This is a genomic window from Nostocoides veronense, assembly GCF_039531185.1.
GTDB lineage: Bacteria > Actinomycetota > Actinomycetes > Actinomycetales > Dermatophilaceae > Nostocoides_A > Nostocoides_A veronense.
In genome coordinates this window covers 113,729-171,399 of sequence record NZ_BAAAPO010000033.1, presented here as the reverse complement: position 1 = coordinate 171,399, position 57,671 = coordinate 113,729, and the positions used below count along the sequence as shown (strand labels likewise).

At 67.8% G+C, this 57,671-nt stretch carries 46 protein-coding genes and 1 tRNA gene (2 of these 47 running past the window's edge); 11 read left to right on the top strand and 36 right to left on the bottom strand.

Features of this window, described 5'->3' with window-relative positions:
* Positions 1 to 327, top strand: the 3' portion of a protein-coding gene (gene greA, locus ABD225_RS10950) for a transcription elongation factor GreA (RefSeq protein ID WP_344084900.1). 162 nt of this gene lie to the left of the window's left edge; the window shows 327 of its 489 coding nt (coding positions 163–489); the start codon falls outside the window, past its left edge; the stop codon is at positions 325 to 327.
* Positions 328 to 378: 51 nt separating this feature from the next.
* Here greA and ilvA read toward each other — a convergent pair whose 3' ends face one another.
* The 5 genes from ilvA to ABD225_RS10925 are packed head-to-tail and all read right to left on the bottom strand — an operon-like array spanning position 379 to position 5,220.
* Positions 379 to 1,599, bottom strand: coding sequence for a threonine ammonia-lyase (gene ilvA / locus ABD225_RS10945; protein ID WP_344084897.1), 1,221 nt, complete (start codon positions 1,597 to 1,599; stop codon positions 379 to 381).
* 50 nt (positions 1,600 to 1,649) lie between these two features.
* The gene (locus ABD225_RS10940; protein ID WP_344084894.1) at positions 1,650 to 2,501 is read right to left on the bottom strand and encodes an ABC transporter permease; all 852 of its coding nucleotides are present in this window, start codon (positions 2,499 to 2,501) and stop codon (positions 1,650 to 1,652) included.
* Positions 2,498 to 3,472: an ATP-binding cassette domain-containing protein gene (locus ABD225_RS10935; protein ID WP_344084891.1), complete on the bottom strand. Its 975-nt coding sequence runs from the start codon at positions 3,470 to 3,472 to the stop codon at positions 2,498 to 2,500. Before ABD225_RS10935 ends, ABD225_RS10940 begins: the two co-directional genes overlap by 4 nt.
* A gap of 45 nt (positions 3,473 to 3,517) precedes the next feature.
* Positions 3,518 to 4,840 (bottom strand): glutamate mutase L, encoded by a 1,323-nt coding sequence (locus tag ABD225_RS10930; RefSeq protein WP_344084888.1) that lies wholly within the window; start codon positions 4,838 to 4,840, stop codon positions 3,518 to 3,520.
* Positions 4,837 to 5,220, bottom strand: coding sequence for a DnaJ family domain-containing protein (locus ABD225_RS10925; RefSeq protein WP_344084885.1), 384 nt, complete (start codon positions 5,218 to 5,220; stop codon positions 4,837 to 4,839). Before ABD225_RS10925 ends, ABD225_RS10930 begins: the two co-directional genes overlap by 4 nt.
* Before the next feature lie 223 nt (positions 5,221 to 5,443).
* Here ABD225_RS10925 and ABD225_RS10920 point away from each other — a divergent pair, with 223 nt between their 5' ends.
* Positions 5,444 to 6,577, top strand: coding sequence for an SGNH/GDSL hydrolase family protein (locus ABD225_RS10920; protein WP_344084882.1), 1,134 nt, complete (start codon positions 5,444 to 5,446; stop codon positions 6,575 to 6,577).
* A 135-nt stretch (positions 6,578 to 6,712) separates the two neighbouring features.
* Here the strand turns inward: ABD225_RS10920 and ABD225_RS10915 are convergent, their stop codons facing one another.
* From ABD225_RS10915 to ABD225_RS10905, 3 genes are all read right to left on the bottom strand, one after another.
* Entirely contained in the window at positions 6,713 to 6,997 is a 285-nt protein-coding gene (locus tag ABD225_RS10915; protein ID WP_344084879.1) for a hypothetical protein, read from the bottom strand.
* Between the two features lie 5 nt (positions 6,998 to 7,002).
* The gene (locus ABD225_RS10910) at positions 7,003 to 7,860 is read right to left on the bottom strand and encodes a Bax inhibitor-1/YccA family protein (RefSeq protein ID WP_344084876.1); all 858 of its coding nucleotides are present in this window, start codon (positions 7,858 to 7,860) and stop codon (positions 7,003 to 7,005) included.
* Between the two features lie 252 nt (positions 7,861 to 8,112).
* A tRNA-Leu gene (locus tag ABD225_RS10905) sits at positions 8,113 to 8,187 on the bottom strand.
* Positions 8,188 to 8,496: 309 nt separating this feature from the next.
* Here ABD225_RS10905 and ABD225_RS10900 point away from each other — a divergent pair.
* The gene (locus ABD225_RS10900; RefSeq protein ID WP_344084873.1) at positions 8,497 to 8,964 is read left to right on the top strand and encodes a hypothetical protein; all 468 of its coding nucleotides are present in this window, start codon (positions 8,497 to 8,499) and stop codon (positions 8,962 to 8,964) included.
* Here the strand turns inward: ABD225_RS10900 and ABD225_RS10895 are convergent.
* Genes ABD225_RS10895 through eno form a run of 4 tightly spaced genes read right to left on the bottom strand, consistent with a single transcriptional unit; the run spans position 8,900 to position 12,189 of the window.
* On the bottom strand, positions 8,900 to 9,853 hold the full coding sequence (locus ABD225_RS10895) for a Ppx/GppA phosphatase family protein (protein WP_344084870.1): 954 nt from the start codon (positions 9,851 to 9,853) through the stop codon (positions 8,900 to 8,902). The two genes, ABD225_RS10900 and ABD225_RS10895, sit on opposite strands and share 65 nt — an antisense overlap.
* A gap of 3 nt (positions 9,854 to 9,856) precedes the next feature.
* A complete protein-coding gene (locus tag ABD225_RS10890; RefSeq protein ID WP_344084867.1) occupies positions 9,857 to 10,354 on the bottom strand; it encodes a DUF501 domain-containing protein in 498 nt (165 codons plus the stop codon).
* Positions 10,355 to 10,388: 34 nt separating this feature from the next.
* Positions 10,389 to 10,901, bottom strand: a complete 513-nt coding sequence (locus ABD225_RS10885) for an FtsB family cell division protein (RefSeq protein WP_344084864.1) — start codon at positions 10,899 to 10,901, stop codon at positions 10,389 to 10,391.
* A 7-nt stretch (positions 10,902 to 10,908) separates the two neighbouring features.
* Positions 10,909 to 12,189: a phosphopyruvate hydratase gene (gene eno / locus ABD225_RS10880; RefSeq protein WP_344084861.1), complete on the bottom strand. Its 1,281-nt coding sequence runs from the start codon at positions 12,187 to 12,189 to the stop codon at positions 10,909 to 10,911.
* Positions 12,190 to 12,483: 294 nt separating this feature from the next.
* Between eno and ABD225_RS10875 the strand changes: the two genes are divergently transcribed.
* Positions 12,484 to 14,772 (top strand): alkaline phosphatase D family protein, encoded by a 2,289-nt coding sequence (locus tag ABD225_RS10875; RefSeq protein WP_344084858.1) that lies wholly within the window; start codon positions 12,484 to 12,486, stop codon positions 14,770 to 14,772.
* Here the strand turns inward: ABD225_RS10875 and ABD225_RS10870 are convergent.
* The 4 genes from ABD225_RS10870 to ABD225_RS10855 all read right to left on the bottom strand — a co-directional run bounded on the left by ABD225_RS10870 (position 14,757) and on the right by ABD225_RS10855 (position 17,853).
* The gene (locus tag ABD225_RS10870; protein ID WP_344084855.1) at positions 14,757 to 15,458 is read right to left on the bottom strand and encodes a lysoplasmalogenase; all 702 of its coding nucleotides are present in this window, start codon (positions 15,456 to 15,458) and stop codon (positions 14,757 to 14,759) included. The two genes, ABD225_RS10875 and ABD225_RS10870, sit on opposite strands and share 16 nt — an antisense overlap.
* A gap of 616 nt (positions 15,459 to 16,074) precedes the next feature.
* Positions 16,075 to 17,061, bottom strand: a complete 987-nt coding sequence (locus ABD225_RS10865; protein ID WP_344084852.1) for an IS481 family transposase — start codon at positions 17,059 to 17,061, stop codon at positions 16,075 to 16,077.
* Positions 17,062 to 17,137: 76 nt separating this feature from the next.
* Entirely contained in the window at positions 17,138 to 17,470 is a 333-nt protein-coding gene (locus ABD225_RS10860; RefSeq protein ID WP_166813951.1) for a TfoX/Sxy family protein, read from the bottom strand.
* A complete protein-coding gene (locus tag ABD225_RS10855; protein ID WP_166813949.1) occupies positions 17,467 to 17,853 on the bottom strand; it encodes a hypothetical protein in 387 nt (128 codons plus the stop codon). The genes ABD225_RS10860 and ABD225_RS10855 overlap by 4 nt, the downstream gene beginning before the upstream one ends.
* Between ABD225_RS10855 and ABD225_RS10850 the strand changes: the two genes are divergently transcribed.
* A complete protein-coding gene (locus ABD225_RS10850; RefSeq protein WP_344084848.1) occupies positions 17,852 to 18,592 on the top strand; it encodes a winged helix-turn-helix transcriptional regulator in 741 nt (246 codons plus the stop codon). The genes ABD225_RS10855 and ABD225_RS10850 overlap by 2 nt on opposite strands.
* Here ABD225_RS10850 and ABD225_RS10845 read toward each other — a convergent pair.
* From ABD225_RS10845 to ABD225_RS10785, 13 genes are all read right to left on the bottom strand, one after another.
* Complete coding sequence (locus ABD225_RS10845; RefSeq protein ID WP_344084845.1) at positions 18,589 to 19,134, bottom strand: HAAS signaling domain-containing protein; 546 nt, start codon at positions 19,132 to 19,134, stop codon at positions 18,589 to 18,591. The two genes, ABD225_RS10850 and ABD225_RS10845, sit on opposite strands and share 4 nt — an antisense overlap.
* Positions 19,135 to 19,452: 318 nt before the next feature.
* Entirely contained in the window at positions 19,453 to 20,922 is a 1,470-nt protein-coding gene (locus ABD225_RS10840) for an amidase (protein ID WP_344084842.1), read from the bottom strand.
* A 54-nt stretch (positions 20,923 to 20,976) separates the two neighbouring features.
* Positions 20,977 to 21,912: a pseudouridine-5'-phosphate glycosidase gene (locus ABD225_RS10835; RefSeq protein ID WP_344084839.1), complete on the bottom strand. Its 936-nt coding sequence runs from the start codon at positions 21,910 to 21,912 to the stop codon at positions 20,977 to 20,979.
* Complete coding sequence (locus ABD225_RS10830; RefSeq protein WP_344084836.1) at positions 21,909 to 22,973, bottom strand: PfkB family carbohydrate kinase; 1,065 nt, start codon at positions 22,971 to 22,973, stop codon at positions 21,909 to 21,911. The genes ABD225_RS10835 and ABD225_RS10830 overlap by 4 nt, the downstream gene beginning before the upstream one ends.
* Positions 22,970 to 23,743 carry a MazG family protein gene (locus ABD225_RS10825; protein ID WP_344084833.1) on the bottom strand — a complete coding sequence of 258 codons (774 nt, stop codon included), beginning with the start codon at positions 23,741 to 23,743 and terminating at the stop codon, positions 22,970 to 22,972. Before ABD225_RS10825 ends, ABD225_RS10830 begins: the two co-directional genes overlap by 4 nt.
* Positions 23,744 to 23,773: 30 nt before the next feature.
* Positions 23,774 to 24,352 (bottom strand): SurA N-terminal domain-containing protein, encoded by a 579-nt coding sequence (locus tag ABD225_RS10820; protein WP_344084830.1) that lies wholly within the window; start codon positions 24,350 to 24,352, stop codon positions 23,774 to 23,776.
* A 20-nt stretch (positions 24,353 to 24,372) separates the two neighbouring features.
* Positions 24,373 to 27,972 (bottom strand): transcription-repair coupling factor, encoded by a 3,600-nt coding sequence (gene mfd / locus ABD225_RS10815; protein ID WP_344084827.1) that lies wholly within the window; start codon positions 27,970 to 27,972, stop codon positions 24,373 to 24,375.
* On the bottom strand, positions 27,972 to 28,562 hold the full coding sequence (gene pth / locus ABD225_RS10810) for an aminoacyl-tRNA hydrolase (RefSeq protein WP_344084824.1): 591 nt from the start codon (positions 28,560 to 28,562) through the stop codon (positions 27,972 to 27,974). Before pth ends, mfd begins: the two co-directional genes overlap by 1 nt.
* Before the next feature lie 194 nt (positions 28,563 to 28,756).
* A complete protein-coding gene (locus ABD225_RS10805) occupies positions 28,757 to 29,926 on the bottom strand; it encodes a glycosyltransferase family 4 protein (RefSeq protein WP_344084821.1) in 1,170 nt (389 codons plus the stop codon).
* Between the two features lie 3 nt (positions 29,927 to 29,929).
* Positions 29,930 to 31,174, bottom strand: coding sequence for a glycosyltransferase (locus ABD225_RS10800; protein ID WP_344084818.1), 1,245 nt, complete (start codon positions 31,172 to 31,174; stop codon positions 29,930 to 29,932).
* 8 nt (positions 31,175 to 31,182) lie between these two features.
* On the bottom strand, positions 31,183 to 34,278 hold the full coding sequence (locus tag ABD225_RS10795) for a lipid II flippase MurJ (protein WP_344084815.1): 3,096 nt from the start codon (positions 34,276 to 34,278) through the stop codon (positions 31,183 to 31,185).
* An 11-nt stretch (positions 34,279 to 34,289) separates the two neighbouring features.
* Positions 34,290 to 35,237 carry a sulfotransferase domain-containing protein gene (locus ABD225_RS10790; protein WP_344084812.1) on the bottom strand — a complete coding sequence of 316 codons (948 nt, stop codon included), beginning with the start codon at positions 35,235 to 35,237 and terminating at the stop codon, positions 34,290 to 34,292.
* Between the two features lie 173 nt (positions 35,238 to 35,410).
* Positions 35,411 to 38,884, bottom strand: a complete 3,474-nt coding sequence (locus tag ABD225_RS10785; protein WP_344084809.1) for an NHL repeat-containing protein — start codon at positions 38,882 to 38,884, stop codon at positions 35,411 to 35,413.
* 274 nt (positions 38,885 to 39,158) lie between these two features.
* Here ABD225_RS10785 and ABD225_RS10780 point away from each other — a divergent pair, with 274 nt between their 5' ends.
* Together ABD225_RS10780 and ABD225_RS10775 are read left to right on the top strand one after the other, a co-directional pair.
* The gene (locus ABD225_RS10780; protein ID WP_344084806.1) at positions 39,159 to 40,985 is read left to right on the top strand and encodes a 6-bladed beta-propeller; all 1,827 of its coding nucleotides are present in this window, start codon (positions 39,159 to 39,161) and stop codon (positions 40,983 to 40,985) included.
* A 177-nt stretch (positions 40,986 to 41,162) separates the two neighbouring features.
* The gene (locus ABD225_RS10775) at positions 41,163 to 43,049 is read left to right on the top strand and encodes a 6-bladed beta-propeller (RefSeq protein WP_344084803.1); all 1,887 of its coding nucleotides are present in this window, start codon (positions 41,163 to 41,165) and stop codon (positions 43,047 to 43,049) included.
* Between the two features lie 71 nt (positions 43,050 to 43,120).
* Here the strand turns inward: ABD225_RS10775 and ABD225_RS10770 are convergent, their stop codons facing one another.
* The gene (locus tag ABD225_RS10770; protein ID WP_344084800.1) at positions 43,121 to 44,866 is read right to left on the bottom strand and encodes an NHL repeat-containing protein; all 1,746 of its coding nucleotides are present in this window, start codon (positions 44,864 to 44,866) and stop codon (positions 43,121 to 43,123) included.
* Between the two features lie 256 nt (positions 44,867 to 45,122).
* Here ABD225_RS10770 and ABD225_RS10765 point away from each other — a divergent pair, with 256 nt between their 5' ends.
* Complete coding sequence (locus tag ABD225_RS10765) at positions 45,123 to 46,916, top strand: 6-bladed beta-propeller (RefSeq protein WP_344084797.1); 1,794 nt, start codon at positions 45,123 to 45,125, stop codon at positions 46,914 to 46,916.
* A 377-nt stretch (positions 46,917 to 47,293) separates the two neighbouring features.
* The gene (locus tag ABD225_RS10760; protein ID WP_344084794.1) at positions 47,294 to 48,613 is read left to right on the top strand and encodes a right-handed parallel beta-helix repeat-containing protein; all 1,320 of its coding nucleotides are present in this window, start codon (positions 47,294 to 47,296) and stop codon (positions 48,611 to 48,613) included.
* Positions 48,614 to 48,702: 89 nt separating this feature from the next.
* Here the strand turns inward: ABD225_RS10760 and ABD225_RS10755 are convergent, their stop codons facing one another.
* From ABD225_RS10755 to ABD225_RS10735, 5 genes are all read right to left on the bottom strand, one after another.
* Positions 48,703 to 49,986 carry a DUF1565 domain-containing protein gene (locus tag ABD225_RS10755; protein WP_344084791.1) on the bottom strand — a complete coding sequence of 428 codons (1,284 nt, stop codon included), beginning with the start codon at positions 49,984 to 49,986 and terminating at the stop codon, positions 48,703 to 48,705.
* Positions 49,987 to 49,997: 11 nt separating this feature from the next.
* The gene (locus ABD225_RS10750) at positions 49,998 to 51,323 is read right to left on the bottom strand and encodes a DUF1565 domain-containing protein (protein ID WP_344084788.1); all 1,326 of its coding nucleotides are present in this window, start codon (positions 51,321 to 51,323) and stop codon (positions 49,998 to 50,000) included.
* Positions 51,324 to 51,488: 165 nt separating this feature from the next.
* Positions 51,489 to 52,961: a hypothetical protein gene (locus ABD225_RS10745; protein ID WP_344084785.1), complete on the bottom strand. Its 1,473-nt coding sequence runs from the start codon at positions 52,959 to 52,961 to the stop codon at positions 51,489 to 51,491.
* A gap of 2 nt (positions 52,962 to 52,963) precedes the next feature.
* A complete protein-coding gene (locus tag ABD225_RS10740) occupies positions 52,964 to 53,926 on the bottom strand; it encodes a sulfotransferase (protein ID WP_344084782.1) in 963 nt (320 codons plus the stop codon).
* Positions 53,927 to 53,936: 10 nt separating this feature from the next.
* Complete coding sequence (locus ABD225_RS10735; protein ID WP_344084779.1) at positions 53,937 to 54,884, bottom strand: hypothetical protein; 948 nt, start codon at positions 54,882 to 54,884, stop codon at positions 53,937 to 53,939.
* A gap of 193 nt (positions 54,885 to 55,077) precedes the next feature.
* Between ABD225_RS10735 and ABD225_RS10730 the strand changes: the two genes are divergently transcribed.
* Both ABD225_RS10730 and ABD225_RS10725 read left to right on the top strand, forming a co-directional pair.
* A complete protein-coding gene (locus ABD225_RS10730; protein WP_344084776.1) occupies positions 55,078 to 55,989 on the top strand; it encodes a sulfotransferase family protein in 912 nt (303 codons plus the stop codon).
* Positions 55,989 to 56,870: a sulfotransferase family protein gene (locus ABD225_RS10725; RefSeq protein ID WP_344084773.1), complete on the top strand. Its 882-nt coding sequence runs from the start codon at positions 55,989 to 55,991 to the stop codon at positions 56,868 to 56,870. Before ABD225_RS10730 ends, ABD225_RS10725 begins: the two co-directional genes overlap by 1 nt.
* A 133-nt stretch (positions 56,871 to 57,003) precedes the next feature.
* Here the strand turns inward: ABD225_RS10725 and ABD225_RS10720 are convergent, their stop codons facing one another.
* A protein-coding gene (locus ABD225_RS10720; RefSeq protein WP_344084770.1) for a sugar transferase crosses the window boundary here: on the bottom strand, positions 57,004 to 57,671 show its 3' end. The gene runs 892 nt beyond the window's last position; the window shows 668 of its 1,560 coding nt (coding positions 893–1,560); its start codon lies beyond the right edge, outside the window; its stop codon occupies positions 57,004 to 57,006.

The following is a 57,671-nucleotide window of genomic DNA, read 5'->3' as shown; positions in this document are numbered from 1 at the left end:
GCCCGCGAGGAGCAGGGCAAGATCGAGTTGCGCATCCGCCAACTCACGCAATTGTTGGACAGTGCGCAGGTCGGCGCCACGCCTCCGCCGGATGACGGCGTGGTCGAGCCCGGGATGGTCGTGACCGTCGAGATGTTCGGCGACGAGGAGACCTTCCTGCTCGGGTCGCGTGAAATCGCGGATGGCTCTATCCAGGTCTTCTCCGAGGCCTCCCCGCTCGGAGCCGCCATCAATGGGCTCTCCGTCGGCGACACGACCTCCTATGCCGCGCCCAATGGCAAGCAGATCGAGGTCACGATCAAGAAGGCTGTGCCCTACACCGGCTGAGCCGTCGCGAGTCGGCGCATGGCCTGCCGCCTCCGTCGCCGTCCGGCCGGGTCACGAGAATTTGAGGCGATAGCCGGCGGAGCGCAGTGAGGTCAGGACGTCCTGACAGTGCTGCGGGCCCTTGGTCTCCAACTGGATGAGGATGTCGACCTCGTCGATGAGCAGGTTGGCGTCGTGGCGCATGTGCTCGACCTCGACGACATTGGCGTCGGCGGCGGCGCAGTCGGCGATCAGCCGGGCCAGGGATCCGGGCCGGTCGGGCATGACGACCCGGAATTGCAGATAGCGTCCGGCCGCAACCATGCCGTGGCGGATGATCCGCAGCATCAGGAGCGGATCAATATTGCCGCCGGAGAGCACGACGACGATCGGCCCCTCCCAGGCACGGCTGGCCTGCTCGTTGAGCAGGGCCACACCCGCAGCCCCGGCGGGTTCGACGACGAGCTTGCTGTGCTCGAGAAGCTGCAGCATCGCCCGGGAGAGCGCGGACTCGGACACGGTGTCGACGCGATCGACGGCGCTCTTGATGACCTCAAAAGGCACGGCCCCCGGCAGGCCGACGGCGATGCCATCGGCCATCGTCGCCATCTTGTCCGCCGCGATGGGGTGCCCCGCCGCGAGGGACATGGGGTATGCCGCCGCCTGCTCAGCCTGCACCCCGACGACCGTGGTCTGCGGCCGCTGTTCCCTAAGGACGGTGGCGATGCCGGCGAGCAGTCCGCCGCCGCCGAGGCTGACCACCACCGTGCCCACCTCGGGGCACTGCTCAAGGATTTCTAGGCCACAGGTGCCTTGTCCCGCAACGATATCCGGGTGATCGAAGGGGTGGATCAGGACGGCGCCGGTCTCGTCGGCATACGCCCGAGCCGCGAAAAGCGACTCATCGAGGGTGGCTCCGACCTGCTCGACCTCGGCGCCATAGGCACGGGTGGCGATGAGCTTGGGCATGGCCGCACCGACGGGCATATAGACCTTGGATCGGATACCGAGGCTGGTCGCGGCGAGCGCCACGCCCTGCGCGTGGTTGCCGGCGCTGGCGGCCACCACACCACGGGCTTTCTCCTCATCGGAGAGCCGGGAAATCCGGGTATAGGCACCGCGGATCTTGAACGATCCGGCGCGCTGCAGGTTTTCGCACTTGAGGAAGACCTCGGTGCCGACCTTCTCGCTGAGCACCCGGGAGTACTCCAGCGGCGTCGGACGAATCAGATCGCCTAGCTGTTCCCGCGCGGAGAGCACGTCTGCATAGGTCACGCTGGGCACCGTCGCCATGAGGCGCCACTCTAGTGGCCGCTTCGCACCCGCGAACCGAGAGGCGTCGCTCAGGCCTTTTCGGTGCGATTGCGGAAGGCCCGGATGGCCAGTGGCGCCAGGATCAGCGAGAGGCCGACCGACCACAGCACGCTGGCCAGCACGGGATGTCGCAGCGGCAGTGCTGTGTCGGCCCCGAGCGCCGGCGCGTTGCCCCACAACTCGCGCATCGCCTGCACCAGCGCGGAGATCGGGTTCCACTCAGCGATCGTGCGCAGGAAACTCGGCATGGCCTCGGTCGGCGCAAAGGTGTTGGCCAAGAAGGTGATCGGGAAGGTCGTCGTGAACATCACGCCCTGCACGGCCTCCACGGAACGCATCGCCGACCCGACGAACATCCCGACCCAGATCATCGCGAATCCCCAGAGCAGCAGCAGGGCATAGGCCAGAACGGCCTTCGGCAGATTGGTGTGGATGCGCCAGCCGACGATCAGGCCGGTCAGCGACATCACGACCACACCGATGCTCGAGTGGATCAGACTGGAAATGCTGCGCGCGATCACCACCGCGGAGCGGCTGATCGGCAGCGCCCGAAGCCGGTCGATGATGCCCTTGTCGAGGTCGTTGGTCAGCCCGATCGCGACGATGAAGGAGGCGAAGGCCATCGTCTGCGCCATGATCCCCGGCAGCAGCCACTCGCGATAACCACCAGCCGTGCCGGTCTGGATAGATCCGCCGAAGACATAGGCGAAAAGCAATACGAACATCACCGGCTGGATCGTGACGTCCATCAGCATCTCGGGCATCCGCTTGATGTGCGTCAGGTTGCGGCGCACCAGAGTTCGCACTTGTGCCGGCAGGCCGGCGCGCGAGCTGTGCAGGGCGTGAGTCGTCACCGGACTGGTCGCGATCTCGCTGCTCATGCGGTCTCCTCCAGAGTCTCTTGCGCGCTCGCGTCTTCGGCGCGGTGACCCGTCAGCCGCAGGAAGACGTCATCGAGCGTCGGTCGTTTGAGGCCGAGGTCGTCGACCTCGATGCCACTATCGGCGAAGGCTTCGGCGGCCTCGGTCATGGCCCGCAGGCCCTCGGAGGGTGTGGTGAGCTGCCGCGCTCCAGCATCGACATAGACCTCACCGCCGAGGCGCTCCATCAGTTCCTGCGCCCGGCCCAGATCGCCCGCATGCGAGACCGTGACGACGAGCGCGGCGGCGCCGGACTGCTGTTTCAACTGCAGCGGTGTGCCAGCGGCGATAACGGATCCGTGGTCGATGACGATGATGCGATCGGCCAGTTGGTCGGCCTCTTCGAGATATTGCGTCGTCAGCAGCAAGGTCGTGCCTTCACGCACGAGATCGCGCAGCACTTCCCAGAGCTCAACGCGGCTGCGCGGGTCGAGGCCGGTCGTCGGCTCGTCGAGGAAGAGCACGGGTGGCGTCGCGATCAGGCTGACGGCCAGGTCGATGCGCCGCCGCATACCCCCCGAATAGGTCTTGACCACCCGCCCGCCGGCCTCGGTCAAGGAGAAACGCTCCAAGAGTTCGTCGCTGCGCGAGCGCACTGTGGAGCGGTCCAAGCCATAGAGCTCGCCGATCATCCGCAGGTTCTCGCGACCCGTGAGCAATTCGTCGACGGTGGCCGACTGCGCCGTCAGGCCCATCGCGCGCCGCACCTGATCCGGCTCCTTGAGCACATCGAAGCCGGCCACTCGGGCGGTGCCAGAGGTCGGTCGCGAGAGCGTCGTCATCATGCGGACGGTCGTGGTCTTGCCGGCACCATTGGGGCCGAGCATGCCGAGCACGGACCCGGGCTCGGCGGCAAAGGAGACGCCATCAACGGCGGTGAAATCGCCGAAGCGTTTGACGAGATCGATCGCTTCGATCGCTGCGGTGGACATACCGAACAACCTAAACGACCCGACCGACAGCCCCTTCCGGCCCGATTAGACCGGCGCCACGCGCTCCCCCAGGCGTGCCGCCGCCTGTGGATACTTCTCGGCCAGCAAGCCGATGGCAAAGAGCAGGTATGCCGCGTCGACCGCTCCCGCCGCGGCCGCCGGCACGATCCAGCCGCCGCCGTGATCCGCGAGCACCCGATCCAACACCTCGGCCGCGAGCGCCGCATCGGCGTGCCGCAGCACGCCCCCGGAGCCGATGAGCAAGCCGACCTCTTTCAGCGCGCGCGGCGCCTCGCCGGGACGCGCCGGCCGGCCATGCCGCCGCACCGCCAAAACGGCCGCAGCTGCGGCGAGCTCCCGCTCGCTGGACCACTCGGCCGGTGAGCTCGGAAGGTGGGCGATATCGGCGTGGACGCGGGCGGCATACTCGTGCGCGGCGGGGGTCAGCGGCAGCGATTCGCGACCTGCTGCCTCGACGATTCCCGTTGCGCTCCAACGCATTCCGAGATCGGCCTCGACGGTGCGCAGCACGCGAGGCGCGGGCGAGACCTCCCGGCGGACACCGGCATCCTCGCCGCGCGGGATCAATGCGGAATAGACGTCGGTGGTCGCTCCGCCGATATCGAAGGCCAGCACATCCTCGCCCCGGGACTGCGCAAAGGACTCCACGCCGCGAAGCACGGCATCCGGCGTCGCCATCGTCACGAGGTTCGCGAACCGAGGACCGCGAGAGAGGCCTTTCCCGCCGATGACATGGCGCAGGAATACCGCTCGGATCGCCTCACGCGCACTTGTGGGGGCAAGGTCACCGATCCGCGGCAAGACATTGTCGGCGGTGATGACGAGGCGCCCCTTGGCGCGCAGAATCTCGGCGCATTCCGGTGCGGCCTCACGATTGCCCGCAAGCACAACCGGAGCGGCGAGCCGGGCGTTGGCGAGGCGAATAGCGTTGTGCCGCAAGATGTCCGCATTGCCGCCGTCGGTTCCGCCGACGAGCAGGATTACATCAGGACGAGCAGCCCGCAGCGCGCGGACCGCCTGGCCATCGAGGGGACCGTGAGCCACATGCACGACGCGAGCGCCAGCGCTCAAACCCACCCGATAGCCCGCGAGCGCGGTCACCGCATCCTCATAGCCGATAACCGCCAACCGCAGCCCACCGCCCGCGCTGGAGCACACGAACACGGCATCGCCGTGCTGCTGCCCGGCCTGCGCGGCGGCCGCGTCCAGCCCCTCGAGCACATCGGTTCCGGACGTGGTCGGGACACTTGAGCGACCGCATACGGAGCCATCGCCCAGGTCCACCCGCAGCGCTTTGGTGAAGGTGGAGCCGACATCGACGCACAGGGCGTGCGTCGGCGCGCTCACAACTCTCGCCACTGGGCCACCATCGCGTCGATGTCCACGAGCGGCGCCACCAGCGGCGGGGTCTTGAGGTCGCGGGGCACCAGCCGGTCGAACCGCACCCGATCGTTGTAATCGACCAGCACCGCCCGCACGCCCGCCTCAGAACGCAACTCCCGCAAGGATTCCGGGAAGCCCGCCGCCTCCCGGCGCAGCGAGATGACTGCAGGTAGGGCACCGGCCCCGTCGAGGCCTTCAGCCCGCATCTTCTGTTTGATCCACCAGTCCGGATCGTCGACGGATCCGAGGTCTAGGGGCTTCCCCGCGCCGCGGAGATTATCGAACTCGCCTCGCTCCTGCGCCTCGCGGATCAACCGCTCGACGTGGGACTCGTAGGGCTGCACGAGTCCCGACCCTACCGGGGGTGCCCGGGCGCCGATGGCGGCGCAGTGTGTGCGCGTTACGGCTTCGTAACCGCCGCAAGGCTTCCGGAACTCTTGTTGTTCGGGCACCGTTTGCCCAAGGAACCTGGCGCGCCTGCATCACCGGGCCACGATCTTGCTCTGTAAGACAGGCGGACCGTGATCACCTCCCGATCTGTGGGCGCCGGGGGAAGGAGTCTTGGTCATGGGACGTGCACGACGCGCGCGCAAGATTGCAGCCACCGCGGCATACGGCGGCGGCGGCCTCGCGGCGACAGCGGGCGCCCTCGGGGCGATCGGTTATGGCGTGATCAAGGTCGAGGCGAAGGTCGCGCGCAAGATCGTCGGGCGACCGTTCGAGGGGGCGCCGGACGATGACGATGTGTATGGCGCCGGCTTCGGCTCGGCCCTGGAATTGGTCATGCTCGGCGATTCCACCGCGGCGGGCATGGGCGCTGACACCGGACGGCAGACGGTCGGCGGCATCATCGCTACTGGCCTCGCGGCCTTCACCGGTCGACAGGTCCGCCTGACCAATGAGGCGGTCATCGGGGCCGAGTCCGCGGACCTGGAGCGGCAGCTGGCAAATGCGCTGGACCGAGTGGCGCGCCCCGATGTGGCGGTTATCCTCATCGGCGGCAATGACGTCACGCACCGGATCGATCGCACGACGGCAGTGCGTCATCTCGAGCTGGTCGTCCGCCGGCTGCGCGCCCTCGGCGTGGAGGTGGTCGTGGGCACCTGCCCGGACCTCGGCACGGTTCAGCCCATCCCCGTGCCCTTGAAGCATCTGGTCCGCCGCTGGAGCCGCGACCTCGCGGCTGCGCAAACCGTGGCCGTCGTCGAGGCCGGCGGGCGCACCGTCTCGCTCGGCGACCTGCTCGGCCCGGAGTTCCTGGCCTCGCCGAAGGAGCTGTTCAGCGAGGACCAGTTCCATCCGTCGCCGGCCGGGTATGCCCGTGTCGGCGCCGTCCTGCTGCCCGCCGTATGCGCTGCCCTCGGTGTAGGCGGTGTGGGTGACACCACGGACCGCCGGCCCGAGCCGACGCGCGGGGAGTCCGTCGGACCGGTCGCCGTCGCGGCCGGTCAGGCAGTCCTCGACCCGGGCACCGAAGTCGCCGGCACCGATCTGGCGGGCGAACCTCGCGGCCCGCGCGGCCGGTGGGCCGTCCTCCTACGCCGCCGTGCCACGCCCGTGCCGGACGAGGCGCCTGCCGAGCCGGGGCCGCCCGGCGTCGACGGCGGTGCCGGCCCGGTGGCTGACGAGCGGGCGACTGATGCACCCGCGACGCAGCGGCCGCTTGCGGACGAGGTCGACCCCGCCCGGCCCAGCACGTAGCCGCGGGCATCACGCGGCCGGGGGCGGCGGCATACAACTCCCACATCGCGGCACAACTCGTGCGTTATGTCGTGAGTCCTCCATCCGGCGGGAGGACTCACGACCAAACGAGTGGGTTACGACCGAACGTGGGACTCAGGGCAGGGCGCGGCGGAGCTCGCCGAGGTCGCCCACGACGTCGGCGGCGGTGATCCGGGAAGCGGCGAGGGCGTCATACGCGAGCACCGTCAGCTGGTCGGGCAGGGCCGCCGGGCCCAGCTCCGGGACGGGTATGCCGGGGTGCACCAGATCGGCATACCTCTCAAGGAGCGTGCGCACCGGCGCCGAGACGGACAACGCCTGGTCCAGCGGCAGTTGATGCCACCGCCGGACCAGGCGCGTCAGGTCGTCGGCGACCTCAGCAGGGAGCCGGGTCGCCACCGGGATCAGTCGCCCCGCAGGCGAGCCAGGAGGCGGAGGAACTCGATGTAGAGCCAGACGAGCGTCACGATCAGGCCGTGCGCGAGCAGCCACGAGAACTGCTTGGGCGCGCCAGTCGCGATGGCCCGGTCGATCGAGTCGAAGTCGAGGGCCAGGGTCAAGGACGCGAGGCCGACGGCGAAGATCGACAGCCCGATGCCCAGCGGGCCAGTGCCACCGAAGCCGAACGGGGTGTTGGAGACCATCGCGAAGATGAAGTTGATGACGGCGAAGATCGCGTAACCGAAGATCGCCAGCGTGACGATGCGGCGGAACTTGTCGGTGACCTTCAGGAAGCCTGACTTGTAGGCCAGGAACATGCCCGCGAAGGTCGCCAGCGTGGCGACGACAGCGGTGCTGACCAGGCCCTCGCCATAGGCGTCATTGAAGAAGTTGCTGATGGCGCCGACGAACAGGCCTTCGAGGGCGGCATACCCGATGATCAATGGCACGCTGATGGTCTTCTTGAAGGCGATGACCAGACCCAGGATCAGGGTCCCGATCATCCCGCCCAGCCAGAACATCATGCCGAGGGAGCGGTTCATGTCAGACCCGATCCAGCCCACGGCACCGAAGCCGATGACGAGGCTGAAGAGGGTCAACGTCTTCATGACGACGTCGTCCATCGTCACGCGGCCGGTCTGGACCGGGCCGGCGGACGGCTGGTTGTACATATCCTGCAGCTGCCCCGGGGTGGGGTAGGCCTGGCCGTAGCCCTGCTGCGGGAAGCCTTGGGGCGTCTGCGTCTGACCGCGCGAGGCGCCGAAGCCGGCATAACCCTGCCGTGACTCGCGATCGATCCGGTCGAACACCGGGTTGCTCATGGTGGTCCCTCCAGGACACATCGGGCGCGGCACCCTTCGCCGCGCTCAGCACATACAGCGTTGCAGACTTCGCGCTTGTTCCCGTTGCCGAGCACGGGGTATGCCGTGGATCGTGACCGTGTCGTCACTCAGGCGGCCCTCGCGCCTGGGTGGCTCAAGCTTTGTGCCGGAAACCCTGGGTTCGTGCCAGAAAGAATCTGACACAAAGGAAGGGTTTCCGGCATCGGGCGGGAAACCCACACTCTCGTCGCGTGCCCCCGACGGGAATCGAACCCGCACCGGTGGCGATTTTAAGTCGCCTGCCTCTGCCAGTTGGGCCACGGGGGCGCGGCCACTCTACGGGTGGACGGGGCGAGGCATCGGCGGATGTGGCCATCGCCGCACGCGACACGCGCGAAAGCTGTCGAGATGGGGCGGGATCTTCGGATTTCGGCCCCCGTGCGCTGGGCCAGCTCCCGGCCCAGCGCACAATGTCGTGTGGGCCTGCTCCGGTCCGCCTTATCGAGGGGGTCTGCTCCGGCCCCGGAGAGGGGGAATCTTGTCTCCCGAGCCCTCAGTCGTCACTGCGGCGCGAGGTCGCCGCGGACCCGCACCTGGCTGCGGCAGTCCTGGCGCGAGGCGGATCCCGCCGATGGCGTGCGAGGTGTCTATCGCGCCGGCCTGGTGGCCTTCTTCGGCTTCATGGACACCCACGCCACCGCATGGCGGGCGACTCTGGAGGACAGCAGGTTCCTGGCGGATCCCAGGGCAATGAATGCCTTGCGCGCTGCGCAGATCGACACCGTGATGACCGGTCTGCGCCATCAGGAGACACTCTCCGAGGTCCCGGACTTCATGCTCGAAGGCTTCGCGCAGGGCGTCATCGGCGCGTGCGAACGGATCGCGGCGTGGCGGATCAGCCAGCCGCAATGCACGGCCGAGATTGCGACCGAGTTGGTCATGGCGCTGACGTGGTCGGGGCTGGAACGAATCGCCGCCACCAGCCTGCCGACACGGCAAGCCGTCCGCGAAGCTCAGCCGCGCGGTCTGACCCCGCCGCTCAGTCGCTCCGACCCGCGCCGATCGAGAGCGCGATGCCGTCGAGGATGTCGTGCTCAGAGGTGACGACGGGCACCTCCCCCGCCCGCGCCCTGATGCGCTCGACGATGGTTTGCCACACGATGGCGCCGCCGCCGATGACATCGACCCGGCCGGGGTGCATGAACGGCAGAGAAGCCCGCTGCTCGCGCGTCATATGAAGCAAATCGTCACAGGCCGCGCGGACCTGGGCAGCGCTGAGCCGGCTGAGGTGGATGGCGTCCGGCTGGTATGCAGGGAGCCGCAGCGCGTGTGCCGTGATCGTCGTGACGCTGCCAGCCAGCCCGACTAGCGTCACCGTGCGATCCAGCGGAACCACCCGAGCCGCGGCATCGATCGCCGCGTCAACGTCGGCCACCGCCGCGGCGATTTGGTCGTCGGTCGGCGGGTCCGCCTGCAGATGCCGCTCCGTCAGGCGCACACAACCGACATCGGTGGATAGCGCCGCCTCGACACCCTCGGTTCCGAGCACGAACTCACTCGACCCGCCGCCGATATCGACCACGAGATAGGGCCCGGGTATGCCGGCCGCCCGCAGATCGCCGGTTGCGCCGAGGAAGCTCAAACCCGCCTCCTCGGCACCGCTGATCACTTCCGGCGTCACCGCCAGGTCCCCGAAGGCTTCCTCGACGCCGGCCACGAAATCCGCAGCATTGCTCGCATCCCGCGAGGCGGAGGTGGCCGTGAAGCGGATGGCCTCCACCCCGTGAGCGCGGCACTGATCGGCATACTCCCTGGTCATGGCCAAGGTGGCGGCCATCCGCTCCGGGTCGAGACGACCGGTGCGGTCCACGGCATACCCCAGCCGAACGACCTCCATGCGCCGCACGATGTCGTGCAGCGCGCCGGCCTCATCGATATCGGCGATGAGCAGGCGGATGGAGTTGGTCCCACAGTCGATCGCACCGACCCGCATATCTCAGCCCTCCGTGAGAGTCGTGGAACACGGCACGCTCGCCCACCATGGCGGAAGCATCGCCAGGGCCTGATCGCCGAGCGGGTTGACGCCCGGTCCGGCGGCCAGCGCGTGCGCCACCAGCACGTGCAGGCATTTGACGCGCGTCGGCATACCGCCTGCGCTGATCCCCTCGATCTCCTCAACGCTGCCGAGAGCGGCCCGCCGGTCGAGATAGTCGGCATGGGCCCGGGCGTATGCCGCCTGCAGCTCCTCATCATCGGCCAGCTGGGCCTCGAGCTGCTTCATCACGCCCTCGGATTCCAAGGTGGAGATGGCGCCGGTTAGACGCGGACAGGTGGCGTAGAAGGTCGTGGGGAAGGGCGTGCCGTCGGGCAGGCGAGGCGCGGTCTGAACAACATCCGGGCTCCCGCACGGACACCGGTGGGCGACTGCCTGGACGCCGCGGGGCTCGCGCCCGAGTTGGGCGGCGACGACCTGGAGATCCTCAGGGGACGGCATACCTGTGATTATCCGGGACGGGGAGCGCCGCGGCTCAGCGGCCCACGCCCTGGGGGTTGTCAGCGATCTTGATCGACTCCCAGACCTGGCCGTACCACGCATTGCGGCTCTTGGCCGCTGCCGCGCTCTGACCGGTCGCACCCGTCGGGGCCTCGGCGGCCTGGTCGAGATCGATGATCTCGTAGGCCTTTTCACCCTTCTTGACGAACTTCAGGCGCTGGCGGGCCTGCTGCTCGACATAAGTGTCCTGGCCCCACAACGCCTTTTCCTTCTCCATGGCAGCGACATCGGCACGCTGCGCTGCCACCTGCTCCTGGAGAGCCCCGATCTCACGCCGCTGATCGACATAGGTCTTCAGCGTCGGGCCGAGCAGGAAGGCGAGCATGACGAAGATCGTCAGGCCACCGATCCACCACCCCGCGGAGCGCGCGGAGCGGCGCTGGGCCAACTCCCCCGCTACGGAGGAGCCGACCGAGCGCATGCGCGGGCCCGGCCCGCGCCCCTTGGGGCGGCGGGCCGAGTCTCGGCGCGGACCGGTGGCTGCCACGAGGACCTCAGGCGGTGAAGCGCGGGAAGGCGCCGGCGCCGGCATACACCGCGGCGTCGTCGAGTTCCTCCTCGATTCGCAGCAACTGGTTGTACTTCGCGACGCGCTCGGATCGGGCCGGGGCACCGGTCTTGATCTGGCCGCAGTTGGTCGCGACGGCGAGGTCGGCGATGGTGACATCCTCGGTCTCGCCGGAGCGGTGGCTCATCATGCAGCGGTAGCCCGCGCGGTGTGCCATGTCGACGGCGTCGAGGGTCTCCGAGAGCGACCCGATCTGGTTGACCTTGACCAGCAGCGCGTTGGCGGTGTCCTCGGCGATGCCGCGGGCCAGGCGCTCGGGGTTGGTGACGAAGAGGTCGTCGCCGACGAGCTGGACCTTGCGGCCGAGGGCGTCGGTCATGGCCTTCCAGCCGGCCCAGTCGTCCTCATTGAGCGGGTCCTCGATGGAGACCAGCGGATAGGCGTCGACGAGTTCGGTGTAGTAGGCGATCATCTCGTCGCTGGACTTCTTGGCCCCTTCGAAGGTGTAGGCGCCGTCCTCGTAGAACTCGCTGGCCGCGACATCGAGGGCGAGCGCGATGTCCTTGCCCGGTTCGTAGCCAGCGGACTTGATGGCCTCGAGGATCAGGTCGAGGGCGGCGCGGTTGGACTCGAGGTTCGGGGCGAAGCCGCCCTCGTCGCCGAGGCCCGTGGCCAGGCCCTTCTTCTTCAGAACCGACTTCAACTCGTGGTAAACCTCGGCGCCCCAGCGCAGGGCCTCGCGGAAGGAGGCGGCGCCGATCGGGGCGATCATGAACTCCTGGATGTCGACATTGGAGTCGGCGTGGCTGCCGCCATTGAGGATGTTCATCATCGGCACGGGCAGGACCCGGGCGTTGGGCCCACCGACATAGCGGAAGAGCGGCAGGCCAGCCGACTCGGCGGCGGCCTTGGCGACGGCCAGGCTCACGCCGAGGATGGCGTTGGCGCCGAGCTCGCCCTTGTTGGCGGTGCCGTCGAGGGTGAGCATCTCCTGGTCGACGAGGCGCTGGTCGGCGGCGTCATAGCCGTAGAGGCGGGGCGCGATCTCCTCCATCACGGCGTCGACGGCCTGCTCGACACCCTTGCCGAGATAGCGCTTCTTGTCGCCATCGCGGCGCTCGACGGCCTCGAAGGCGCCGGTGGAGGCGCCGCTGGGCACGGCCGCGCGGGCGACGGTGCCGTCGTCGAGACCGACCTCGACCTCGACGGTGGGATTGCCGCGCGAGTCAAGAATTTCGCGGGCGACGATTGCCTCGATGGTGGCCACGGGTCACTCCTTGGGAAGGGCATGGATGGGCGCAAGTCTTCGCCGCCAAGCGTAGTCCCGCCGTCGTCACCGGTTTGTGACCGACCCGCGTGGTGGGACGCCTTCTTGCGCCCGCTCTCGTGGGCCTGGGTTGACGGCGGGTATGCCAGGTGCCGCCGGCTGGCGAGCAGGCGGGGTTTGTGCGTGTGCGGGGTTGCTGCCCAGCGGAGCGGGCCTTGTGAACGCGAGCCGGGATATAGACATACCTCGTCAACGCCGCGCCCGCACGGTCTGCTGCATGCCAGACTCGACAACATGCAGAGCAGCACGGATTCGCACGCCATCACCGACCTGACCCGACGCACCCTGCTCGGTGGGGCGGCCGCCGCGCTCGCCGCCGGTCGGGTGGCCGGCCCGGCCGCCGCGCTCGACGTGGCGACTGGCTCCGGGCACTGGTTGGGCGAGCGCTTCTGGGGAAATCGCTTGCAGGACTGGCTGGTTCGAGCCGGGCGTATGGAGTGTGTCGCCGCCGCAGGCAGCACGATGGGCCGCACCATCGCGGTGCTGACCCACGAGATCCAGTCCAGCAGCTTCGATCTCGCGGTGCGCACGGGGACCCTCGCCGACGGGAGCGGGCTGTCCGGGTTCGTCGTGGGGACCGGCATACCCGGGGAAGATGCGCGGCGGCGGGCGCTGCTCGGCTCAGCCAGCGGGATCGGTGGCGGACTGATGGCGTATGTCGATCACCGCGGCGCCGTCGGCTTCCGCGACCACAGCGCCGAGGGCGACCAATTCCTGTGGCAGCAACTGCCGGCCACCGTGACGGGCGCCGCCGTGCCGCGCACCCTCTCGGAGGATCTCACACTGCGCCTGTCCTGCCGTCCGGTGTCGGAATCCACTGTCGCACTGACGATTTCGGTCCATGACACGAGGACCGGAGCGCTCCGGCAGCGGGCCGTGCTCGCGTCGCTGCCGCTGGCACGAGTGCGCGGCGGGATCGCGCTGATATCGAGCTCGCGGGACGGCTCGGCCGCACGCTACTGGCTGACCGGCTTTACCTCGACCGGGGTGACCGCCCTTCCCGAGCGCGGGCTCGGACCGGTCGTCGGGACGCTCTTCACGGCCACGGGCGGCATCCTGCGGATGACCGCGCAGCTGATGCCCCTGGACCCCCGCACGTTGACGTCCATCGCCCTGGAGGTGCAGCAGGGCGGGGCCTGGAAACGCTTGGCCACCAGCGGAATCGGACCGGGCTATACGGCGCTCTTCCGGGCAACGGCCTTCGACAACTCCGCTCCGACGGGCTATCGAATCGTCGGCGGCGGGCGGGTCCTTTATGGCGGCACCATCCCCGCCGAACCGCGCGGCGGCCTGCGGTTGGCAAGCATGAACTGCCTCAAGGCCAGTCACCGTCCGCTGGACTCGCTCAGTCCGTGGCAGGCGCGGCTGCCGGGAAGCGTCTCCCTCGACCTTTACAGCGCGCGCAATATCTACTTCCCGCACGACGAGATCGTGGACTCGATCGCGGCGCAACGCCCCGATCTCCTTGTCGCACATGGGGATCAGCTGTATGAGACGTCACCCACGGCCAAAGACAAGGGCACGGCGCCGGAGCTGGACTTCCTTTACAAATTCCTGATGTGGCACTGGGCCATGCGGCCCCTGACACGGCGAGTGCCCACCGTGGTCCTGACGGACGACCACGATGTCTATCAGCCGAATCTCTTCGGCGAAGGCGGCATCGCGACGACCGACCCCAAGCGCGGCGGGTATGTCAACGCCGCCGCCTGGGTCAATCTGGTTCAGCGGATGTCGAGCTGGCACAACCCCGAGCGTTTTGACCCGACCCCGATCGCTCAGGGCATCACCGTCGGGTATGCCGCCTTCAGTTATGGCGGGACCAGCCTGGCCATCGTCGAGGACCGCAAGTTCAAGACCGGCCCGCTCGCACCGGGTGGCGGGGCACTGCAATTGCTCGGCACTCGACAAGAGGCCTTCCTGCGCACCTGGGCCAGCATGCATCCCGGCCAGCCAAAGATCATCCTCACCGGCTCGACGTGGGCGTGTGTGCTGACGAATGCCAATGGCTCACCGCGCGCCGACCCCGACACGCAGGGCTGGCCGCCCGACGGCCGCACCCGCGCGGTCCGGCTGGCGAAGGACGCCCGTGCCCTGATCGTCGCCGGCGATCAACACGTGGGTCACCTTGTGCGCCATGGGATTTCGGGATTTGATGATGGGCCTTTGCAGTTCACTCCACCGGCCGGATCCTCGAGTTTCCAGCGCTGGTTCCAACCGTCGAAGGCGCTGCCGAATGCGGGGCCGACGCCATACACCGGCGATTTCACCGACGCTTTCGGCAACCGGCTGCGGGTGCTCGCCGTCGCGAATCCGAAGTTCACCCTGCAGCAGTTGTGGGCGCACTACCCACCGCCCGCCCAGGATTTTGGGGACCGGGGCCTAAAGCGAGAGGGCTTCGGCATGGTGATTCTCGATCACGCGGCCCGCTCGCTGCGCCTCGAGTGCTGGCCGTGGAATGCCGCGGCCACCGGCGCCGGGCAGTATGCCGGGTGGCCCGTGACGGTCCCCTACTCGGCGCTCTGACCGGCGGCGCGGAGGGCACCTTCGGCGAGCAGGAATTGCGCCGCGGTGTAGGTCGCCATCACCGCCGACTCCAGGATCGGGGGCGGGTCGCTCAGCACGAAATGACCCAGCCCCAGCAGCGTGTCCGACGTCAGGAAGGCCAGGCCGCCGAGCGCGGCGGCTCGACGCGCGTCCTCGGGCAGGGCCGGATCGAGGTGAGCGGCGCAGTCGGCCATGGTGGTCAGCAGGCCGGCATATGCCAGCACCCCCGGCCCGAGGACCGGCTCCGAGCGTGCTGCGCCGAGGGCCATGGGGATGCCGGTCAGGAGAAACAGCCCAGCCGCGCCCTTGCCAACTGTGCTGTGCCGCAAGGGATTCGGGTTGGCGTTCGCGCGGAAGCCGCGGATATAGGCGATCTGGCCCGCGCCGAAGGCCCCCATGCCAGCCAGGAAGGACCCGGTGCCGGAGCCGAGCAGGGCGAGATCGCCGAGCCAGCCCAAGGCCTGGCCGGCTTGGGTGCTGCGGCGTAGCGGCGTGCGCCGCGACCGGGGGTCGATGGCGAAAGAGCCGGCGAGGGTCGGCATCAGGAGGCTCTTGGTGACCAACCGGGCGCGCTCGGGGGCCGGGCCAGGCATACCGGCGAGGACCGTGTCGGCCACGGCGAGCGCCCCGAAGGCCAGACGTAGGACGGAGGCAGCGCGCGGCATACCCGGGAGGATAGTGACCGCGCCCGCCCGCCTCCCGACGGGGCGCAGGCGGGCGATTTCCGGGGGTCGTGCAACCTCTGCTGAGCCGTGCAACCTCTGCTAGCCGAGGTTGGTCGAATCCGCAGACCTTGCACGGTATGCAGATTCGACTAACCTCCGCTGACTTGGGCTTGTCGAGTCAGGCCGAATGCGCCTAAGTGCCCTGTCGTCCCTGCGGTCGGCGACGTTCCGGATCAGTTCGTCGGGCTGGACGTGCTCCTCGCCGATGGGCTCGTCCGCGAGGAGCCGCTCGATGACGAGCTCGAACGCGTGCTGCTCGAGTTCGAAGTCTCCGAGGGCGATGTCGCCGAATTGGCCGAAGTCGCCGGGCTCCCCGACGTGCTCCCTCCATATCCCATCGGGCCAGTTGGGTCATTCTGCTGGCCTCGTCCAGCGTGATGGACACAGCCCTGCCGGTCTGGTCGAAGAGTCGCACACCCTCCAGTCGCCGGCCCTCGCGGTCGTAGGCATACAGATTCCCCACGGCAATGCCATCGTTGTAGACGCCCATGGTCGAAATGTCGGGACCTGCTTCATCCCACCCGTTCACCACTCGTGGTGAGAGCAGGCTTACGAACTAGATGTACTGACCGGGGACGTTGATCAATCGTGAGACGGGCGGCTGGCCTCCGCAGGCGGTGCGCGGTCGGTGCTGGTTGTACTCGTGGAGCCAGTCGGTGAGGGCATCGCGGCGTTCTTTCTCGCTCGTGTAGCAGCGCGCATATGCCCAGCCGTCGGCCATGGTGCGGTGGAATCGCTCGACCTTGCCGTTGGTCTGTGGGCGGTATGGCCGCGTTCGCTTCGGAGTGATCGATAGAGCCTCGCACGTGTCTCGCCACAGGTGAGAGCGGTACGCACCACCGTTATCGGACAAGATGCGCTCAATAGCGACCCCTCGGTCGGCGAACCACTCGACCGCTCGATGCAGGACTCCGACGGCGGTGACAGCGGATTCGTCGTTGTGAACCTCGGTGTAGGCGACGCGCGAGTGGTCATCCATGATTGTGTGCACGAACGCATACCCGAGCTTGGGGTTGCGCCACTTGTTCTTCGGCTTGCCGGGAGTGACGGCACGATTCCTCGATCCTTGACGTCGCCCGACGTATCGCCAGCCCCCACCGTCGGGGATGTTCCCGAGCTTCTTGACGTCCACGTGCACGAGCGAGCCAGGGTAGTCGTGTTCGTATCGGCGGATCGGCTCGCCGGTGGCACGGTCGACGTAGGAAAGTCGATTCATGCGCGCGGTCGTGAGGATGCGGTGGACCGTGGCCGGGGCGATGCCGAGTCGGGCTGCGAGTTGAACAGGCCCTTCCCTCAGGCGCATTCGTAGGCTCACGCACCGTTTTGTCGTCTTCTTGCTCGTCTTGTTCGGTGAGGACTTCGGACGTGGCGACCGGTCTTGCATCGGCTCGCCAGCGAGGTAGCGGTCGACCCACCGCTTCACGGTTGGCCACGACACCTGGAAGCGGGCAGCGACTTCGCTGATCGGCCATCCTTCCTCGACGACGAGGCGGGCGACTCGTAGACGATGACGTGGGGTCAGTGCGGCATTGCGATGACTCAAAGTGCCTCCTGAGATAGATCGGTGGCCGGCCGCGTTTGCGACCGGCCACCGGATGATGGAGTTGGAGTAGAGACTTCTACTTGGAGCCTTGCGCTGCGTGGAAGGTGAGTGCTGGCGCAAGCCAGGACTCGAGCCCAGGTCCCTGGAGGGCGGCCTGTTCAATGCTGATCCAGCCTTCGCCCATGGGGCGGTCTGCACCCATGAGCGCAGGGTGAGCACCAGGACGGGCGAGTAGGTCCTCCGCGTCAGCGGGGTCGATGCGTAGCAGGAGTGTCCCTTCCCGACGAGCGGCGACGACCATCCGGTCCTCGACCATGAACGACACTCCCCCGAACATCGACACCTCACGAGGGTTGCGAGCTCTTAGCGCGTCACGAACTCGCTCAACCAGGTCCTTCTGTGCTGTCATCGTCCACCCTTCTCGATGTACTCGGGGCCGCTGTAGTGAAGGTTCAAGGACGCGATGCGTCCGCCGTCGAAGGTGAAGAACTCCGCGAAGGTCATGGGACCGCCGGGCATGGTCGCCGTGTAGAGCACGGCGGAGCCGTTAGGGCCGTGCACGTCGTGGATGATCTCGATCTGCTTGACCGTCGCAATGAAACCGGCAACCCCGCCCAGGAAGCCATCGGTGGCGTCGGGGAGGTGTCCGGCGAGGGAACCCGTGAAGTCGAGGTGGTCACCCAGCAGAGGCCGTAGGTCAGCCCCGTCCTGGTAACTGTCGATGCCGGACTCGAGGATCCGGTAATAGTCCTTGAGGGTCTGAGGTGCGGCAGAAGACAGGGTGGCGGGCATGGCTCTCCTTGGTGTGAGAATGGTGCTTGATACTTTCAAGCAGTCACTTGATAAAGTCAAGGGGGTTCAGGTGAAGTCCTACGGACAGCTCTGCTCGATCGCTCGCGCCCTGGATGTCGTCGGTGACCGGTGGACTCTCCTGATCGTGCGTGAGCTGCTGATCGGGGGCGCATTGCGCTTTGGCGAAGTCCAGCGCGGCCTGCCTGGCATCGCGACGAACCTGCTCACCCAGCGTCTGCGGGACCTCGAGACCAACGGTGTCGTCGCCCGCGAGCCCGCCCCAGGAAACCCGGGCACGCCAACGTATCGGCTTACCGAGCGTGGCCGGGCCCTGGACGGAGTGCTGCGCGAGCTTCTGAAGTGGGGTGCACCGACGGTTCCAGACGCGCCGAGTGATGCGATCTTCCAGATGCACTGGCTCAGCCAACCGGCACGCTTCCTCCTCGCGGATCACAGGCCGGACGAGCCACCGATCGTGATCCGGTTCAGCACCTTCGACGACGGCTTCGACCTCACCGCCGCCGACGGGACCATCACGGTGGACCCTTGCCGGCGCGACGTCAGCCCCCTGGCGGGTGTTACAGGCCCCGGGCCGGTACTGGTTGCCCTCCTACAAGGCGCAATGCCTCTGCCCGCCGCTATCGCGCAGGGCGTGGATGTCACCGGCGATGCCGCGGCCCTGACGCGAGTTCTACCAGCGCCCCAAGCGTCGACTAACGTCCCCGGTCATTACAACTAGAAGAGCGCGATGAGGGCGGCGAGCAGGTTGAGGATGAGGAGCGGCCACCAGCGTGTCCGTCCAGCACGCGTGCGCAGGCCAAGCCAGATCGAGGCGGCACCGAGGACGACCACGAGCACGAGGGTGAGAAGCGGCGACCAGTAGAACAACCAGCCCACGAACATGCCCACGATGGCGGCCCGCGCCAACCACCAACCGCCGCGCAGCTCCCGAAGCCAGGGGGCAGCGGTCAAGATCCGATCGCCGAGTCGATCGGCCGGCTCCTTCAGGCTCCGCAGGACACTCGGGCGAGCCGGAGCCGAGCGCTCCGGGAGGCCAGCAGCGGAGCGCAACTCCGCGGCATACGCCTGCGGGGTCCCAAGGCGCGAGCGCAGATCCGGACCGGCCGCGGACGCCAATTCCATCAGGTCCGCTTCCATCCCGAGCGTGAGATCGTCGACATCCTCAGACGGCAGGTCGGCCAACTGCTCGCGCACTTGCGCAACATAGGCCCGAACATCCGCCCCCGGCCCGGTGGTCATGACGGCGGTGGTCTCGGTCATCCGCGTGCTCCTGCTTCTGCGAGCAGCCCGTCCATCGTCGCCGCGGAGGCGGACCAGGTCTTGGCTTGGGTGGACAGGACGTGAGCCGTCCTCGCGGGCAATCGCGGCCAGCACGGCGAGATCGAGTACCCCTTTGACCAATTGCGTTGGATCCACCCGCGCGCTCCTTCCGGAATCCGGACTAGTGCGGATTGCGTACTAGTGCGGATAGCAGAACGCCATCGCGAGAAAGGGCAAGAGCCACACCTCGGTCGCTGGGCTGAAGAAATCAGGAAACCAGAAGCCGTGCTGTGGTCCACCGCCCGGCGCCGTCGCGGTTCAGATCACAAGCGGGCGGCGGTGCCACCAGGGTTGCGCGGCTTCGAGTTGGGAGGCCAGGCGCAGCAGCATCGCCTCGCTGCCCAGGCGCCCGACGAACTGCGAGCCGATCGGGAGCCCGGCCGGCGTCCAATGGAGCGGGACCGACATGGCGGGTAGACCGGTGAGGTTGGCGAGTTGCGTGTAAGGCACCCAGCCGAGATTCTGCGTGATCATCTGGTCGACTACCGGCGTGAAGCGCAAAATTCCGGCCGAGCGACCCTTGATCAGCGCAGCCTGCGCGCGTTGCACCAACGGCGGCAGGTCGAAGGCACCGATCCGCGGGGGCGCCGTCGCGGTCGTGGGGGTGAGTAGCAGGTCGTGGGTCTCGAAGAAGGCCGCCATCGAGCGCACATACCGCTGCCGGTTCTCGATCGCGGCGACGAGGTCGACCGGCTTCGTGGCACGCCCGAGCGCGGCCATGACCAAGGTGTCGGGCTCGAATCCCTCATCGCCGGCCCCCGTGATTCGCTTGGACTGCGCGACCTGCCAGGCGCACCAGGCGAACCACGTGGTGAGGAAGTCCTTGGCGAGGGCGGCGTCGTCATAGGGCATCCTCGGGAGCCGCTCGACCTGGTGGCCGAGCGATTCCAGGAGGGTCGCGGTGGCCTCGGCCGCGGTGATGGCCTCGGGATCGGGCTTGGGGTTGATCGCGCTGTCAGTGCACACCGCCACCCGCAAACGGCCGGGATCGCGCCCGATCTCCTCGCGCAGTGGGGTGGCCGGGCGCGCGGCGAGATAGGGCGAGGTCGGGCTCGGCCCGGCGAGCACATCGAGCATCGCGGCGGTATCGCGCACCGAGCGGGAATGCACGCCATTGCTGACCGAGCCGAGCAGTCCCTCGCCGAGCTGCGGGCCGGCCGGAATGAGTCCCCGGGTGGCCTTGAGGCCGAAGACGCCGCAGGCGGAGGCGGGTATGCGGATCGATCCGCCCCCATCGCTCGCCGCGGAGCACGGCACGATCCCGGCGGCCACCGCGGCGGCGGAGCCTCCGGATGATCCGCCGGGCGCGTGGTCGAGATTCCACGGGTTGCGGGTTGGTCCCCCGACCAGGGGCTCGGTGATGCCCTTGGCCCCGAACTCCGGTGTATTGGTCCGGCCGAAGACGACCAGTCCGGCGGCCAGCCACCGGTCCGAGACGACGTCATTCTCCCTATGCACGTAACTCTGCCAGGCCCGTGATCCGGCGCCGGTCGGATGTCCGGCGAGGTGATGGTCGAGATCCTTGAACAGGAAAGGCACGCCGTAGAAGGGTGCCTCAACCCCGGCACGGCTGACCGGCGGGTCGAGTCGGCGCACGATGGCGTTGATCCGTGGATTCACTGCGTCGGCGCGGGCCTGGGCGGCCGCGAGGAGTTCAGCCGGGCTGACCTGCTTGGTGCGCACCAATTCCGCGAGGCCCATCGCGTCGTGGTCCAGATACTCGTCCATGAGCGGAGTGTGCCGCCTGGCGCGCGTGTGCGCTAGGCCCGCGTCGCCACCGGGCTACTCGACGCGGTCCGGCTCAGCCAGCGCTGCATAGGCCACCGCCAGGGCAGCGCCGAGGCGGGCGTTACTGCGCACCAGCGCGATATTGGTGCGCAGCGAAGCACCCGAGGTGATCTCGACGATCCGGCCGAGCAGATAGGGCGTGATGTCTTTGCCGGTGATGCCCTGCGCAGCGCAGTCCGCGAGCGCTTGGGCAATCACCCCATCCATCTCTTCAGCGGGGATTTCGTCTTGCGCCGGAACGGGATTCGCGATCGACACTCCCCCGCCCAGGCCGAGCGCCCATTTGGCTCGCATGAGGTCCGCGAGTTCTTCCGGGGTGTCGAGGCGCATCGGGACGCGGAATCCGGACGAGCGGGAGAAGAAGGACGGGAACTCCTCGGTGCCATAGCCGACGACGGGCACACCGAGGGTTTCTAGGGCTTCGAGGGTACGCCCGATGTCGAGGATGGACTTCACGCCGGCGCTGATGACGGCGACATTCGTCGTGCCGAGTTCGGTCAGGTCCGCGCTGACGTCCATGGTGTCCTCGCCGCCTTGGTGGACTCCCCCGAGACCACCGGTGACGAAGACCCGGATGCCCGCGAGCGCGGCAAGCCGCATCGTGGCGGCGACTGTCGTGGCGCCGTGGCCGCGGCGCGCGACGACATACGGGATGTCCCGGACACTGACCTTGATGACGCCCGGATCACGCGCGAGCAACTCCAATTGATCGGCGTCCAGACCGATGCGCGGCACCCCGTCGAGGATGGCGATGGTCGCCGGCGTCGCGCCGCCGTCGCGGACGATCTGCTCGACCTCGCGGGCCATCGCGACATTGTCGGGATAGGGCATGCCGTGGCTGATGATCGTCGATTCGAGCGCCACGACCGGCCGGCCGGCCTCGATCGCCTCGGCCACCTCGGGGGCGAGCTGCAGCAAGGGATGAGTCACGCGATTCCTCCGGTGGTGACGAAGCGCTCCACGAGCGCCGGGGACAGATCGGGGCGGACCGTATGCCGGTCGGCGACGGTGAGGGCGGCCACCGCGTGGGCGTGGGTGAGGGCGTCGCTCAGGTCGGCACCCGACACCCACGCGTGTAGGAAACCGGCGAGCAGCGCATCGCCGGCGCCGGTGACATCGGCGGCCTCGACCGCGGGAGCGGGAGTTTCGATGGTCGGCCCATCGGCGCGAACCAGCACCGACCCGCGGGAGCCGAGCCGCAGCCATACGGCCTGCACCCCCCGCTCCAGCAGGGCCTCGGCGGCGGGGAGTTGGTCATCGCGCGCCTCGTCGCCGCCCGTCGCGGCGCGCGTGTCCGGCGGCCCGCCCAAGGAAGTTCGGCTAGCAGAGGTTGGTCGAATCTGCAGACCTTGCACGCTGTGCGGAGTTGATTTACCTCTGCTAGCAGAAGTTGCAAGACCCCCCAGCGCCGCGAGCTCGGCCGCGTTCGGGGTCACGAGCCACGGGGGCGGCATGGCGGTGTCGAGGAGGCGTGGTGCCTTGGCCACACTCACCGGCTCAGCGATGACGGGGGCGCCCACTGCAGCCGCGGCACGACCAACCGCCGCGAGGACAGGCACCGGCAGGTTGGCGTCGACAACCACCACATCGGCGGAGGTCAGAGACGCCAGCGCCGGCGCGAGGTCGCGAGGCGACAAGGCGTCGACGGCGCGCATGTCGTTGATGCCCTGCACGAGTTCGCCGCGCTCGTCGAGGACGGCGACATAGCGCGAGGTCGGCAGGGGTGAGGCGACGGCATGGGCCACATCGATCCCGACGGCAGCGCACCGCTCCCGCAAGGCCGCACCCTCGGGATCGGCGCCGAAGGGCGCCACCAGCGCGACCGGGGTTCCGAGTCGGGCCAGATTTTCCGCGATATTGCGCCCCACCCCGCCATCGCAGACCGTCACCAGCCCCGGCGTGGACGAGCCGGGATCGGCCGGTCCCCCGCACCGGGCGACGACATCGACATTGGCGCCCCCGACGACGACCACCCGCCGGGGCCGCGTCATACGTCCGCCTCGGGCCCACCGGCGCGGGCGGCCTTCTCGGCGCGCTCCTGCTCCTTGATGACCGCCCACTGCGCCTCGACCTCCTCGGGCGTCGAGGCGTCGCTCTCGCCGAAGACGTGCGGATGCCGGCGGACCAATTTGGCGACCAGTCCGGCGGCCACATCGTCGATATCGAAGGGCGCGACCGCATCCTCTTGCGCGACCCGCGCGTGGAAGGCGACCTGTAGCAGCACATCGCCGAGTTCGTCGGCCAGATGCTCGCGGTCCCCCGACTCGATCGCCTCGACCGTCTCCTGAGCCTCCTCCAGCAGATATGGCGCAAGGCTCGCGTGCGTCTGCTCGGCATCCCACGGGCAGCCACCAGGGCTGCGCAGGCGATCCATCACCGCCACGACATCGAGCAGCCGCGCGCCCTGGACATCCCACGAACCGGCGAGCACCTCGACGGGCGGCGGCTCGTCCAGCCGCGAGACCTCCGCGGCGATCGCATCGGTCAGGCCCTCGTCGCCATCGGCCCCGATCAGCCACACCACCGGCCCAGCACCCGCCAACTCCACCAGGCGGCGAGCCAAAGCCGGCGGCTCACCCGGGAGCGCCTCCACGGCCACCCCCGATGCCGACACGGCCTCGGCCAGCGGGTCCGCCACATCAGCGGCCAGCACGGCGGCTGCTGCGTCGAGACTGTGCCACGCGTCGCGCGTCAGCAGGCCGGGCGCCACCCGCGGCGATGTCAGCAGCAGGGTGAGCCCGGGCGGGGCGGCGAGGGTCACGGGGATCAGGAGGTATGCGGACCGGTCGGCTCAGCCGGCCGGCGTCGGTTCTTGCGTTCCGCCCGAGCCATCCGTGGCCGGCTCCTGCGAGCCATCCGCCGCCGGCTCCTGGCCGCTGCCCGCGATCCAGTTGGGCGTCTTGGCGCTCATCTGACCGGTGGCGATATCGAAGGCGCCATAGCGCGGGTTGACGCTGATCTTGGCGGCGGCCATCTTCTCGGAGGCCTTTTGCAGCGCCTCGGGATGGGTCTGCTGCAGCGCGCCGATCGCGGCATTGGCCCGCACGACCTCGATGGTCTCCGGGGCGGGGTCGCTGATCTCGGTCAGGGCGGCGCGAGCCTCCTGCTCGCTCACCGGGATGCCGGCCTCGGCGGCGGCGTCGATCATGAAGGGCGCCATGATGAGATAGCTGACCGCCGACGGGGTCTGGAAGTCGCCGACATTCTCACCGAAGTTCTTGCGGATCTGCTCGGTGACGATCCGCGCGGAGTCCTCGGTGATGACCCGGCCGTCGACGCTGGCGGCGACATTGGTGCCACCGCATCCGCTCAGGGCCAGGGCGCTCCCCAGCGCCAGCGCCAGGGCGGCTGCCCGCTTCGACTTGCTCATCGATGTCCTTCTCTCGTCGACTAACGCCCCGGCCGCGTCGCGGCTTGAGCCGCGGCCACCTGACCCGAAACGGCGATCTGGTCCAGCAGGATCGCGCGAATCACATCACTCGCCCAGCCCAGCACCGCGAGGTCACGCAGGGGCTTGCCGCCCACGCGCGCCGTCATCGGCTTCGGCACCAGCATCGTACGGACTCCGGCCTTGTAGAGCGACTTCGGGTACAAGCGTGTCAGGCGCAACTCCTGGCTGTCTCGAAGGTCCACCGGCGCGAAGCGAACGTGATTGCCCTGAACGGCGATCTCGGTGATCCCGGCCTGACGGGCCAGGACTCGCAGGCGCGCAACCGCCACGAGATTGGAGACCGGCTCCGGCAGCGGGCCATAACGGTCGATCAGCTCGGCCTCGACCTCGCCGAGTTCCGCCTCGGACACGACCTGGGCGAGCTTCTTGTAGGCCTCCAGCCGCAGCCGCTCGCCCGGGATATAGGTATGCGGCAGGTGCGCATCGACGGGCAACTCCACCGAGAGTTCGGTGACCGTCTCCTCGGCGTCGCCGCGGAAGTTCGCGACCGCCTCGCCGACCAGCCGGACATACAAATCGAACCCGACCCCGGCGATATGCCCGGACTGCTCGCCGCCGAGCAGATTGCCGGCGCCGCGGATCTCCAGATCCTTCATCGCGACCTGCATGCCGGCCCCCAGGTCGGTATTGGCCGCGATCGTCTGCAGCCGCTCGATCGCGGTCTCGGTCAGCGGCTTCTCCGGCGGATACAGGAAGTAGGCATAGGCCCGATCGCGACCGCGTCCAACCCGCCCGCGCAACTGGTGCAATTGCGAGAGCCCGAGTTGATCGGCGCGCTCGAGGATCAAGGTGTTGGCATTGGAGATGTCCAGGCCGGTCTCGACGATCGTCGTGCAGACGAGAACATCGGAGCGGCGTTCCCAGAAGTCCTGGACCACCTGCTCGAGCTTGTGCTCGCCCATCTTGCCGTGGGCGGTCGCGATCCGAGCCTCGGGCACCAGATCCCGCAGCCGCGCCGCGGCCCGCTCGATGGTCGCGACCTTGTTGTGGACATAGAAGACCTGACCGTCGCGCAGCAGTTCGCGCCGGATCGCCGCAGTGATCTGCTTCTCGTCATAGGGCCCGACAAAAGTGAGGATCGGGTGCCGCTCCTCCGGAGGCGTTGCGAGAGTGGACATTTCGCGGATGCCGGTGACGGCCATCTCCAAGGTCCGCGGGATCGGGGTGGCCGACATCGAGAGCACATCGACAGCCGTGCGCAGCGCCTTGAGTTGCTCTTTGTGCTCGACGCCAAAGCGCTGCTCCTCATCGATGACGACAAGCCCAAGATCCTTGAACCGCACCTCGGAGCCCAGCAGCCGGTGGGTGCCGATGACCAGATCGATCGAGCCGTCTTTGAGCCCACCCAGCACCTGCTGGGCTTCCTTGTCGGACTGGAAGCGCGAGAGCGCCTTGACGACGACGGGGAAGCCGGCATACCGGTCGGTGAAGGTGTTCAGGTGCTGCGAGACGAGCAGGGTCGTCGGCACGAGCACAGCGACCTGCTTGCCATCCTGGATCGCCTTGAAAGCCGCCCGCACCGCGATCTCGGTCTTGCCATAGCCGACATCGCCGCAGATCAGCCGGTCCATGGGCACCGAGCGCTCCATATCGGCCTTGACCTCATCGATGGTCGAGAGCTGGTCGGGCGTTTCGGCATACGCGAAGGCATCCTCCAACTCGCGCTGCCACGGGGTGTCCGGGGCGAAGGCGTGCCCGGAGGTCGCCATCCGCGCGCTGTAGAGCCGGATGAGTTCGGCGGCGATCTGCCGGACATACTTGCGGGCCCGGGCCTTGGTCTGCTGCCAGTCGCTGCCGCCGAGCCGGTTGATGGTCGGCGCCTCACCGCCCACATAGCGCGTCACCTGGTCGAGCTGATCGGTCGGCACGAAAAGCCGGTCTGCGGGCTGGCCGCGCTTGGAGGCGGCGTACTCGATCACGAGATACTCCCGCGTCGCCCCCGCCACCGTGCGCTGCATCATCTCGACGAACCGCCCGACGCCATGCTGCTCGTGCACGACGAAATCGCCCGGCTTCAACTGCAGCGGGTCGACCTGGTTGCGCCGCCGCGACGGCATCCGGCGCATGTCCTTGGTCGAGCCGGCACCAGCGGCCGTGCCCATCAGGTCGGTCTCGGTGATCACCGCCACCTTGGCCGGCTCCATCCGGAAGCCCGGACCCACACTCCCGGTCGCCACCGCGACCACGCCGGGCTCCGGCGCCGCCCCCGGGCGGGTGGGTATGCCGCGCTCCCCGAGCACCTCGCCGATGCGGCCCGCGAGCCCCGGCCCCTCCGTGACAATCTGCACCCGCCAGCCGGATTCGACCAGCCCGGTGATATCGCGCACCGCGTCCTCGGTCTGCCCGCGGTATGCCGTGCCCTCCCCCGCCTCGATCCGCGCCGACGGCTCGTCGGCGCCGCCGAACTCTGCGAGTTCCGCGTCGATCTCGAAGCCGCCGAGCACCCACCACGGCAGCCCAGCCGCGTCGGCGTGGTCGTGCGCCTGCGTCAGGCTCCAATAGGACGCCGTCCCGAGCACCCCGAGCAGGTCGATCGGCACGGCATTCCCGGCCGCAGCATTGCTCCATGACGCCTGGAGGAACTCCTCGCTCGTCGCGACCAGATCATGCGCGCGCGCCCGCACCCGCTCGGGATCGACGATCGCCACCGCCGCCCCGGCGCCCAGCACATCCAGCAGGCTCTCCATGCCGTCGACGAGCGCGGGGGCGAGTGACTCCATCCCCTCGACCGCGATGCCCTCGGCGACCTTGGCCAGCAGATCCGCGACACCGGGCAACTGCTCCGCCAGCACGGCGGCCCGCGCTCGGACCGCATCGGTCAGCAGCACTTCGCGGCACGGCGGTGCCCACAGGCCATGGTCGGCGACCTCAAGGCTGCGCTGATCGGCGACCTTGAACCAGCGGATCTCCTCGACCTGATCGCCCCAGAACTCCACCCGCAGCGGGTGCTCCTCGGTCGGCGGGAAGACATCAAGGATGCCGCCGCGCACGGCGAACTCGCCGCGCCGCTCGACCAGATCGGTGCGGGCGTAGGCCGCATTGGCCAGGTCGGCCGCGACCTGTTCCAAGGGCCGCTCGTCACCGGCGCTCAGCCGCACCGGTTCGAGGTCGCCGAGTCCGGTGACGATCGGCTGCAGCAGGGCCCGCACCGAACAGGTCAGGATCTGGATCGGGCCGAGCGTGGCGTCGTCAGGATCCGGATGGGCCAGCCGCCGCAGCACCGCCAGCCGGCGACCGACCGTGTCACTGCGCGGCGAAAGCCGCTCGTGCGGCAGCGTTTCCCAGCTCGGGAAGGTCGCGACCACCTCGGGCGGGAGGTATGCGGACAAGGCCGCCGCGAGATCCTCCGCCTCACGAGCGGTGGCCGTCACGGCGAGCACGGTCCCGCGCCCGGCGCCGGCGAGCGCGAGCAGGGGGGCCCGCATACCCCGGGGCAGGCCGACCTCGACGGCGCGCTCACCCGCCGAGGTGTCGAGCGCGGAGAGGGCGGATTGCACACTTGCGTCGGCGCGCAGCAGGTCGAGAACACCGGTGAGCATCAGCGACCTTCCGCCGGGGAGTGGAAACGTTGCTGCGCGGCGAGCAAGCCGTCGGAGACGAGCAGCTCGACGGCATCGCCGGCCTCGGCAACGGTCACGGCGATTTCCGGCTTCTCCTGCGCCGAGAAGTCGCGCAGCACATAGTCCGCCGGATCCATCCGGCCGGGCGGGCGCCCGATGCCGACGCGCACCCGGTGGTAGTCCTTGGTGCCGAGGCTCGCCGTGATCGAGCGCAGCCCGTTGTGGCCGCCCTCGCCGCCGCCCTTCTTCAACCGCACCAGACCGAAGTCGATGTCGAGCTCGTCGTGCACGACAACGATGCGCTCCGGGGGGATCTTGTAGAAGCCGGCAATCTCGCGCACCGGCGGCCCGGAGACGTTCATATAGCTCGTCGGGATCGCGAGCACGGCCGGCGTCCCGCCCGGCCCGGGCAGGTGTACGCGCGCCGCTCGCAGCCCGCCCTTGTGCGCCGACAGGCTGACCCGCGCCCGCGCGGCGAGGTCGTCGATCACGTGCGCGCCGACATTGTGCCGGTTGCCGGCATAGCGCGCCCCGGGGTTGCCCAACCCCACCACCAACCAGCTATCCATAACCGTCCAATTATCCCTGCCCCGCGGGGGTGCTCCCCCATTTCTCTCCGGATGCCGGAAGTGTGCGCTTCCGCCTGCTTTAGAGCAGGGGTCAAGCGCAGACTTCCCGGGTGCAGCTCGCGCCCGGCACCTCGGCCGCGCGGATCGGCTCGCGCTCGTTGGTCATGGCCCCGACCGTATGTCGACCGGCCCGCTCAGCGGCGCCGCGCGGCCCGCTCGTAGACCTCGACAAGCCGATCGGTCGCGAGATCCCAGTTGTAATGCGCCGCCACCTGCGCCGACCACTGGCTGGCCGCCGCGCGGGAGGCCGCTGGGTCGGCCAGCTCGGCCTTGATCGCCGCGGCGAGTGCGTCGGCATCGGTCACCGGGAAGACGCGGTGTCCCGGCCCCGAGGTGGGCACGACTTCGAGATGCGGTGGGATATCGCTGACGACGACCGGCACTTCATATGCGGCCGCCTCCAGCAAGGTGATCGGCAGCCCTTCGAGCTTCGATGGCTGGACGAAAAGCGCGGCATTGCAGAGCAATTCGCTCAAGTCTTCGCCATAGACATAGCCGGTCATGACCACGCGGGGGTCGGTCGCGGCGCGGGCCCGCAGATCGGCGGTGAACAGGTCGGTATTGGCCGAATCGCCAACAATCGCCAGCCGCACATCCGTGTCCAGCCGGGACCAGGCGTCCAGCACAAGCCCAGGGTCCTTTTCGGGCACCAGACGCCCGAGGAACATGGCATACCGCCCGGGCTCCAGGCCGAAGCGCTCCAGCGTGGCCCCGGGCGCGACGCGGGTGGGCGTCGGACCGCCATTGGGAATGTAGATCGTGTCGCGACCGTAGAGCTCGCGGTAGGTATTTCCGAGGTCTTGGGAGACCACGACGACCTCGTCCGGCACCGTGTGCGAAAAGCGGCGGCCGGCGCCGAGCAAGGCCTTCGCGCCGCGACCCCATTTGCTGCGCTCGTCATCGAGGCCGTGAATGGTCTGCACGACGCCGGCACGGGACAGGTACTTGGGAATCGGGCTGAACAACCCCGGGCCGAGCGCGTGAAAGTGCACGACGTCGTAGCCCTTGCCCACGCTTGCCCCCGCCGCCAAACCGCTGTGGACGAATGCCTCCAGCCCCTTGCCCTCCGGGGCCGGCAGATTGCGCAGAATCATGCCGCGATAGCTCCCCGGCCGGCGGCCAGCGGGCGGCTGATAGCCAAACTCCGCCGGCACATTCGTGGCCTGCGTGAGATAGGACGGACGGCAAAAGACCGTCACCTCGTGGCCGCGTTGGGCCAGCCGCGCGCCGAGTTCCTCGACATGTTTTTCGATCCCGCCGAAGGTCGCCGGCAAGCCCCGCAGCCCCACCATCGCGATACGCATGACTCAGGCGGCACCTTTCTCGCCGATGGCCTGGGTGTAAATCTCTTCGATCCGCTGCGCGTGCCCACGCGGATTGTGGCGGGCCAGGGCGCGCTCGCGGGCCGCTGCCCCCTGGCCCTGTGCCAACTCGGGGTCCATGAGGTATGGCCGCAGCGCCGCCGCCAGGGCCACGGGATCGTCCGCGGGCACCAGGTCGCCGTCGACGGCGGGGGTGATCAGGTCGTTCAATCCCCCCATCGCCGAGCCCACGACCGGCACACCGGACGCAAAGGACTCCAGGACCGAGAGGGGCTGGTTTTCGTACCACCGCGACGGGATCGCGCTCACCCGGGATGCGCGCAGCAGGGTGCGCACCTCATCGGCGCTGACCCGACCGTGGAAGCGAATGGCCTCCGGCGCCAGCCGCTGCGCCAGAGCCTCCCATTCGGCGCGCTCCGGGCCGTCCCCGACGACATCGAGGACCGTGCCACCAAGCTCCGGGGCCAGCAGCGCGGCCGCCTCAATGAGGGTGTCGACGCCTTTCTCCCGCGAGAGCCGGCCCGCGAAGAGCACACCGGAGCCGGCGCCCTCGCGCACCGGCACGTCGGTGTCAGTGAAGTTGTCGAGGTGCACCATCTTGGTCGTATGCAGTCCGGCCGCGACCATCTGGTCGCGCAGGAAGGCGCTGGGGCACAGGAAGCGTGAGACCGGATCGTAGGCGCGCAGCAGGCGGTGGGCGCGGACCTCGACCGCGGCGATCGCGCTCGCGGCGAGTGAACCGTCCTTGCACCGGCGCTTGACGGCCTCGGTCAGTGAGCCGCCGACGCAGGCCGTGCACACCTCGCCCTTGTCGAGGAATTGGTAGGTCGGGCAGGCGAGCTTGTAGTCGTGCAGCGTCATGACGACGGGCACGCCCAACTTGGCGCAGGCGCGCACCATCGACGGCGAGAGCTGGTGGTAGATGTTGTGCATGTGCACGACATCGGGACGAAAGTCCGCGAGGACCGCGCGCATCCCGTCATAGGCCTGCTTGGACCACAGCATGCGGCCGACAAGTTCGAGGCGGCCGCGCGGATCGGTCGGCGGCGGCTCGAACTCGACATGCGAGGGGAAATGCCGGGCGTAGGTCATCGGCAGATTGTCCGGATGCGCCATGCCGAAGTATTCGACCTGGTGCCCGGCAGCGCGCTGCTGTTCGGCGAGATCGAGGAGATAACCCTCCGCCCCGCCGCGTCGGTACAGAAACTTATTGACCTGCAGGATCCGCATCGGTCAGGTCAGGCTCGCACGATCCGGGCCGAGCGAGCGCGCACATCGGCGTCCTCTTCGGCTTGGGCGTCAAGGCGCTTGCGACGCAAGTAGGTGCCCGTGGCCAAGCCGATGACCGTCACGGCATAGATCGTCACGACCGCCTGGGACATCAGGTTCGCGACCAGCGACAGCACGGCAACCGAGATGGCCACGACCAGGCCGGCTTCGGCGATGGCGCGCTCGATGCCGCGCACCCCCCGTCGGGCCGCGTCGGCGGCGCCCTTGGCGGTGGTCCACACCATGAGGATCAGAACGAGCAGATAGCTCAGCAGGCCCGGGATGCCAAGCTCGACATACGACCGGATGATGTCGTTGTGCGGCTGCTTGCCTTCGGCGGTCGTCGTGGCGACCGTTCGCAATCCCACGCCGGCGATCGGGCTCGGCTTGGCGACATCGAGGGATTCGCCCCAATAGGCGAAGCGCCAGGCGAGGGAGTTCGCCGGCTTGCCCGACAACTGCGCCGAGGTCTCCAGGTCCGCAAAACGCGCCTGCACCTGCGGAGTGGCCGCCCCGAGCACAGCGAGGGCGGCGATGACGGTCAGGGCGGCATACGAACGGCGCCGGGCGAGCAGGATGGCGACCCCGAGGAGCGCGACCACCCAGGCGGAGCGGGTGTAGGTCAGGCCGAGGCAGACCAACGAGATCAGTGCCACCACCCCCACGGCCAGGCGCGTCAGGTCGTGGACCACGGGATAGACCGCGACCATGAGCAGCAAGACAACGACGCTGAAGTACGCGAGCGGGTTGCTGTGGTCGAAGGTGCCGGTGATGCGCGAGAAGCCGCCCGCAACGAACAGGCCCGCGCCGGAACTGAGTTGGACGAGCGCGACGGCGGCCGGGACCAGGATCGAGAGGCCGATGGCGGCAACGAAGGGCTTCAACCGTGAACCCCGCGCAGCGAACTGCTCAGCGACCAAGAAGATGACGACGATATTGGCGATACGCGACCACTCGGTGATGCTCGTGGCCCACCGTGCCGAGGTGATGACGCCGATCAGCGCGATGCCGAGGAAGGCGAGATAGGAGACACCGAGCGCCGAGATCGGAAAATTGCGCCCCAGCCGGGCGCGCCGGGCGATCAGCCAGAAAGTGCCGAGCCCGAGCATCATCAGCCCGAGCGCGAGGTGCGGGTCCGGGGCGGGGCCGGGGGTGCGCAGCGCGTCGAGCGAGGCCCGCATCGCCAGCGCCACAAGGACGAAGGTTTCGAGGTCGTAGAACGCCACGAGCAGCAAGGCGACGCCGACAACCACAGCCAGCGGGAGCGCGACCGCCATCCGCGGGGTGTTGCCGAAGAGCCCGACCACGGTCCACGCCGTCAGAGCCACGCCGAGCACAGCAGTCAGGACATTGCCGAGGCTAAACAGCCCCGCCCCGTCGGCGCGACCTGGGGCGCGCCGCGGCGCTGGCAACTCGGTGGTGGTGCTCACGTACGTGTCCTCCTGCTCGTGCGCGACGAGCGTCATTGGCGTGCTGGACTCGGTCGCCGAGGCGTTCCCTCGCTCCCCCGCGGGGCCACGGCTTCCGCGCTTGAAGGCGAGGATCCCGAGCCCGAAGGCGAGGCCCACTCCGGCCACCGTGGCCAGGATCGGGCGAAGGGCGCTCGGGTCGGCGGGTGCCAGGCGCAGAACGGCCCACGCCGCCAGCCCCCCGATGAGTCCGGTGACCAGACTACCGGCAAGCGGCACGAGCAATGGCAGCCGCTCCAGGCCCGGCACGGTCCGCATACGCCACCAGGCGTGCGCGACATTGACGACCTGGGCCAGGCTGTAAACGATCGGAAAGAGGTAGATCGCGTGCTCGCCGGTGCCGACGAGGGGTGCTGCGGCCAGCAGCAGGACGATATTGGCAAGCGTCGCATAGAGCGTGTTGCGCCATGGGGTCTTGGTGTCGCGCATCGCATAGAAGGGCGCCAGCAGCGAACGCTGCACGCCGGCGCCGACGAAGCTGAGTGAATACAGCGCCATGACGACGCCGAGGGTGGCAACCTGCTCGGCGCCGAACTTCGGGACGACCGAGAAGACGAATTTCGTCAAGCTGGGGGCCAGGATCACGCCGAGGATCGTCATCGGCACGGACAAGAAAAACATCATCCGCATCCCGAGCCGGGTCATGCTGCGGAAGGCGGCGGTGTCGCCGCGGCCATACGCCCGCGAGATGCGCGGCAGCACGGTGACCATGATCGAGCGGAAGACGATCGTGCCGCCCACGGCGGCGGCCAGCCGGGTGCCGAAATGCAAGATCGTGGCGGAGCTCTGCGGAAGCGTGCTCGCGACGCTGACCTCCAGCACGCGCACGACCGGGTTGAGCGCGGCCCCCGCCGTCGGCCGGCCGAACAGCCGGGTGGTCTCGCGGACCTCGGGGTGGCCGAAGTCGGGGAGGGCGGGCCGCCAGCCCTTGACCAACGCCATCCCGGCCATGGCGACGACCTGCACGAGGGAACCCGCGACATAGGCCAGTGGCACAAGCTCTTCGTGCTCGTTCGGGCCGAGCAAGATCATCGCGACGGCGACCAGGTTGAGCACCAAGGTCATGGCGGCCGGGAAGCCGACGACGAGTTTGGCGTTCAGCCAGCAGCGCAGCGCTTCGGCCGCCAGCACGCACGGGATGTACCACGCGATGATCTGGTTCATCCGGGAGGCCAGTTCGAGCTTGCCGGGACTGTCGGCGAAGCCGTGGCCGACCGAGGCCATCAGCGGATACGAAAAGACGGTCATCAAGGCGGCGATCAGCAGCCCGAAGGCGGTGACGCCGAAGATCACGGCGCTGATCGCGCGAGCCCGCTCTCGGGGCGCCAGTCGGCTCTCCCACGCCGAGAAGGTCGGCACGAGAACCTGATTCGCCACGACCATGGCCACCGCTGTCACGGCCAGCGGCAGGCGCAGCGCGAGCACCCAGGCATCGGAGGCGAAGCCAACCCCGAAGACCGAGGTCCACGCCATATCGAGCAGCAGACCGCTGAAGACCCCGACGGTCGCGACGACGGAGGTGATGCCGCTTTGGCGCACAACCGCCTTGGGCGACTTCTCGCTCTCCTGCGTCCGCTGGTCCTCGCTGATGCTCATGAGTATGCCGATCAGCTCACCGAGAAGGCCGCAGCCGCCGCGTCGAGCCGCGCCCCGAGGTCGTCGGTCAGGGCTCGCACGCGCGGGTCGAGGTCGAGGGGGGCCTTGTGGCCACGCGCGGCGGCCCGGGTGTCAACATGCGCGGCGACTTCCGGGCGGAAGGGGAGGCCGACGAATCGGCATACGGCGTGCAGACGGGCCTGCGGGTCTGCGACGATCTGGTCGTAGGCGACCGGCATGACATCGCTGCGGGCGTCCAGGCCGGTGGTGAAGTAGAGGGAGTTGCGGGCCCACCAGAACAGGGCGGCGCCGGAGTTGGCGTCGAGGCTCTCCGGATCGCAGAAGCGGATCGCGTCCAGGACCTGATCCGTCATCCGGCCGGTCTGCCAGGACCCGTCGACGCCGGTGCGCGCGATCCGCGCCATGACCTGCTGGTTCACATCGCCGAATTTCGCGACGGCGGAGCGGACCCGATCATCGACGGCGCGATAGGCCCACAGGGCACGGGCCGGGTTCGGCGCGGCGGCGAAGAGGTCGAGGAGTGCATCGGTGTCGTGGCTGTCGCAGATCGGCTTGAACAGCACGATCTGGTGCGGGCTGGCGGCGACGGTCTTGGCCACGAGCTCGTGAGAGCGCAACTGGAAGCGCTCGAAGATCTTCTTGTCGTTCTCGTTGTGAACCTCCACCTCTGGCATGGCGTCTAGGCCGGAGGTGAGCATATTGGTGCCCGAGCGCTGCACGCCGACGACGAAGACCGCCCGCGCTCCCCCAGGAATATGCGGATTCGCCTTGACCCAGGCGCGGCGGGCCAGCGCGGCCTTGGCCCGCGCCCGCGGGTCGAGATTGTCTTCCTCGATGAGCCGGCCGATGCCGCCGTCCTTAGCCCACTGGATGTGACGGTCGAACCGGGCCCTGGCCCGCCCCAAAGTGGAGCGATTCTCAGGCAGTGGCGTGGTCATGAATCGGATCCTTTGCCGGCGATCAGGGGGTGACACGGCTACGCCGGCCGATCGCAACCATCGTGGTTGCCGATCGGCCGGCGAGGCCGTGCGTGAAGTGCCCCGCGAGGCGCACTTTTTCTCGGGGTCCCCGCGAAGTACCGCAGCGCAGCGAGGACACTTCGTGGGGTGACTTAGCTCCAGCCGAGGCGGAGCACGCGGTTGCCCCAGGCGTCGGACATGAACAGGTCACCGCTGGCGTCGAAGGCCACCTGGAACGGACCGATGAAGTCCGAGGTGCCCGCGGAGGCGCCCGTCACTTCCTCGATCATCGCGCCGGAGGTGGTCATGCGCACCAGGCGAGCCCGGCCGGTGTCGGCGACCCAAATGTTGCCATCGGGGCCGACGGTGACGCCCCACGGCACAGCGAAGGGCCGCGTGGATCCTGCGGGCTTGGTCACGGGAGTGGACCAGACTTTGGTGGCCGGGTTGTAGCTCTGGATCCGGTTGTTCAGCGTGTCCGCGATCCAGATCGTCCCGTCCGAGGCCGTCGAGACGCCGGTCGGCATCTGCAACTGGCCGGTGCCGGTGCCCTTGGTGCCATAGCTGGCCAGCCAGGTCAGGCTCGAAGAGTTGACCTTGAAGCGCTGGATGCGGCCGTTGCCGGAGTCCGCGACCAGCAGGGTGCCGTCTTTGTCGAAGGCCAGGCCCTGCGGGAAGGTCAGGTCGCCATTGGCGCTGCCGCGCTTGCCGTAGACCCACAGCTGGGTGCCGTCGTGGCTGAACACCTTGATCTCGTGGGACTCACGGTTGCCCACGAAGACGTTATTGGTGCCCGGCTGGACGGCGACGGCCCACTGGAAGTTGAGGCTGCCGGACTCGCCGCGGATGCCGCGGAAACCCCAGACCTTGTCGATGACGCCATCGCGGTTGCTGCGGATGATCCGCTGGTTCCACCAGTCGCTGACGAAGACGTGACCGTCGCTGTCGAGCGCCACGCCGCGCGGAATGTTCGCTCCGGTGGCCGGAGCGGACTTCCCGAACAGCTTGCGGACCTGGGTGGCCCCGGTGCTGGTGAAGCTGAACTCCTTGAGGGCGAAGGCCCACTCGTCGGAGACGATCAGCTTGTTGTCCGCGGTGACCTCGATGCCACGCGGGTCGGTGAAGAGCGTGGAGGTCGGGCTGCCGAAGGCATACAGGAAGGCGCCGGTGGTGCCGGAGAAGGCCTGGATGCGGCGGTTGCCGTCATCGGTGACGAAGACGATCTTGCCGTCATGGCTGACGGTGATGCCTCGCGGGTCACCCATGAACTGGCCATTGCCGGTGCCCACGCTGCCGAAGCGGTAGCGCTCGTTGAGGTTCTTGTCATAGACAACGACCTGCTTGTTGCGGGCGTTGACGACATAGACATCGCCATTGACCTTGTTGACCTCGATCTGGCGCGGCTGGTTCAAGGTCGCGTCGGTCTTGGTCTGCAGCCAGGTGCCACCGGTGGTGAACTTCTGGATGCGGCTGGCGTCGATGGTGTAGATGACCTCTGCAGCCGCGCCGCCAGCGCCGATGCCGGGGCCGTCAGCGATGCCGTAGATCGCGGCGAACTGCCCATTGCCGGTGCCCTTGGATCCGAAGATCTTCGGGTTCTTCAGCGTCGAGTCGTAACGCACGATCCGGTTGTTCGGGGTGTCGGCGACCCAGACATTGCCGGCCGAGTCCGCCGCGAGGGCGCGGGCGGCGGCGAGTTCGTCGGCGCCGGACCCGCGGGTGCCGCCGGCGGTGTAGTCGACCGCCGAGGTGGCGCGGTTGACGCCGAAGATGCTGTAGCGGCCCGGGTCGACGACGTAGTAGTGCGTCGAGGTGCTCGTGACATCCACGGGGTACATGTCGGCGGGGGCGTAGCCGTAGAGGGTGCGCTCCAGCTTCGGCCCACCGGTCGGCGGCGGGGTGTCCTTGAGCGCGTAGCGCAGGACGCGGTCGTTGTTGGTGTCGGAGACGAAGACCGAGCCGCCGGCGATGCTGATCGAGGCCGGCTTGGACAGCGCCTTGCCGGCGACCGTGGTGATGGTGTTGGTGATCGTGCCCGCCGCATTGATCGTCAGCACCCGGTTGTTGCCGGTGTCGGCGATCCAGGTGTCGCCATTGACATCGACGCCGGCGCCCTCGGGACCGTTGAGGCCGGGCGCGATGGCGCGGGTCAGGGCGAAGCCCGCGGCCTTGCTGTAGGACAGCTCGATGACGCGGTTGTTGCCCCAGTCGGCCACCATGATCTTGCCGGTGCCGTCGACCGAGACCGAGCGAGGCTGCTTCAGGCCACCGCCGGTGTATGCCGCGATCTGGGTCCGCGTGGCGACATCCCAGACCGTGATCCGGTTGTTGAGGGTGTCGGCGACGAAGGCCAGGCGGTCGCTCGCGCGGATGGCGATGCTGTACGGCCAGTACATCTCGCCGGTGCCGGAGCCCTTGGTGCTGACGCGGATCTTCTGCGCGGAGCACTTGGCCGGGAAGATCTGCAGTCGCGACTGCTTGGTGTCGGCGATCCAGCGGTCACCGGTGGCCGGGTCGATGGCCAGGCCGCGCGGCCAGTTCAGCGAGACCGGGCGGGAGTCGCGCTCACCGCAGACGCTGACGATATCCCCGCTGGGCGTCATCTCGACGACCCGCTGGTTGACGGTGTCGACGACATTGACATTGCCCGTCGGCCCGACGGCGACCGAGCGGGGCTCGTTGAAGACCGAGGTCGAGGTCGCCGGCGGCGGCGTGCCGCCGATGGTCTGGGCGTAGCTGAAGCCGCTGCTGGTGCGGTCGAAACGCACGAGACGCCAGCCCCACAGGTCGGCACCCCAGACGTCGCCGTCCTTGGCGACGGCGACGCGCCGCAGGGTGGTGAAGGTGCCCGGCTGGGCATAGGTCCCGGTGGTGCCCATCGAGGTGCGGTAGGCGCCGGAGGTCGAGAAGACCTGGATGCGGTTGTTGTTCGAGTCGGCGACATAGACGCTCTCGCCCCAGACGGGGTCATCGGCGACGCGCACGCCATAGGGGTTCTTGAACTGTCCCGCTCCGGTGCCCGCGGTGCCCCACCCACCGAGGCAAGTGCCCGAGGAGGAGAACTTCAAGATGTTGTTGTTGGTGTAGTTCGCGACATAGACATTGCCGGCTGCGTCGGCATCGGCATCGCGGACCGCGGCCAGGCTGCAGGAGCCGGACTCGCTGATCGCCTGCTGCTGCACGCCATTGGTGTCAAAGATGCGGATCTTGCGCTTGACCGCGTCGGCAACAAAAACCTTGCCATTGCTGTAGGTCAGCCCGATCGGGCTGCCGATCTTGTCGCCGGTCGGCCCGCTCCACGTGTCCAGGACGGTGCCGCTCGAGCTGAGCTTGATCACGCGCGAAAGGGCCGCGTCACCGACATAGATGTTGCCGCTGTCATCGATCGCGATATCGCGGGCGTTCTCGGCCTCATCGCCATCGGAGGTGCCGGCCGAAACCCGCCAGACCAGCGAGCCGGAGGAGGAGAACTTGGCGATGGAGTCGTTGCCAGTGTCGGCGATGACGACGCTGCCGTCGGGACCGACCTCCATACCGGAGGTGTACATGAGGGCGTGGCCGGGCCCGCCCAAAACCGTGGGTGTCGGAAGGGCAGCAGCCGCGGCGCCGGGAGCTGTGGCGGCCATCACACCCCCCGAGATCACCAGTGCTGCGGCGGTCCCGACAGAGGCCTGTCGGCGCGCGCGCGAAATCGTCATGGAAGCAAAGCCACCCTTCGCAAGGATCAAGAAAGTGCTCCAGGATCATGACACACACCGAGCCATGACCAGGAATTTCGAGATAGCACACGCGCGGGCTACCATAGAGCGGGGACTCACGCAACCGGAAGCGGCGCAGGCCGCGAACCGATGCCGCCCTCATCGAACACCAAACCCACCACAGCTCACTCACGGGGGAACCATGCCCGCATACACCCGCCTGGCCGGCACGGCCGGCCTCGCCGCCGCAGCGCTCGCGCTCGGCCCCGGCCTGCTCGCCGCTCCGGCCTCCGCCGACACCATCTCCCCCGTCTTCGAGCGCACCATCGGCGGGCCGGGCCACGCCGGTCTGTATGCCTGGGGCATGGCGACGCTGCGCGATGGCACCGTCCTTGTCGGGGACTACTGGAACTACCGGGTGCTGAAGTTCAATGCCGACGGCACTCCGGCCGGCCCGAACGGCGGGGTCTTCATCAAGAACAATGGCAATGGCGCGACGCAGTACTACACGCCCTACGGCATCGGCCAGGACCCGGCCACCGGTGAGATCTACTTCGCCGACACCGACAAGTACCAGGTCGACGTCTACAGCGAGGCCGGCACCTACCTGCGCTCGTGGGGGTCGAAGGGCTCCGGTCCGGGCAAGTTCCTCTACCCCAGCCGGGTCGTCGTCAACTCCGAAGGCACCGTCTTCACCGCGGACACCTGGGACAACAACATCGTCATCTCGGATACCAATGGCAACGAGATCAAGCAGTTCGGCACCTGGGGCGTCAAGGACGGCCAGATCAAGGCCCCGCACGGCATGGCCCTGGACGCCAATGACAACCTCTATGTCGTCGACACCGGCAACTGGCGCATCTCGGTCTTCGACAAGAACGGCACCTTCCTGCGCAAGTGGGGTTCCAAGGGCTCGGGCCCGGGCCAGTTCGCCGGAGACATGCGCGGCATCGCCATCAACAAGGCCAAGGGCTGGGTCTATGTCGTCGACGGCGAGGGCAACAAGGTCAGCAAGTTCGACCTGAACGGCAACTTCATCAACAAGTGGGGCAAGAACGGGCACGGCGACGGCCAGTTCGCCGACGGCGGCCGCGAGGCCACGGTCGACAATGCCGGCAATCTCTGGGTAGCCGACATGCCGAACTACCGGGTGCAGAAGTTCACCCAGAACGGCAAGTTCATCTCCAGCTACCCCAATCCCGCGCAGCCGCCGCCGGCCGGCGGCTTCAATGCCCCGCGCGGAGTTACGGTCAATCCGGTGGACGGCTCGATCGCCGTCTCGGACACCTACAACTGGCGGATCCAGACCTTCACCAATGCCGGCACCTTCGTGCGGCAATGGGGCGAGCGCGGTCGCGGCGACTACGAGTTCAACTACGCGCGCTTGCTGAAGTACAGCCCGCTGAACCAAGACATCGTCATCGTCGACTCGGACAACGGCCGGGTCAAGGCCTACACCAAGGACGGTCTCTTCAAGTGGTCCACCGGCATCGCCGGCAAGGGCGGCCTGGGCCAGTTCCGCAACCCGCAGGACCTGGCCATCGCGGCCGATGGCACCATTTTCGTCGCCGACTCCAACAACCAGCGGGTCCAGGTTCTCTCCAAGGACGGCGCCCTGCTCCGCATGTTCGGATCCAGCGCCGACTTCACCTACAACCGGGGCATCGCGGTGGACCCGGTCGATGGGAACATTTGGGTCGCGGACAGCGCCAAGGACCAGATCACCAAGTGGAGCCCCGCCGGCGTGAAGTTGGCGACCTTGCCGATCGCCAAGGGCACCGCCGAAAACGCCATCAGTGGCCCCTTCGGTATCGCCGCCGATGCCGAGCGCATCTATGTCGCGGACACGCCGACGCACAGCGTGAAGGTCTACACCAAGGCCGGCGTCTTCGTCACCAAGATCGGCTCCCGAGGCACCGTCAAGGGCAAGCTGCTCATGCCCGATGGCATCGCCGTCGACAAGGGCAAGCTGTATGTCATGGAAGAGGGCAACGAGCGCATCTCGGTCTTCAACCTCAACGCCAAGTAATTCCGTCGTAGATGTCGAAGGGCGGGCCCGATCGGGCCCGCCCTTCGGCATTTTGGCTGCTCAGAGGGCTGTCCTCGAAAAGGGGGACCTGGTCGGCGCCGGGTGGATGGTCCGTAGGATTGGCCGCGTCCGCTCGACCGCTTCGCGAGCGAACCAGTTGGAAGGAACCCCCCTCATATGACGACACGCTCCCACTTTGTGGGGCGGCGACTTGCCGTCCCCACCCTCGCCTCGATCATGGCCCTTGGCTGCGCCACCGCGGGCGCCAGCGCGGCGGCCAACACGGCATACCCGGCTTCCTCGGTGACGAAACCCGACGCCAAGTCGACGATCTCCCCCATCTGGGAACGCAATATCGGCGGCCCCGGCCATGCCGGACTGTATGCCTGGGGTATGGCCACGCTGCGCGATGGCACCATCCTGGTCGGCGACTATTGGAACTATCGGATCCTGAAGTTCACGGCCGATGGCACGCCCGTTGGCCCCAATGGTGGGGTGTTCATCAAGAACAACGGGCATGGGGCGACGCAGTACTACACGCCCTACGGCCTCGGCCAAGACCCGCGGACCGGCGAGATCTTCATCGCCGACACCGACAAGCAGCAGATCGACGTCTATAGCGAGGCCGGCACCTACCTGCGCTCCTGGGGCAGCAAGGGCACCGGGCCCGACAAATTCCTCTACCCGAGCCGGGTCGTGGTCAACAGCGTCGGAACCGTCTTCGTCGCCGACACCTGGGACCACACGATCGTGATGTCGGATGTCAACGGCAAGGAGATCAAGCAGTTCGGTGGGGCCGGCAGCAAGCCCGGCCAGATGCGCAGCCCGCACGGCATGGCGCTGGACGCGGCGGACAATATCTATATCGCCGACCAGGGCAACAAGCGGATCGACGTCTTCGACAAGAACGGCACCTTCCTGCGCTCCTTCGGCAAGCAGGGCACCGCGCCAGGCCAGTTCGGTGGGGACCTGCGTGGGGTGGCTGTCGACAAGAAGAACGGCTGGGTGTATGTCGTCGACGGCGAGGGCAACAAGGTCCACAAGTTCGACCTGATGGGCAACTTCATCACCCGCTGGGGCAGCGATGGCACCGGCCCGGGCCAGTTCCACGACGGCGGGCGGGAGGCCACCGTCGACGCCCAGGGCAATGTCTGGGTCGCCGACATGCCGAACTACCGGGTCCAGAAGTTCTCGCCGACCGGCGCCTTCCTCGGGCAATACCCCAATCCGGCGCAGCCGCCGCCCACCGGGGGCTTCAACGCCCCGCGTGGCGTTGCGGTCAACCCGGTCGACGGCTCGGTGGCGGTCTCGGACACCTACAACTGGCGGGTCCAGACCTTCACCAATGCCGGTGTCTTCAAGAAGACCTGGGGTCAGCGCGGCCGGGGCGACTACGAGTTCAACTACGCCCGCCTGCTCGCGTACAGCCCCGTCAACCAGGACATCGTCATCGTCGACACCGACAACGGGCGGGTGAAGGCCTACACCAAGGACGGGCTCTTCAAGTGGTCCACCGGATACGCCGGCAAGGGCGGGCTCGGTGAGTTCCGCAACCCGCAGGCCCTGGCGATCACGCCGGACGGGACCATCTATGTCGCGGACTCCAACAACCAGCGCATCCAGGTGCTGTCCAAGGATGGCGCCCTCTTGCGGATGTTCGGATCGGCCACCGAGTTCGCCTACCCGCGCGGGATCACCGTCGACCCGAGCAACCCGAACATCCTCTATGTCAGCGACAGCCTCAAGCGTCGAGTCACCAAGTGGCGGGTCAATGGCACCTTCCTGGGTGCGCTGAAGATGCCCTCGGGCACGGCCGACAACCAGTTGAACAAGCCGTTCGGCATCGTCGCCGACGCCGAGCGCATCTATGTCGCCGATACCCCCAGTCACAAGATCAAGGTCTTCACCAAGAATGGCGACTTCGTGATGGCGATCGGTCAGCGTGGCACCGGCAAGGGACGCTTCATCGAGCCCGACGGCATCGCGCTCTACAGCGGCCGCCTGTATGTCTGCGAGGAGGGCAACGAGCGGATCTCGGTCTGGAACCTGCGCCAGTCCGGCTGATCCACCACCGCGAAACCGACGATGCCGCAGCCCGGTCGGGCTGCGGCATCGTCATGCTCGGGGCGGGCGGATCAGCTGGTGTAGACCAGGACCCGGTCGTTGTTGGTGTCCGAGACGTAGACCTTGGAACCGTTGACGGTGATCGAGGTGGGCTTGGAGATCGCCTTGCCGGCAGCCGTCGTGATGCTCTGCAGGATCGCCCCGGAGGACGACACGACGAGGACGCGGTTGTTGCCGGTGTCGCCGATCCAGTAGTCGCCCGCGGCGTCACGGGCGACACCCTCGGGCATCGACAGGCCGGCCGGGGTGATGCTCGAGACCTCGCTGAACCCGCCGGACTTGGTGTATGCCAGCGTGACGATCCGGTTGTTGGCCGAGTCGGCCACGACGAGATTGCCCGTCGCCGCGTCGAGGGAGATGGCGCGCGGCGACTTGAAGGTGCCGGCATAGCTCGCCAGCGCCGTCCGGGTGGCGACATCCCAGACCGTGACGCGGTTGTTCCAACTGTCGGCGACGAAGGCCAGGCGGTCGCTCGGGCGGATCGCAATGGCGTGCGGCCAGGTGAACTGATTGGTCGCCGTGCCGACATTGCCGAGCCGGTAGGTCTGCGCGCCGCATTTGGCCGGGAAGATCTGCAGGCGGGACTGCTTGGTGTCGGCGATCCAGCGGTCGCCGGTCACCGGATCGATCGCGACGCCACGCGGCCAGTTCACCGAGATCGGCCGCCAGTCCCGGGCGCCGCACGCGCCGAGGACGGTGCCGGACGGGGTCATCGTCACGACGCGCTGGTTGACGGTGTCCATGATGTTGAGATTGCCGTCCTTGCCGACCGCGACCGCGCGTGGCTCGTTGAAGACGGAGTTCTTCGTCAGCGCCGGCGCGGTGCCGCCGATCGTCTGCGCGTAGGCGTAGCCGGTGGCGGTGCGGTTGAAACGAACCAACCGCCAGCCCCACAGATCCGCGGCCCAGATGTCGCCATCCTTGGCGACGGCCACTCGCCGCATCGTGGTGAAGGTCCCCGGCTGGTTGAAGGCGCCGGTCTTGCCGACGGTCGCCTTCCAGACGCCGGTCTTGCTGAAGACCTGAACCCGGTTGTTGTTGGAGTCCGCGACATAGACCACTTCGCCCCACTTGGGGTCCTTCGCCAGGCGCACCCCATACGGGTTCTTGAACTGCCCGTTGGCGGTGCCCTGGCTGCCCCATGTGGTGAGGCAGGCGCCAGTCGGCGAGAACTTCACGATGTTGTTGAACTTGTAGTTCGCGACATAGAGGTTGCCGAGATTGTCGGCGTCCGCGTCGCGGACGGCCGAGAGGTCACACGCGTCCTTAGCCGTGAAGACCTGCACCTGGTTGCCGTTCGTGTCAAAGACGCGGATCTTCTTCTTGGCGCCATCGCTGACATAGATCTTGTTCTTTTTCGCCGTGATGCCAATCGGCGAGCCGAGCCGGTCCCCTGCCGGACCATTGAAGGTGGCAACCGCCTGGCCATCGCTGGGACGCAGCTTGATGATGCGGAACTCGGCAGCGTCGGCAACATAGATATAGCCCTGGTCATCGACCGCGATATCGCGGGCGTTCTCGGCCTCATCGCCATCGCCGACTCCGGCGGACGAACGCCACACCAGCGCGCCCGCAGCGGTGAACTTCGCGACCGAGTCGTTGCCCGTGTCCGCCACGATCAGGCTGCCATCGGGGGCGACCTCCATCCCCGAGGGATACACCGTTGCGTGTCCAGGCCCCCCGAGCACCGTGGGTTCGGAGACTGCACTGGCGTGCGCCCCAATCATTCCCGCCGACGCGATCAGGGCGCCGCTCATGGCACCTGTGGATACGAAAGTGAAGACAGGACGCACTGAGAAAAACCCCTAGATTGATAGTGACCAACACCCTGATGGCCACGGGTCGTGAGCAACCCCATCGTCCCACGGATCGAGAACTGTCCTGGCCAGCGGGGTCGCGGTTGTCGGCACCCGTGGCTAAGCTGGCCAGCAGTCGCCGCGCGTGGACGCGGGCGTTCGAGCACCGGAATCCCTGGGGAGCCTTTCCATGACCCGAAAAACTACGACAGCACGCATGACCTGTACGGCAGCCGTGGCGCTCGCGTTGGCCGCCACCGGCAGCGCCGCCGCGAGCGGTTCCGATGCCGGCAAGGGCACGATCGCCCCGACCTTCGAGCGGGCCATCGGAGGCAAGGGTCACGCGGGACTGTATGCCTGGGGCATGGCGACCGCCAAGGATGGCAGCATCCTGGTCGGGGACTACTGGAACTATCGCGTGCAGCGCTACAGCCCCACCGGCGCCAGTCTCGGCACGATCATCAACAACAGCGGCAATGGCGCGACGCAGTACTACACGCCCTATGGTCTGGGCGTCGATCAGCGCAATGGCGATATCTACATGGCTGACACCGATCGCTACACCATCGACGTCTACTCGGCTGCCGGCAAGTTCCTGCGCTCGTGGGGCGCCAAGGGCTCCGGCGTCGGCAAATTCCTCTACCCGAGCCGGGTCGTGGTCTCCTCGACCGGGACGGTCTATGTCGCGGACACCTGGGACCACAATGTCGTCGTCTCGACCAGCACCGGCGCCGAGATCAAGACCCTTGGTGGCTTCGGCAATGCCAATGGCAAGATGCGCAGCCCGCACGGCCTGGCCTTGGACGCCAATGACAACCTCTATGTCGTCGACCCCGGCAACTTCCGGATCCAGGTCTTCGACAAGAACGGCAACTTCCTGCGGAAGTGGGGGTCCAAGGGCTCCGGGCCGGGCCAGTTCCAGGGTGATATGCGTGGTATCGCGATCAACAAGGCCAAGGGTTGGGTCTATGTGGTCGATGGCGAGGGCAACAAGATCAGCAAGTTCGACCTGAACGGCAAGTTCATCAACAAGTGGGGCTCCGCGGGCTACGGCAACGGCCAGTTCGCCGACGGAGGCCGCGAAGCGACGGTCGATGCCGCCGGCAACCTCTGGGTCGCGGACATGCCGAACTTCCGCGTGCAGAAGTTCACTGCCAATGGCGCCTTCATGGCGGCCTACCCGAGCCCCGCGCAGCGTCCCCCGCTCGGCGGTTTCAACGCGCCGCGCGGGGTCGGTGTCGCCAAGGACGGCACCGTCGCCGTGTCGGACACCTATAACTGGCGGATCCAGACCTTCAACGCCAGCGGCGGCGTCATCAAGGAGTGGGGCCGTCGCGGTCGCGGGGCGAACCAGTTCAACTACGCCCGGATGGTCGCCTCCAACCCGGTGAACAACGACTGGATCATCACCGACACCGACAACGGCCGCATCGTCTCCTACTCCAAGGACGGCGCCTACAAGTGGTCCTCCGGCACCTCCGGCGCCGGCGCCGGGCAGTTCCGCAACCCGCAGTCGGTCGCGGTGGCCGCGAATGGCACGATCTATGTGGCGGACTCCAACAACAAGCGAGTGCAGGTGCTGAGCTCCACCGGTGCCTATCTGCGCACGATCGGCGGCGCGGCCCAGTTCTCCTATCCCAAGGGCATCGCGGTCGACCCCAAGGACCAGAGCATCTGGGTCGCCGACAGCGCCAAGGTCCAGATCACCCACTGGAGTGCCACAGGCGCCTATCTCGGCAAGCTGACCATCGGCCGGGGCACGGCCGACAACCAGCTCTCGAGCCCGTTCGGCATCGCCGTCGACAACGAGCGCGTCTATGTCGCCGATGTCCCGGTCCACAAGGTCAAGGTCTGGTCCAAGACCGGTGCCTTCGTCACCAAGATCGCCCAGCGTGGGTATGTCGCGGGCAAGCTCTTCCAGCCCGCTCAGGTGACGATCAACGCCGACCGTCTCTACATCGCCGAAGAGGGCAACGAGCGCGTGTCGGTCTTCAAGCTCAACACGAAGTAGCCGACTAGGCCTAGCACGAGCACGCCTGGATTCCCGGCAGGGAATCCAGGCGTGTCGTGCTTTCCGGGGATGCGACACGCCGACTGTGATGGGGATCACATCTGAGGCCTACTCGCGGGTATTCATGCGGGCCGGAGCCACCTTCACCCGACCTCAACCCCCCGAAAACCTCGCGTGACCTGGGGAAAGACGGGTCGGGAGCTTGATCGATCAAAGCGGGCCTCGCTATGGTTCTCCAGCCCTGGATGACTCATCGGCGAGCCACCCAGCAGTTCGGTCGCCGATGTCGCCTAGCGCACTACGCCCCCCGCCCGCGAGGACCACGTGCCTCCCCCCGCTCACCTTCGCGTGAGTGACACGTCCCCGGAGTTACTTTCATGCGCGCCAATCGCCCCCTGTCCCTGCTGACCGCTGCGGCCACCCTCGCCGTGGCCCCGATCGCCCTGTCTGCCCAGGCCCACGCGGCCGGTTCCTTGTATGTCGCGGCCAATGGCCTCGACACCAACGCCGGCACCGCGACGGCCCCCCTGAAGACCGTCCAGGCCGCCGTCAACAAGGCCACTCCCGGCACCACCATCCTCATCGGCCCGGGCACCTACACCGGCCCGATCCGAATCAAGACCTCCGGGACCGCCGCGGCTCCGATCCGGGTCACTGCCCTCACGCCCGGCACCGTGGCGCTGACCCATGCCTCCAAGGCCGTCAGTTGCGACAACTCTCAACCCGCCGCTGATCGCACAATCACGATCGGGCAAGGCGCCGACTACTGGCAGTTCGACAATCTCGCCATCCACAATGGCATCTGGATCGCCGGCAAGAAGTCCAATATCGCGTATGGCTGGCTGACCAATCTCGTCAAGGCCGAAAACTACGTGACGCGGCGCGCGGTCCCCGGCCACGGTGCGTACAACCCGGGTGCCCTGCCGAATGTCATCCCCTATCTGCGCTCGGTCACCGGAACTGCGGACCTGGACTCCGCCGATGGCATCACGATCCTCAACAATGCCTTCACCGGCCGCGGGGTCTACGGCGCGCTGACGAGCTATGGCGTGGCGTCCAACAACACCTTCTCGAAAATCCCGTGCGGCATCGGCCCCGGCATCTGGCTGATGACCTTCTCCAACCGCTGGCAGATCATCGGCAATGACGTCACGGATATTGCCCCGTCGACCCGCGCCCACTACATGCAGGAGGGCATCCGTCTCGGATCGGCAGCCAACTACAACGAGGTTGCCTTCAACACCGTGCACGACCTGCCCTTGGACGGGCGCGGCGTCAACACTGACGTCGACGCGAGCTGGAACTACATCCACCACAACACCGCGCGCAATGTCTCGATCGGCTACAACGACCAGATGTCCGGTTGGGGCAACCGCTGGGAGTTCAACAAGGTCGACTCCTACCGGCAGTACGGCATGGGGTTCCGGCTCATGGATGCCACCCTGGCCCAGCCCTCGAAGGCGAGCAGCACCAATGGGCCGATCGTGCGCTGCAATGTCGCCACCAACCCCATCGGCTCCACCACCAAGGCCCTCGGCGTCGGCGGCATCATGAACGCCACCTTCTCGAGCAATACCTTGCCCTTCATCTGGATCAGCAAGAACGCGAGCACGTACTGGAGCAAGTTCGGGAACACCTGGAATGGCTCCACCGTGCTGCCCGGCAAGAACCCGCCGCTCAGCTCGGCGGGGTGCTGATCGGCATACCCCAGCGCCGCGAGGCAAGAACAGGGCCCTCCCACCGCGATGGTGGGAGGGCCCTGTTGTTTCCGGGCGCGATCCGTGGGTTAGACCGGCGGTCGCGTGGAGCCATTCCAGGTGTTGCCGTACTTGCCCCAATAGGTCTTGAGGTACTTGCCGAGGAAAACATTCGGGAAGGTGTTCCCGGTGAACTTCGAGTTCATCGAGCCGCCGATTCCGAGGCCGCGGCCCCCAGCTGGGCTGCTCGCGACATTACCGCTGACAATGGCGCCATTGGTGCTGCTGTGCTTGCTCGGCAGGCGCAAGCTGCCATCCTTCATCCGGAAGGCGAAGGCGTAGGTGCGATAGCGCGTGACCGTGTTGTTGGTCCAGGTGTTGCCCCAGCCCGACATTTGGTCGTTGTAGCCGATCGCCACATTGGCTGCTCTGTTGTTGCTAAAGGTGTTCCAGCTGCCGTCGACATCCGTGTTGAAGGCGCGACCATCACCCTCGAGATCGTGAACATAGTTGTTCGTGATCGTGTTGTAGTTCGCGGCCGAGCCGAACCGGATGCCTTCGTGCATGAAGTGCGCCCCAACAGCCGGCTTGATGCGCGAGATGTCGTTGCCGCTGACCTGCCAGAAGTTGCTGTGGTTCATCGCCCAGACACCCGGCCCGGTGCCGCAGATGATGTCCTTGATGACATTGTCCTTCACGACCCCGGAATTCGAGAGCGAGGCATAGATGCCGCGCCCGGTCATCGTGTTGCCGATGAAGGAGATGCCCTCGACCGGGTCCATCGCCGTGCCCGTGACCTTCGCGAGGTATGCCGCGGCGCCGCGCGCCGCGGTCGGGTTGCGCGAACCCGTGCCAGGAACCTGCCGACGCGGCTCCCACAGGCCCTTCTTCACCAGGCCTGCGTGCCAGGAGTACGCCTTGCCGGAACCCTTGCCCGACAGGTAGGCGCCATGCACGATATTCAGGCCCTGGAAGGTCCAGTAATCGGCACCGGTCATGATTTTGATGGTGCGCCGTGACGACGGGCGCCGGTTCGAGCACGAGTCCGGGGCTTGCGCCGAGGTGAGCGTGACGGCCCCATCCCCAGCATTGGTCACCACGATGCGGGCACTGGCCGTGCCGGAGTTCTTGATGTTCAGGACCTCTGAATACGTCCCGGCGTGCACCTTGATGGTCGTGCCGGGCGTCGCCCGGTCGATTGCCGCCTGAACCGTGCGCAGCGGCGCTGCGGCGGTGCCGGCGGCCGAGTCGGAGCCCTTGGTCGAGACGTGGATCTCGGTGCCGGCCGCCTGGGCCGGGGCGGCGGCAAAGGCCGCCGCCCCGGTCAGCGCAGCGATGCCGGCGGCAGCCAGTCGAGTGGTTGTGGACGGCATACGGACTCCCATCAGCAGCTGCTCGGGGCGAAAGTCGCCGGAGGGGCGGTGGGCTTGCCGTTGAAGGTGTTGCCGTACTTGCCCCAGTAGGACTTGACGTACTTACCGACGTGCGCGGTGGTCCAGGCATTGCCCTTGTAGGTGCCGTACATCGTCCCGCCGACGCCGAAGGACTTGGCCTTGCCGACCGGCTTGGTCGCGACATTGCAGGTCATCGAGATTTTGTTGGCCGAGGTGTCGTAGGACGGCAGGGTGAGCTTGCCATCCATCAACCGCACGCCATACCCGTAGGTGCGGAAGCCAGTGACGCTGTTCTTGGTCCAGGTGTTGCCCCAGCCGGACATCTGGTCGTTGTAGCCGATCGCGACATTGGCCGCGCGGTTGCCGCTGAAGGTGTTCCAGCTGCTGTCGACGTCGGTGTTGAAAGCGCGACCGTCGCCGGGCAGGTCATGGACGTAGTTGTTGGTGACCTTGTTGTAGTTCGAGGAGGTCCCGAGGCGAATGCCCTCCTGCATGAAGTGCTTCCAGGTCGACGCAGCGATCTTGGAGACGTCGTTCTTGGTGACCTGCCAGCCATTGGAGAAGGTGATCAACCAGATGCCGGGGCCGGTGCCGCAGGCGATATCGCTGATCTTGTTGCCCGAGGCGACGCCATAGCTACTTAGCCGGAAGAAAAGACCCTTGCGCTTGACCGTGTTGCCGATGAACTTCAGGCCATCGCTGGAGTCGAGGTCGGGGTCCTTTGTGGCCGTGCGCAGGTAGGGGATGACCTGCTTGGCCGCGGTCGGGTTGAAGCTGCCAGCGCCCGGGACCTTGCGGCGGGTCTGCCAGTCGCCCTTGTCGACCAGGGCGCTATGCCAAGAGAAGGCGGAGCCGGCGTCGGAGCCAGTCGCATAGACGCCACCGTCGATCGTCAGGCCCTGGAAGGTCCAGTAGTCGGAGCCGTCGATGATCAAGATCGTGCGCTGGCCGTCCGGCTGATTGGTGCCGCACGACGGCATAGGCAGGGCCGCGGTCAGCGTGACTGCGCCGTCCCCGGCATTTGTGACGGTGATCGGGGCGCTGGCCGTGCCGCTCTTGCGGATCTTCAGTTGCTGGTTGTATGTGCCCTTGTGGATCTTGATCGTGTCGCCCGGCATCGCCTTGTCGATCGCGGCCTGGACGGTCTTTAGGGGCTTGCCAGCTGCTCCGGAATTGGCGTCATTGCCGGTCGTGGCGACCTCGATGACGCTCCCGGCGGCATTCGCCGGGGCTGCGGTGGCGATCAGGGCGCCGGCGGCAACGACCGAACCGGTCATCAGGCCGGACAGCATACGGACGGAGGGGCTGGATTTCATGATGATTGCTTCTCACTCGTGCGAGGACGGCGGTCAGATCACGCACCGGCTAAAGCCCAGGTCACGGGCCGCGAACTCTACCTAATCAGCTCGGCCGACGTGGCGCGTCCCGGCGAGTGTAGATCACCGAACGATAACGACGCCAATCCCTCCATGGACCGGCGGTCAGCCGGCGGGGGTGACCGGGCCGCCGGTGACGCGGGTGATCGCGGCGATGGCTCCATTGAGGTCCGTGTCGCCGGGCGCGATGAGCACGGGATCGCTGACGGAACCATTCGGCGGGCCGGCGCTCGGATCGGCCGCTGAGCGCACGGCCTCCGAGCCGGCGATGGTTAGCGTCTTGCCTGACGCCGGCCAGATGACGGCCAGGTTCGCTCCCCCACCGAGAATGACCACACCGGATCCACCGGGGACGCTGACCTCCGTGATGGAGGTGCTGCCGCGCAGCGCCTCGGCATACCGCTGATAGATCTGGCCCGAGGGCAAGTCGGCCCCCTCGGGGCTGACCAGGCCACGGAAGATCTCCACCTTGGTCGCGCCGCCTGGGGTGTAGGCCAGCGGGAGGTAGACGATCGGGCTGACCTTCTCCGTGAGCAGCGTCCCGAGCAGTCGGGCGACCTCGGCGCCGTGCGCGGCCTCGGTGTAGTCGCCGCCCGGCCAGGCCGTTCCGATCTCCCAACCCTGGATCGGGATCTGCACGGCGAGGTGGCGCCGGACATAATCCAAGAGGGTGTGCAGCAAGTCCGGGTTTTCGTAGAAGTGCAGCTGGTATGCCGTCACCGCGCCGGAGTTGATCGCCTGCCAGTTGGCGCTCTCCATCGCCCGCACCCGCGTGGCGCGACCCTCCTGAAGCAGAGTGCGCAGTTCTTCGACGGAGTTCACGACCGGGAAGCGCGCCGTCCCGCTGCCGTGACGACGGGCGAACCAGGCTTGGTAGAGCGCTAGTGCTTCCTGTTCCTGGCCAGCGTCCAAGAGTTCACCGGCGAGCGCGATGCCGTGCCCCGTGCTGGAGATGCCGGCGTCGAGGATCGTGGCGCTGGGATCGGCAGCCTTGATAGCCGAGCTGGCCAAGGCCACGAGATCGACATACTCCTGCGGCGTGCCGGACCAGAAGTTGTTGGCGTCGACCTCATTCTCGATGGCCCACAGTGTGACGCCGCGATCCTTGTATCGATTGACCAGGGTCGTGACGAACTGCTGGTAGGCCGCCGGGTCGTCGGGAAAGGTGCTCGGGCTCTTGCGCGTGCCCTCGGCCGGATCGAGTTGCTCGGGACCACCCGCGCAATTGCCGACCCGGATCTTGAGCATCATTCGGTAGCCCATCTGCTGGGCCTGACCGACCAGGCGCTCCACCTGAGCGAAGCGCTGATTGTCCGGCTTGGCCCGCAGGGCGCACCACTCGACCTCAAAGAAAGTCTCACCCCAACCGACCTGTTCGGCGTAGGCCAGCGGCGGCTTGAGATTCCAGTTCCACTTGATTCCGAGATCGGCGGCGCCGCCCTCATAGACGATGGGGGCGATGGTGCGAACCGGTCCGGTCGCCGTGCCGGTCGTCGGCTTCGCGTCCTCGCCGGTGCAGGCGCTCGCGGCGCCCGCGATGAGCAGGCCGGCGGCGAGGGCGGCCGTGGCGCGGCGCACGCTCAGGACTCCGCCCGCTCGGCGGGGGTGCCTCCGCGGGCGGCCTGCAGCGAGCGCGGATAACCGTAGCGGGTGAGCAGCGGGCTGGTCAACGCCGCGACGATGCGTGCCTCACGCGGATCCATGGCTTGGGCCCATTCGTTGTCGAGGGTGATCGGCACCGGACCATTGGCCATCCGCGCGGGATTGCCGGCGACGGTGTGATTTCCCGGCAAGTCGAGCCGGTCCTCGCCGTCGACGATGCGCTCGACGCCGGTCAGGCCCAGCGCATCGGCCAGCGCCTGCAACGACGCGGCCGGGTGGCTGGCGAAGCTTTCGTAACGCATCCGCAGATAGCGCGGCGAGCCGCGCCAGGCCCGCTCGAGACCGGCATTCCAGGCGGTCCACAGGGCCGAGGACTTCACGACGCCCCGGCGCTCCATCAGCCCGCCGGAGTCATTCTTGGCCTTCTTGCGCTGCCAGGAGAAGGCTGCGGCGCGCGGGTCACGCACCAGGTGGACGACATCGAGCGTCACCCCCGGCACCCCGGCCAGCAGGGCGGCATAGGTCGGCAGCTTGGAGGAGTCGACGATCACCGAGGCACCGGAAACCTCCTGGATCGCGCGATAGAGGGGCGCGAGGACGCTGGCGAGCTTCTCGGGGGCGGCCGACTTCTCCGCCGGAGTGCGCGCCAGTCGCGGCAGCGTGCGCAATTGGGTGTATGCCGTCAGCTCCCGATGGACATCGCGCGCATCCGGCACCGTGTCGCCATAGGCAACGCGAAGCACTTGCTGCCAGAACGGGCAGTCCGCGAAGGGCTGACCGCACCCACACAGCCGGTTCTCGGTGATGCCGCGCTCCCACAGGTAGCGCAGCTCGCCGACGCTGATCGCATCGTTCATGGCGCCGAGGGCGTTGGCGACGACGGTGCTGCCGCTGCGTCCGGTCCCCCCGACGAAGACCACCCGCACGGAGTCGTTCGTCATTGCGCGACGATCAGCCCTGGCGGGCGATCAGTTCGTCGTCGCTGCCCTCGCGGCTGCGGCGCAGCACCTCCGGGATGGCCAGCAGGAGCACGGCGAGCGCGAGGCCGATAAGGGCAGCGCTCACGGCGCGGCGCAAGAACTCGGTGCGCCACGGCAGCTGGGTCACATCGGTCTCGATGGACTCGGTGATGCTCGCGGCCTGGCGGGCCCTGATGTCGCTCACGGCGGCAGTGCGATCGGCGAGGGCGGCGCGGGCGTTGTCCACGGCATACTCCGGCGCGGTGAACTCGGCCTGGGCCTCGGTGATCTCATCGACGCGCTTCTGCGCGGCCTTGAGGGCGTCCTCGATGGGCGCGGTGCTCTGCTGCTCGGCGGGGCGACCCTTGGCGGTGGCCAGCGCCACCTTCAGCGAGGTGACCTCGGAAGCCGCCGCTTGGTACTCGCGGTCGGCATTGGTCAGGCCGGTCTTCTTCTGGACGGCCGCCAGGTCGGCGATGGCGGCGTCGAGACCCTTCTGCGCCTCGTCGGCGGCGACCTGCGCCTGGCGCAGCGCGGGGGCGAAGGCCTGCTCCTGCACGGCTGCGGGAACGGCCTTCATCACCTTGGAGACGACGGCCTCGTCCGAGTCGGCGAAGGTGATGTGAACCAGCTCGGTGTCGGCGATGCGGCTGGCCGAAAGCCCGTCTTGGACCCGGTCCACGGTGACGCCGGCGGCCTTGGCCACATTGCCGAGCACCTCATCGGAAGTGGCGGCGTTGACCAGTGAACCGGCGACGAGGTTGATCGAGGCCACCGTCGGGTCGCCGATCGGGTTGGTCGCGCGCAGGTTCACCGAGCTCGTGTACTTCGTGCCGCTTGGGGCGTTGAGGCCGAGAACCAATAGCAAGGCGGCGACCGGGATGATCACCAACAGCCAGAGGCGGCGGCCCAGGCGCGTGAGCAGTTCGCGAAGTTCCATGAGGGATTTCCGAGTCTTTCGTGACGGTCTGTTGGCGGATGCGCCGGCCAGTGCGGGGCATCCGGTCAGGGTGCCGCCCGTGCGTCATCGCCCTCGGCTGGGCACCCCGAGGGACTACGATACACCCGGCCGCCGGGGGGATTTACGCGCCCCGCCGTCCCCGTGCCACCCCATCGGAAGGTTGATTCGCCTCGTGAGTGCCGACTCCCGCCCTGCCCCGCCCCTCTTCGTGGTTGGCGCCCCCCGTTCGGGCACGAGCCTGGTCTACCGCGCCTTGGCGTTGCACCCGCAGGCGGCGTGGATCAACAACTACCAGCGTCGCCTGCCGGGTCTGAGCGCGCTGGCGGGCTTGAACCGGCTCGGGGCACGACGCCCGGACGCGCGCCGCACCGTTTGGTTCGGCGCCGACGGCGACAACGCCTACCGCTACAACACCAAGCGCTCGCTGGCCGAACGCTTCTACCCCCAACCAGTGGAGGGCGAGCCGGTCTTCGAGCACTGCGAGGTGCCCGAGGCGTGGGACGGCTCCCCGATAACGGACAAGCAGCGGCGCCTGGCCGGGCTGCTGGCGCGCACCACCACGCGCAGCGGCGGGCGGGTATTGATCAGCAAGCGGATCGGACACAACCGGCGGATCGCCCTACTGCACCAGCTCATTCCGCAGGCCCGCTTCCTCGATGTGACCCGTGACGGCCGGGCCGTGGCCTATTCCTTGAGCAGGGTCGACTGGTGGCCGCAGATGCCCGTCTGGTGGTGGCAGGACCGCACGCCGCAGGAGTGGGCCGCCGAGGGCCGCGACCCGCTGGAGCTGTGCGCGCGGCACTGGGTCGAGGAGACCCAGGCGATCGAGACCGGGCTGGCCCAGGTCCCGACCGGGCAGGTGCTGCGGATCCGGTATGAGGATCTGGTCGCCGACCCGCTGACCGTGCTGTCACGGATCGCGACCTTCGCCGGGCTCGATCCCGAGGATGAAACCTGGCGCCAAGAGCTGGCCCAGATTTCTTTCCCCAACAAGAATGCTGCGTGGACCGCCGACCTGCCTGCCGAGCAGCAGGCTGCGCTCGCGCCGCTCGCCGATCAACTGACTGCGATGGGATACCGCTGATGACTGCCTCGCTGCCCCCCGCGTTCATCCTTGGCACGGGCCGGTGCGGCTCGACGCTGGTTCACGAGTTGATCGCGCGCCATCCGGCGACCGGCTTCGTGACGAATTTGGATGACCTCGGCGTTCGGCAGGGCAACGCGCAGCAGCTGACCCTGTGGCGCCGGCTGCCTGCGGCGGTCAGCGAGAAGGGCCGCGCGCGCCTGGCACCCAGCGAGGGGTATCGGGTTCTGGCCCGGGAGGTCTCGCCCGCGATCGTGGATCCGGTCCAGGATCCCACCGCGGCCGACCTGACGCCCTGGCTGGAACAGCGCCTGCACGCCTTCGTCGAGAAGCGGATGTCGGGTCTCGATTCGGCGGAGATCTTCTTGCACAAGTTCACCGGCTGGCCCCGCGCGTCCCTGATCGCCGCGGCCTTCCCGGACGCCCGGTTCGTGCACATCGTCCGCGACGGTCGGGCAGTGGCCAATAGTTGGCTCCAGATGGACTGGTGGAAGGGCCACCTCGGTCCGGCGGGCTGGCACTTCGGGCCGCTGCCCCCGGAGCTCGACGCCGCATGGGCGGCGACCGGCCGCTCCCAGCCCGCGCTGGCCGCGATCGCCTGGCGGATGCTCGTGGACCGGCACGAGGAGTGCGCGGCCGAGCTTGGCGATCGCTGGTTGACGGTGCGGTATGAAGATGTGCTGGCCGACTCCCGCACCCACCTCGAGCGAATCCTTGTGCACATCGGGCTGAGCTGGACCGATGCCTTCGAGTCCGGGATCGCGCGCTACACCCTCTCCCCTAGCCGCAAGGCGGCCTACTTGAAGGACCTCACGCCCGAGCAGGTGGCGACGATGGAATCGCTGATCGGCGACCAGCTCGCGCGCTACGACTACGCCTGACCGCGGGCGATGGCGGTTGACTACCTTCTGCTAGCAGAAGGTAGTCAAATCCGCATACCTTGCACGGTGTGCACAGTTGACTAACGTGCGCTAGCAGAGGTTAGGAGACACCCCAACACCGACCCGGGGACCGTCAGTAGGCGCCGTCGGCCTTGAGGACGGCGCGGACGGTGCGCATGAGGATCATGACGTCCAGGACGGGTGACCAGTTGTCGACGTACCACAGGTCCAGGCGCAGCGACTCCTCCCAGTTCAGGTCGGAGCGGCCAGAGATCTGCCACATGCCGGTCAGGCCCGGACGCACCTTCAGCCGGCGCATGGCGTCGGGTTCGTAGGCGTCGACCTCGCGCGGCAGCGGCGGGCGCGGCCCGACCAGGGACATCTCGCCCCGCAGCACATTGATCAACTGCGGGAGTTCGTCGAGGGAAAGCCGTCGCAGGATGCGGCCAGGCTTGGTGATCCGCGGGTCATGCTTGTGCTTAAAGAGCATCTCGTTGACCTGGGGGTGGGCCGAGAGTTCACCGGCCAACAGCCGCTGCTCGGCGTCGACCACCATGGTGCGGAATTTGACCATCGGGAAGGTCCGACCGTTCTCCCCCACGCGCTGCTGGACGAAGAAGACCGGCCCGCGGTCGTGCAGCCAGATGGAGAAGGCGATGAACAGCCATACGGGCATCGTCACCAGCGCGATGAGCGAGGAGCAGAAGATGTCGATCGCGCGCTTGGCCACCGCATCAAAGCCGCCGATCGTCGGGCCCTCGACGTGCAGCAGGGACATGCCGGCTGCCGGGCGCAGGGTCA

Bases quoted from the DNA above. Each gene is read 5' to 3' on its own strand.
- ilvA (WP_344084897.1), bottom strand. From the start codon at position 1,599: ATGGCGACGGTGCCCAGCGTGACCTATGCAGACGTGCTCTCCGCGCGG.
- ABD225_RS10940 (WP_344084894.1), bottom strand. From the start codon at position 2,501: ATGAGCAGCGAGATCGCGACCAGTCCGGTGACGACTCACGCCCTGCAC.
- ABD225_RS10935 (WP_344084891.1), bottom strand. From the start codon at position 3,472: ATGTCCACCGCAGCGATCGAAGCGATCGATCTCGTCAAACGCTTCGGC.
- ABD225_RS10920 (WP_344084882.1), top strand. From the start codon at position 5,444: ATGGGACGTGCACGACGCGCGCGCAAGATTGCAGCCACCGCGGCATAC.
- ABD225_RS10910 (WP_344084876.1), bottom strand. From the start codon at position 7,860: ATGAGCAACCCGGTGTTCGACCGGATCGATCGCGAGTCACGGCAGGGT.
- ABD225_RS10895 (WP_344084870.1), bottom strand. From the start codon at position 9,853: ATGCGGGTCGGTGCGATCGACTGTGGGACCAACTCCATCCGCCTGCTC.
- ABD225_RS10890 (WP_344084867.1), bottom strand. From the start codon at position 10,354: ATGCCGTCCCCTGAGGATCTCCAGGTCGTCGCCGCCCAACTCGGGCGC.
- ABD225_RS10875 (WP_344084858.1), top strand. From the start codon at position 12,484: ATGCAGAGCAGCACGGATTCGCACGCCATCACCGACCTGACCCGACGC.
- ABD225_RS10870 (WP_344084855.1), bottom strand. From the start codon at position 15,458: ATGCCGCGCGCTGCCTCCGTCCTACGTCTGGCCTTCGGGGCGCTCGCC.
- ABD225_RS10860 (WP_166813951.1), bottom strand. From the start codon at position 17,470: ATGACAGCACAGAAGGACCTGGTTGAGCGAGTTCGTGACGCGCTAAGA.
- ABD225_RS10850 (WP_344084848.1), top strand. From the start codon at position 17,852: ATGGCTCTCCTTGGTGTGAGAATGGTGCTTGATACTTTCAAGCAGTCA.
- ABD225_RS10855 (WP_166813949.1), bottom strand. From the start codon at position 17,853: ATGCCCGCCACCCTGTCTTCTGCCGCACCTCAGACCCTCAAGGACTAT.
- ABD225_RS10845 (WP_344084845.1), bottom strand. From the start codon at position 19,134: ATGACCGAGACCACCGCCGTCATGACCACCGGGCCGGGGGCGGATGTT.
- ABD225_RS10840 (WP_344084842.1), bottom strand. From the start codon at position 20,922: ATGGACGAGTATCTGGACCACGACGCGATGGGCCTCGCGGAATTGGTG.
- ABD225_RS10830 (WP_344084836.1), bottom strand. From the start codon at position 22,973: ATGACGCGGCCCCGGCGGGTGGTCGTCGTCGGGGGCGCCAATGTCGAT.
- ABD225_RS10820 (WP_344084830.1), bottom strand. From the start codon at position 24,352: ATGAGCAAGTCGAAGCGGGCAGCCGCCCTGGCGCTGGCGCTGGGGAGC.
- mfd (WP_344084827.1), bottom strand. From the start codon at position 27,972: ATGCTCACCGGTGTTCTCGACCTGCTGCGCGCCGACGCAAGTGTGCAA.
- pth (WP_344084824.1), bottom strand. From the start codon at position 28,562: ATGGATAGCTGGTTGGTGGTGGGGTTGGGCAACCCCGGGGCGCGCTAT.
- ABD225_RS10805 (WP_344084821.1), bottom strand. From the start codon at position 29,926: ATGCGTATCGCGATGGTGGGGCTGCGGGGCTTGCCGGCGACCTTCGGC.
- ABD225_RS10800 (WP_344084818.1), bottom strand. From the start codon at position 31,174: ATGCGGATCCTGCAGGTCAATAAGTTTCTGTACCGACGCGGCGGGGCG.
- ABD225_RS10795 (WP_344084815.1), bottom strand. From the start codon at position 34,278: ATGAGCATCAGCGAGGACCAGCGGACGCAGGAGAGCGAGAAGTCGCCC.
- ABD225_RS10790 (WP_344084812.1), bottom strand. From the start codon at position 35,237: ATGACCACGCCACTGCCTGAGAATCGCTCCACTTTGGGGCGGGCCAGG.
- ABD225_RS10785 (WP_344084809.1), bottom strand. From the start codon at position 38,884: ATGGCCGCCACAGCTCCCGGCGCCGCGGCTGCTGCCCTTCCGACACCC.
- ABD225_RS10780 (WP_344084806.1), top strand. From the start codon at position 39,159: ATGCCCGCATACACCCGCCTGGCCGGCACGGCCGGCCTCGCCGCCGCA.
- ABD225_RS10775 (WP_344084803.1), top strand. From the start codon at position 41,163: ATGACGACACGCTCCCACTTTGTGGGGCGGCGACTTGCCGTCCCCACC.
- ABD225_RS10770 (WP_344084800.1), bottom strand. From the start codon at position 44,866: ATGAGCGGCGCCCTGATCGCGTCGGCGGGAATGATTGGGGCGCACGCC.
- ABD225_RS10765 (WP_344084797.1), top strand. From the start codon at position 45,123: ATGACCTGTACGGCAGCCGTGGCGCTCGCGTTGGCCGCCACCGGCAGC.
- ABD225_RS10760 (WP_344084794.1), top strand. From the start codon at position 47,294: ATGCGCGCCAATCGCCCCCTGTCCCTGCTGACCGCTGCGGCCACCCTC.
- ABD225_RS10755 (WP_344084791.1), bottom strand. From the start codon at position 49,986: ATGCCGTCCACAACCACTCGACTGGCTGCCGCCGGCATCGCTGCGCTG.
- ABD225_RS10750 (WP_344084788.1), bottom strand. From the start codon at position 51,323: ATGAAATCCAGCCCCTCCGTCCGTATGCTGTCCGGCCTGATGACCGGT.
- ABD225_RS10740 (WP_344084782.1), bottom strand. From the start codon at position 53,926: ATGACGAACGACTCCGTGCGGGTGGTCTTCGTCGGGGGGACCGGACGC.
- ABD225_RS10735 (WP_344084779.1), bottom strand. From the start codon at position 54,884: ATGGAACTTCGCGAACTGCTCACGCGCCTGGGCCGCCGCCTCTGGCTG.
- ABD225_RS10725 (WP_344084773.1), top strand. From the start codon at position 55,989: ATGACTGCCTCGCTGCCCCCCGCGTTCATCCTTGGCACGGGCCGGTGC.